Here is a 57298-nt window from a genome sequence, read left to right on the forward strand (position 1 = left end):
GTCTCGCTTCAACCGCGCGCATCGCCAGTCACTGCGCCGTCACGGCCATGCCGGGCTGTTCGCTGCGGGCGCGGCAGCGCTCGCGGGATTGCTCCTTCCGGCAATCCACGCTCCCCAATTGCGCCTCGTTTGGAATGCGTCGGCGAGCGTGCCGCTCGGCCTCTACCGCATCGATCGGGCTCATGTTTTGCGCGTGGGCGACATGGTCGCGGTGCGGCCGTCACCCGCGCTCGCCCGCTTCATGGCGGAGCGTCGCTATGTCGAGGCCAATGTCCTGCTGGTGAAGCCGGTCGCGGCAACGAGCGGTGCGACGATCTGCCGCCTGGGTTCGCGCGTGACCATCGACGGGCGGGCAGTCGCTGCCGCGCTGCCGCGCGATCGCTTCGGCCGTCCGCTGCCGTCTTGGTCAGGGTGCCGCCGACTACGACCGGATCAGCTGTTCCTCATTGCGCCGACGCACCGAGATTCCTTCGACGGTCGCTATTTTGGGCCGATTGATCGGGGCCAGGTTGTCGGATTCGCCGCACCACTGTGGACCTGGTCATGAGGCGGGCGCTGAAGATCGCCTGTGGCGTCGTGGCGCTGATTGCGCAGGCCAACCCGGTTGGAGCGCAGCCGACCTTGCAGGGCCCCGCCAATACCTGCGCGGTGCATGCGCCGGAGGCCGCCAGTCGATCGGGATTATCGGTCGACGTCATCCTGCGCGTCATGAAAGCGGAATCGGCCGGCAATCCTCGGATCGTCTCGTCGAAAGGCGCGATGGGGTGCATGCAGATCATGCCGGCGACATGGAGCTATCTCACGGGACGCTACCGTCTCGGATCCGATCCGTTCGATGCGCGCATGAACATGATCGGCGGCGCCATGTATCTTGCTGAGCTCGCTTCACGCTATGGCTGGCCCGGCGCCTTTTCCGCCTACAATGCGGGTCCCGGCCGCTATCAACGTTTTCTTCAAAATGGTGCGGAACTGCCGGCGGAAACGATCGCCTATGCCGCGCGCCTCGGCGGAAGTGGCGAAGTTCGCCCAGCGGTCGCGCCCGCGCCCCGCTGGGAGGAGGCCCTGCTGTTCATAACACGACCGGGGCGCGACAATTCGGCGGATCTGCCGACCACACGAAGAGCATCGCGCGGGTTTCCCGAAGCACGAAGCCGCAGTTCGCTCTTTCCGATTTCCCGTGGTGCCGGCGAGAGCGACGGAACGAGTCCCGCGCCATAAGGGGTGACGGCGTATCCGTGCGGAACACTCGTGTCTCAGCGCCGCCCTTGCACTATACGGTTTCTCATCCGAGCACCTGGTCTGGTCGAGGAAACAGCTCATGTCAGACATGGACAAAGCGATCGAAGCTGCTGCCCGGGCGCTCTGCCGCATGGAGGGCAATCCCGAAAACACGAAGTTCGAAGGCAAGCCTATGTGGCAGAGCTATGTGCCGGCGGCGCAGGCGGCGATCGAAGCCGCCTTGCCGCATCTGCGCTGACCGAGCTCCGCACGCAAGGCGGTTTGACATCGAGCAATGGTCTTCCTCCCCACACCAGTCAGTTGCCGGCTTCAGCACCCAGCTTACAGTTCATCATCCGACGCGGCGTTGGTTGGCCTCGGCTTGCGGCCTTGGGTACGTGCAGCTTCCTCGGCTTCGGTCGCGAACGCTCGCGCGCCGCGTCGCCGGTACAGGAGCTTCGATTGCGCACCGCCATCGCCCTGCAGTCGGACCGCCAGGTCGAGAAACGCGCCATACAACAAAGCCCGGTCATCGTTCGCCAAGCCGACGAGGCCGGCCTTTTGCACGAGGCCACCCAGCTCGATCAGATGTTTGGTGCGTTCGCGCCTGGCCACAACCCATTCTCTCGTGTCGATCCTCGCCCTTGCCGCCTCAAGCCGGTTCCGTGCCTGCCTCAGCCGCCTTGCCGCTTGCATTGTTGCTACTAGCGCGGCGCGAGGATCGCCGGCTTGTCTCCCGAAAGAATTGCGCTCCTCGCGCGCTCCACTTCGTCATGACCGCCTTGTCTGTTTCCGCGACGACAGCGAGCAAGGCGCCGGCGAGGAGATCAGGCTCGAGCGCATCGGCGCCTGTCGCCTCGATCAGTTCGCCGAATTGCTGGATCTTGCGCTGCTTGAGCAGCTTGGCCCTGTCGTTGAGCGCCTTAAGCTCGGCATCGAAATCCCGTACCTTTCGCATCGTCGCAACTCCATCTGTGCTGTCGATGCGATCTAGCTGGGCGGTCTGAGGGCCGGTTCAACGCTGCAAATCTCTCCGGAGCGCTCTAGCGTAGGAGAGCGCGCTTATACGTCGTACCGACGTCGCGAGTTCAGGCGTAGATGGGTTGCCGTCATGGCGATCTATCACTTCTCGGCAAAGGTCATGGGACGCGGCACCGGCCGCAGCGCGGTGGCGTCGGCCGCCTACCGCTCGGCGTCGCGTCTTCATGACGAGCGGCTCGGACGCCATCACGACTTCACCAACAAGCCCGGCGTCGTCCATTCCGAAGTTATGCTGCCGGAAGGCGCGCCGGAGCGGATACGAGACCGCGAAACGCTTTGGAATGAGGTCGAGGCGGCCGAGAAACGGAAGGACGCGCAGTTCGCCCGTGAGGTGGAGTTCGCCATCCCGCGCGAGATGACGCGGGAACAGGGCATCGCGCTCGCCCGCGAGTTCGTCTCTCGGGAATTCGTGGCCCGCGGCATGGTCGCCGATCTCAATGTCCATTGGGATATTGGCACCGATGGTGAGCCCAAGCCACACGCCCATGTCATGCTCACCATGCGCGAAGTCGGGCCGGACGGGTTCGGCCCGAAGGTGCGCGAGTGGAATGCAACCGCACTCCTCCAGCAATGGCGCGAGAACTGGGCGAGCCACGTCAACGACCGCCTGGCGCAACTCGGCATCGAGACGCGCATCGACCATCGCAGCTATGACGCGCAAGGCATTGAGCTTGAGCCGCAGCACAAGATAGGCGCCGCCGGCGCGCGCCGTGAGGCGAAGGGCGAGGACGCCGAGCGCGCCGAGGACCATCGCACGATCGCGCGTGACAACGGTGCTGCGATCATCGCCGATCCGCGCATCGGGTTGGAAACCCTGACGCGGCAGCAGGCGACGTTCACCGTGCGCGATCTTGCCATGTTCGCGCACCGACATTCCGACCGCAAGGAACAGTTCGACGCTGTGCTGGCAGCCATGCGCAACCACGAATCCGTGCTTGCGCTCGGGCGCGACGGTAACGGCGCCGAGCGCTTCACGACGACAAGCATGATGAGCGCCGAGCAAGCTTTGGTGCGGGACGCTGAACAACTTGCGACCTCGCGCGCTCATCCCGTCGCCCGACCCGATATTGGCCGCGCGGTCGATGTCGCACAGACGCGCGGCCTAAAGCTCGGCAGCGAACAGCGCACTGCGCTCGACCATGTCCTGCGCAAACCCGGCCTCGCTTTGGTGGTCGGCTATGCGGGTGCCGGCAAGTCGGCGATGTTGGGCGTTGCGAAGGAAGCGTGGGAAGCGGCCGGCTACACAGTGCGCGGCGCCGCGCTCTCCGGCATCGCTGCGGAAACTCTCGAAGGCGGGTCGGGCATCGCGTCGCGCACGATCGCCAGCCTCGAACATGGCTGGGCGCGCGATCGTGATCGCCTCACGTCCCGCGACGTGCTGGTGGTCGACGAGGCCGGCATGATTGGCACCCGGCAGCTGCAGCGCGTGCTCGCCGAAGCGGCGGGCGCCGGCGCCAAGGTGGTGATGGTCGGCGATGTTCAACAGCTCCAGGCGATCGAGGCAGGCGCGGCGTTTCGCCTGCTAGCCGAGCGCCACGGCGCTGCCGAGATCGGCGAAGTGCGCCGGCAGAATGCGGAGTGGATGCGCGAGGCGACACGCGCGTTTGCGACGGGACGGACCGGCGAGGCCATTTCCGCCTACTCCAACGCTGGCATGGTCCATGCCGCCAATACGCGCGATGCGGCGCGAGCTGCATTGATCGATCGCTGGGAAGCCGATCGGCGGGCCGATCCCGGCGCTTCGCGCATCATTCTTACCCACACCAACCAGGAGGTTCAGATGCTTAACCGCGCCGCGCGCGAGCGCCTTCACGCAGCCGGCGAACTTGGGACCGACGTTGCGATCCGCGCCGACCGGGGCTTGCGCGATTTTGCCGACAACGACCGGATCCTGTTCCTCCAGAATGAGCGTGATCTCGGCGTGAAGAATGGCACGCTCGGAACGGTCGAAAGGTCGGCCCCTGAGAGCCTCGCGGTGCGCCTCGACGACGGCCGACGGATCAATGTCGACCTCAAGAGTTACGCCCATGTCGACCATGGCTATGCCGCCACCGTCCACAAGACCCAGGGCATGACCGTCGACAAGACGCATGTGCTGGCGACGCCGGGGCTCGATGCACATGCAAGCTACGTGGCGCTCACCCGCCATCGCGGGGGCACCACGCTCCATTATGGCCGCGATGACTTCGCCAATGAGGCAGCGCTGCTCCGCACGCTGTCGCGAGAGCGCCCGAAGGATATGGCGCTCGACTATGAGCGTCCGGTGACGTCTTCGGTACAGCCGCAACGCAACGGCGGTGCTCGCGCCATCAACGACACCGATGTCGGTGCGCCACGTGAGCAGCCGCGTGGACTTGCCGCGCTGGTGTCGCGCGTGTTCGGTCGGTCGGGCGACGAACGCACGGGGGCGCCGGAAGCTGGTCAGGACGCTGGCGGTGATCGTGTGACGGCCGCGGGCGGACAAATGCCTGGCACTGCCTCGCGCGACCGCAGCACGACCGCAACACCCGATGCTAGCAGGAGTCAGAACGAGGCTCGGCCGGCTGCTGGCAAGGGTAAGGAGACCGGCCGCACCGCCGATGCCGCCAGCAGCGAACAGGCGAAAGTGCTACGCGGCATGATGGCGGCGCGAGCGCGCGCGCCGCGCCACACAGCCGAGTCCATGCGCGAAGCATTGTCGGCCGCGAAGAAAGCGCCGGGCGCCTCGCGCGAGCAGGACTATGGAGCTGAGCGGTGACAGTGACGGTTGGCACCGGCGGCGGGCGGGGGTCAGAACCCGGCGTTCAGCAGATCGCATTCCTCTCCGCAATCGCGGCTATCGGTCTGTGCTGGCCGCTTGTGCGCCTCGTCATACCGGCCGACGGACGGTTCGCGCTCGTAGACCTCGTGCGCGAGCATTGGATGCATCGGCACGCGCTCGAGCCATGGCTTGAGCAGCGATGGGCTTGGCTCGCACTCCATGGTTATCACTTTTGGTTCGCGCTCGCCGCACTACCGGGGGTCATCGCGGCTGCCCTCGTTCAGGGTGTAGACCGACGGACCTTCTGGCCGGTGGCTCATGCCCCGCTTGGCTGGCTAGGTGGGAGCGCGCTGGGCTATTGGCTCTATACCAGCTTCCGGGCTGACAGCTGGGCGCTTGCAGTGATGATGCCCGCAGCATTCGGGTTCCTCGGCGGCGCCATCGCGGCCCGTCTTGCCGCGAGCCCGCGCAAGGTCACGCACCTGCGGGGTACGCGCGTCGGCGTCTTCACCGGTCAGCGCGGCGGCCGCCTCAAAGCCCGCCTCACCGGAGGCGTCACGCTCGCGGGAGTGCCCCTCTCGCGTGAGGATGAGACAATGCACGTCGCGGCGATCGGCGCGACGGGTTCGGGCAAGTCGACCGCGCTTCGCGCGCTCATGTCCGATGCGATCCGGCGCGGTGATCGCCAGATCGTTGCCGACCCCGACGGCGCCGCCATGAGCGCATTCTTCATGCCCGGCGACGTGATCCTCAATCCGTTCGACCGGCGCTGCGCGCGTTGGGACCTGCTGAGTGAAATTGAGGGTCCCGGCGATCATGCCTTCCTCGCTCAATCGGTGCTGCCGCATCTCGGTATTGGCGAGCATGACCAGTGGATTAGCTACGCTCAGCAGCTGCTTGCGGCGGCGCTCGAGAATTTCGGGCGTCTGGGGCTCGGCACGACCAGTGACCTTATAGCGATGCTCGCCTCGGGCTCGGTCGCGGAGCTGAAGCTTCTTTGTCAGGGGACGGCGGCCGCGCGCTACTTTGAGGCGGGCGGCGAGAAAATGCTCGCCAGCATTCTCGGCACGCTGGCGCCTGCGATCGGGAATCTGCGCTTTATCACCACGCTGGACGGCGAGCCCTTTTCAATCCGGCAATGGATTCGCGCCGGCACAGGCTCACTTTGGCTGCCCTACACCGCGAACCAGGTCGCGGCTCTTCGTGGCCTCATCTCTTGTTGGATGAACATCGCGATCCTCGAAACGCTGTCGCTCCCGCCTGATCTGGACCGGCGGATATGGTTTCACATCGACGAGCTGGATGCGCTGGGGCGGATCGAGGGGCTCAAGGATGCGCAGGCGCGTCTGAGAAAATTCGGCGGCTGCGTCGCGATCGGGTTCCAATCCTCCGCCCAGGTGAAAGCGGTCTACGGCGAGGGCGCGCATACGATAATCGAAAATTGCGGAAACCTGTTGCTCCTGCGCTCGGGCCTCAGCGAAGGCGGAGGCACCGCGGAACTTGCGTCGGATCTGATCGGCAGTCGCGAGGTCGAGCGAGACGATGTCAGCCGATCGCGCACCCGTGGGCGCTACACGTCCCGCTCGACATCCATGCAAAGCAAAAGGACTGTCGAGGACGTAACCCTGGCCAGCGAAATCATGCAGCTTCCCAACCGGGAGGGGTTCGTAAAGCGCGCCACCGCTGCGGAATGGCGCCGGGTACGGTTTGGTTATGTCACCTATCCCGCGCGTGTCGCGGCCTTCGAACCCGCTTCACGCGGCCAATCGGCGCATTGAGTTAGGCAGGTGCCTCGGCGCTCAAGGTCTTGATGATCGCGTTGACCACCGAGCGGTGGCAGCCGGTCTCGTTGGGGATACGAAAATGGGCGAGTGCGTAGATCGGGTTTCGGTCAACTGCGAGGTCAGCCAGCACTTCGTGGACATTTCGATCCCGCAGAAGTGGCCTCTGCCCAGGCCGTCGCGCGGTCCGCTCGGCCAATATCTCAAGGTCAGCGTCCAACCAGATGGCCGTGCTCTTCCGCAGGATCAGGGCGCGCGTCTCGGCATCCATGAATGCTCCGCCGCCGGTCGCGATCACCTTCTGGTCGCCGTCAAGCAGCCTGGCGATGAGGCGGCGCTCGCCATCCCTGAACTGCGCCTCGCCATAGCGATCGAACAGTTCGGCGATCGACAAGCGGGTGACGCGCTCGATCTCCTGATCGCTGTCGACGAAGGGGAGCTGAAGCCGATCGGCGAGGCGCTGGCCGACCGTGGTTTTGCCCGCCCCCATCAGTCCGACAAGCACGATCGAGCTGCGACATGCCCGTGGTCGCTCCATTTCGACGGCGACGTCCCTGCGCGATGAAGGCGTGGCGGTCGCCGCGACAGTTTCGTCCAGATCGAGACGCCTTTGGCGGTTCATTCCCAGCGTGGACTGCGCTTATCCCGGAAGGCCGCGATCCCTTCCGCCTTTTCCTGGCCACTGAGCAGACCCACGAACGCTTCCCGCTCGCCCAGAAGATGATCTCGAAGCGTGAGGTCTTCGGCCTGTAAAATGCTCGCTTTTGCGGTCCGGAGCGCACGTGGCGCGCGCTTCGCCAGTTTGGTCGCGAGGTCGATGCTTTCCTGCAGCGCCTCAGCGTCAGGTACGACACGCGCAACCAAGCCGGCGGCAAAAGCCCGGTCGGCGCTGATGGGCTCTCCCGTCAGAACCATCTCCATCGCCAATGATCGCCCGACACGCCGCGGCAGGATGCTCGTGCCCCCGGCGCCTGGAATCACGCCGAGACTCGTTTCCGGTTGCCCAAACCTGGCACCTCTTCCGGCAAAGACCAGATCCGCTCGCAGCGCGAGTTCCAGTCCGGCGCCGAGGCACCAGCCCTCGACGGCGGCGATCAGCGGCTTGGCGCAGCTTTGGATACGCGCCCATGCCTGAAAGCGCGGTGTGTCGATCGGATCAGAACTTGTGGAGCTGGCCAGTTCATCCAGATCCGCACCGGCCGCAAAGACTTTGTCGTTGCCGGTCAGGACGATTGCGCGGATGCTGTCATCGCGATCCGCCGCCTCCATCGCCCCGGCAATCGCGACCAGCAGAGGCGTCGCCAGCGCATTGCGCTTCTCGGGCCGGTTGAGCCGCAAGACCTGGACGCCTTCGGCCGGCGTCTCGCAGATGAGTTCAGCCGTCATAATCGAGAACCACGCCTTCACCGAGAGGGATGGCCTGACAGGTCAGGACATAGCCTTGGCTGACCTCTTCGGCGGACAGCCCATAATTGGCTTTCATGCGCACCTCACCCGCAACGAGCTTCGCGCGGCACGTCGCACATACCCCCGCCTTGCAAGCGAAAGGGGCTGGCAGTCCGGAGGCACGAGCGCTTTCGAGGATGCTGCCTTTGTCGGCATGGAACTCGACAAAGCGGCGACGGCCATCGATTGTAATCTGCATTTTCAGGCCTTCGGCCCGCTCAGCGACGGCGCGCTCCACCTGATCGTCGGCGCTGCTCGGGCGATCGGCGGTGAAGCGCTCGACCAGGACCCGTTCCGCCGGCAGGCCCGCCTTCAGCATCGCCTGCTCGGCTGCATCCATCATCGCTCCGGGCCCGCAGATGAAGGCGACGTCGACGGCTCCCGGATCGATCAGGGAACCGAGGACGTCCGCAATGCGCGCTTCATCGAGCCGCCCATTGAACAGCGCGACGTCATCCGCCTCCGCGGTGAGGAAGTGGTACATTTGGAACCGCTCGAGATAACGGTCCTTCAGCGCCGCCAGCTCTTCCAAAAACATGATCGAACTCGACGAGCGGTTTCCATACAGCAACGTGAATTGACTCTGCGGTTCGGTGGCCAAGCCAGCTTCGATCAACGCGAGGATCGGGGTGATGCCCGAGCCTGCCGCGAAACAGAGATAGGATCGTGCCTCGGACGGGTCGAAGGACCACGCGAAGTGTCCGCGCGGCGTCATCGCCTCGATCGTTGCACCAGGCTTGAGCTGGTCCATTGCCCAGTTCGAGAAGCGGCCGCCCGCAATGCGCTTGATTCCGACCTTCAGCGGGGCGCCGGGACCGGCGCAAACCGAATAGTTTCGGCGGATATCCTCCCCGTCGATCTCCGCGCGAAAGATTAGATGCTGCCCCGGGATGAAGTTGAACTCGGGAGCGTAGTCCGCCGGTGGTTCGAGGATAACCGAGATGGCGTCGGCGGTTTCACGGCGGACGTCCAGGATTTTCAGCGGGTGGAATCCAGCGGACACGTGGTTTTTCCTTAGTGACATTTGAAACGGTCAAAGGGCTCAAGGCAGGCTGCGCAGCGCCAGAGCGCCTTGCATGGCGTGGACCCGAACCGGCTGACCTCCAGGGTGTCGACGGATCCGCAGCGCGGGCAGGTCACCGGCTCTTCGCCGTGCATGCTTCGGGCAGCGGCACCTCTCGGCGGGGGGGCAATGCCGTAGTGCCGGAGCCGTTCCCGGCCACGGTCTGAGATCCAGTCGGTAGACCAGGGCGGCGACAGCACGGTCTCGATGCCGATATGGCGAAAGCCGGCACCATCGAGCGCCGCCCGTATCGATGCCTCGATCGCCAGCGTAGCCGGACACCCCGTGTAGGTTGGGGTGACCAGAACCGCGGGTGGCTCTTGCCGCAACCCGCGCACGATCCCGAGATCGGTCACGGTGACGGCGGGGATTTCCGGGTCGGGAACCTCGTCGAGCACCGCCATGATCCTGTCTGTGGTCTCGGCGTCGAGCACAGCCATCGCTCACCAGACAGCGTCGGGGTAGGTACGCGGCAGGAATTGCATGGTGGCCAGCAGGTGGCCGAGATGTTCGCTGTGGTGGCCGATCCGGCCGCCCTTCACCGCACGCGGATATTCGGGCAGGGGCAGGTTCGCTTCCCGCAGCACCCTGCCGACACGGGCATCGAAGCCGCCGCGCTGACCAGTCCTATCCGGGGCAATGCCGATCGCTTCCAGCGATGCTTCGACCGCATCGAAATCGAACATCTCGTCGACGAAGCGCCAGAACCAGTCGAGCCCCTCGATCATGCGCTGTCGGCTCTCATCCGTGCCGTCGCCGAGCCGGATCACCCAGTCTGCGCTGAGTTCGGCATGATAGCGGACTTCCTTGACCGCCTTCGCCGCGATCTCCGCCAGCGCCGGGAAAGCCGAACGGGTCAGCGCCTCGAAATATTCAAGCTGAAAGGTGGAAAAGAGGAACTGGCGCGCCATGGTTTGCGCAAAGTCGCCATTTGGCTGCTCGACCAGCAGACAGTTGCGAAAGCCCAGCACATCGCGGTGGAATGCCAGTTTGTCGCCGTCGCGCCCCTTTCCCTCAACCTTGCCGGCGAGGTTGAGGATCAGCGTCGCCTGACCGATCAGATCAAGCCCGATATTGGCAAGGCTAAGGTCGATCTCGAGCGCGGGTGCGTGGCCGCACCACTCCGTCAGGCGCTGGCCAACGATCAGGCTGTCGTCGCCGAGCCGGAGCAGATAATCGAACAATGCAGGCAGATGCTCCGGGGAGACACCTGCGTCGAAGTCTCCGCCTCTAGGTGCAGAACGAGCCTTCGCCTCCACATCCTTTTCGATGACCGGAAGGGAGGGCGCCATCACATGTGCCCCACGACGTCGGGAATATCGTAGAAGGTCGGATGCCGATAGACCTTGCTCTCGGCCGGCTCGAACATCGGGCCCGCCTGAACGGGATCCGATGCGGTGATATCGGCCGAGCGCACCACCCAAAGGCTTACCCCCTCCAGGCGGCGCGTGTAGGTGTCACGCGCATGGCGCAGCGCCAGTTCGGCATCGGGCGCATGGACCGACCCCACATGCTTGTGGCTCAGTCCACCCTTGGACCGGATGAACACTTCCCAGAGAGGCCAGTCGCGGCTCATGAATTTCCTCGTCTTCAACTGATGTGAGTGGTCACGCGGCGAGCCGCGCACGCCGTTTGGCCTCGTGAGCGTCGGCCGCCTCGCGAACCCACGCGCCATTGTCCCAGGCCTCGCGGCGCGCCTTCATCCGCTCCTTGGCGACCGGGCCCTCCCCACGGACGACCGCGTAGAATTCTTCCCAATCGATGGCGCCAAAGTCATAGCCGCCCTTGGTCTCGTTCCAGCTAAGGTCGGGGTCGGGCACGGTTAGGCCGATGAACTCGGCCTGTGGAACGGTGATATCGACGAACTTCTGGCGCAGGTCGTCGTTGCTGTCGCGCTTGATGCGCCAGCGGAAGCTCTGCGCCGAATTAGGCGAATTCTCGTCAGGCGGCCCAAACATCATCAGACTTGGCCACCACCAGCGATTGAGCGCGTCTTGCGCCATCGCCTTCTGTTCGGGCGTGCCGTTCGCCATCGCCATCATGATCTCGTAGCCCTGGCGCTGGTGGAAGCTCTCCTCCTTGCACACCCGCACCATCGCGCGGGCATAAGGGCCATAAGACGTCCGCTGCAGCGGCACCTGGTTCATGATGGCGGCGCCATCAACCAGCCAACCAATTGCACCAATGTCGGCCCAGCTGAGCGTCGGGTAGTTAAAAATGGTCGAATATTTCGCTTTGCCGGCGTGCAATGCCTCGATCATCTCCTGGCGGCTCGTGCCCAAGGTTTCGGCGGCGCAATACAGATAGAGGCCGTGCCCGCCTTCATCCTGAACCTTGGCCAGGAGGATCGCCTTGCGGCGAAGCGAAGGCGCACGGGTCAGCCAATTGCCTTCGGGCAACATCCCGACGATCTCACTATGGGCATGCTGCGAAATCTGGCGGACCAGCGTCTTGCGATAGGCCTCGGGCATCCAATCTTTCGGCTCGATGAACTCGTCAGCCGCAACCCGCGCTTCAAACGCCGCAACCAGCTCCGGATCATCCTTCGAAATCGGTAGGGCAGCCTTCGGATCGTTCTTGGCGAGATCGGTCGTGTACATGGATGCTCCTGGCAATTCTTCCGGCGACCTTATAATAAACCGTCCGGACGGTCAATTAATAGTCAGATACGTTCGATCGCGAGCGCGATACCTTGTCCCACGCCGATGCACATCGTGCAGAGTGCCCGCGTCAGCGAGCGGCGCTGCAGTTCCTCGGTGGCGGTCAGCACTAGCCGCGCGCCCGACATACCCAATGGGTGACCCAACGCGATCGCACCGCCGTTAGGGTTCACATGGGCCGCGTCGTCGGCAAGACCGAGGCGGCGCAGCACAGCAAGGCCCTGCGAAGCAAACGCCTCGTTCAGCTCCACGATGTCAAAGTCCGCGATGCCGAGGCCGAGCCGGGCCATCAATTTCTCCGACGCAGGCGCCGGCCCGATTCCCATGATGCGCGGCTCTACACCGACGACCGCGCCGCCCAGCACGCGACCGCGGGGTGTCAGACCATGCCTCTTCACGGCGGCCTCACTGGCGATGATGATGGCGGCGGCCCCGTCGTTGACGCCCGATGCATTTCCCGCCGTCACGGTGCCATCGGATCTGACGATCGGCTTGAGATTGGAAAGTGCTTCCAAGCTCGTCTCGCGCGGATGCTCGTCGCGCTCCACCAGGACCGGATCGCCCTTCTTCTGGGCAATCGCCACGGCAACGATCTCGGTATCGAAGCGACCGGAAGCCTGGGCGGCCGCGGCGCGGCGCTGACTCTCGGCCGCGAACCGGTCCTGGTCGTCACGGCTAACGGCGAAATCCTGCGCTACATTCTCCGCAGTTTCCGGCATTGAGTCGATTCCGAACTCGGCCTTCAAGAGCTTGTTGACGAAGCGCCAGCCGATGGTCGTGTCGTAGATGGCGTTTGCACGAGAAAAGGCGCTCTCGGCCTTTGGCATCACAAACGGAGCGCGCGACATGCTTTCGACGCCGCCCGCGACAATCAGATCGGCGTCGCCCGCCTTGATCGCCCGGGCGGCGTAGGCGACCGCGTCCATGCCCGATCCGCACAGGCGATTGATGGTAGAACCGGGTGCATCCGTTCCAATACCGGCGAGCAGCGCTGCCATGCGCGCGACATTGCGATTGTCTTCGCCAGCTTGGTTGGCGCAGCCGAGCAAGAGGTCGTCCAGCACCGTCCAATCGACCCCGCGGTTCCGCTCCTTAAGCGCGCGAAGCGGGATCGCGGCAAGATCGTCAGCGCGCACGCTCGCGAGGGCGCCGCCATAGCGCCCGATCGGGGTGCGGACTGCATCACAAATGAAGGCCTCAGCCATATGCTTGCTCCTGAGCGGGAAGAACGGGTCCGCCGATGGTTCGGGAGAGGCCCTGGAATTGAGCGATTGCCCGGCCGTCGCGGGTTCTGACGATTGCCGAGTAGGCACCCGATCGGCCGGCGAGCGCGGTTTCCTGCGCCTCGGCGACGAGGACATCGCCTTCCTGCGCGGGTGCCAGAAACAGGATCGAAGCCTGCTGGGCGACGGTCGCCTCGTTCCGACTGTTGCAGGCATAAGCGAAAGCGCTGTCGGCGAGCGCAAAGATCATTCCGCCATGCGCGGTTCTGTGCCCGTTGAGCATGTCCGGCCGCACCATCATGCTCACCCGCGCATAACCTTCGCGCGCTTCTTCGAGCACAAGGCTCCATGCGCTGGCCGTGCCTTCGAGCGACATCAGTCGGTCCGCGACCCTGTTTGCGAGCCCGTCGATCATTGGTGCGGGCCGAAAAATGCCGAAGGCTCGTAGACCGGATCGTCGGCCTCGCGCGCAATGTTCGCGAGGGCCGTCCGCACCACGTCTTGTCCCACCCGCTGCGCCCATGCGAGCGGTCCTTCGGGATGGTTGGCGCCATAGAGCATCGCCGACTCCACATCGTCCTTCGAGGCGATGTCATCAGCGACCGTGTCCGCTGCCGCATTGGCGATCTGCGCCAGAGTGCGCAACACGAGCTGGCCCGGCCTGTCGGGAACGACGAGCGCTTGTCGGCCTGCGCTGTTGAGGAAGCCCGCGACGACCCTGGCCACGCCCGGGCAACGCGCACTGATCACCATCGTCCGGGCAGTCGCGAAGTCTCGCGCATAATCGATCAGCGCGTCCACCCCTGGCCGGTTGGCAAGCGTGCGACCGTCGCCAAGCGCAACGCAGGTGCCATCAACGTCGATGATCCCCTGTTCGACCCATGCGCCATCGTCGACCGCCACGCCGGAGGTTTGCGCCGACAGCACAAGCGGCCGCAAAGGGCCGGGATCGGAGAGCTGGACCTTGGTCGGCCTGTGGCGCGCTTCGACATAGGAGGGGCCCGGAAGCGGCTGCGAATAATCGTAGACACCCCGTCCGGATTTTCGCCCGAACCATTGCTTTGTGACCAATGCCTGCTGGGCCGGCTGCGGACGGAAGCGCGGCAGGCCTACGCCCGCCCCGAAAACGGAGCACGCCACCGCGTAATTGACGTCATGGCCGATCAGGTCGCCCAGAGCCAGCGGTCCCATACGGAAGCCACCGGCTTCGCAGAGCGCCGTATCAATCGCCGACGAATCGATCCCTTCTTCGAGCGCGAGGAAGCCTTCGGCATAATAAGGTCGCGCGACCCGGTTAACGATGAACCCCGGCACATCGCGCACGCGGACCGGCTTTTTGCCCCAGGCGCGCATCAGTGCCATCGCCGCATCGACGTAGGCCGGATCGCTGTCCGGTCCGGCGATCACCTCGACCAGTTTCATCGCCGGCACCGGATTGAAGAAATGAAGCCCCAGAAAGCGGCCGCGGATTTGGAGCTGCTCGGCAAGTTCGCCGATGCGCAACGATGAGGTGTTGCTCGCCAAGAGCGTGTTGCATTTGACCACACGCGCCAGCCCACCAAACAGGCGGCGCTTGACGTCCAAGTCCTCGACGATAGCCTCGATTACCAGCGCCGCCTGCGCCGCGAGCGCGAGGTCCGAGGACCAGTGGATGCGATTTTCCACGTCCTCGCGCTCGGTTTCACTCAACCTTCCTTTGGCAACCGCACCATCGAAATAGGCGGCAGTCGCGGTGCGGGCGCGCTGAAGGGCTGCCTCATTCGTATCAAGGATGGTTACGGGATGGCCGGCGGCCGCCGCGACATGAGCAATTCCCATGCCCATCGTGCCGGCGCCGACAACCGCAATCGGATCGTGGGTGCGAATCTCCATGGGCCTATCGAGTAGCCCCGAAAAACCCGCTTGCCAATAATTGTATGACCGGTCATTCTATTTATGAGAGTCAGGCCCGGGAGAGAATAGTGGCGTTTGAGACGATCCAGCTGGACATTGCGGACGGGATCGCGCGCTTGACGCTCAGCCGTCCCGACCGGCTCAACAGCTTTACCGTCGCAATGCATGGTGAAGTCGCCGCAGCGCTGGAACGGGTGGAGCAGGACGATGCCGTGCGCGTGCTCGTGCTTACCGGTGCAGGCCGCGGCTTCTGCGCAGGTCAGGATCTCTCAGATCGGGCTGTCGCTCCGGGTGGCGACGCGGTCGATCTCGGCGAGTCGGTCGAGCGCTACTATGCCCCCTTAATCCGCCGACTGACCGGCTTGGCCAAGCCGGTGGTAGCAGCCGTCAACGGCGTAGCGGCGGGCGCCGGCGCGAATATTGCCCTTGCCTGCGACATCGTCATCGCTGCGCGGAGCGCAAAGTTCATCCAGTCCTTCGCCAATATCGGTCTCATTCCAGACTCCGGCGGCACATGGGTGTTGCCGCGCCTGGTCGGGCAGGCGCGGGCACTCGGTCTTGCGCTCACGGGCGAGCCCCTGCCCGCCGAGAAGGCCGAGAGCTGGGGTCTGATCTGGAAATGTGTCGACGACGACGCGCTGGCCCAGGAGGTCGACGCGATTGCTCGCAAATTCGCTGCCGGACCGACGCGCGGCCTCGCCCGCACCAAGCAGCTGATCCGCGCAGCCAGCCTTCACTCACTCGACGCAGAGCTCGACATCGAGCGCGATGCGATGCGCGAGCTTGGCTTCAGCCACGATTATCAGGAAGGCGTCGCCGCCTTCATGGCCAAGCGTCCGCCGGTCTTCACCGGCCGCTGACGCAAGACCCTCCGAAGGACAAACCATGACGACCACGTTGAAAAATTATGCGCGCGACAGCTGGATAGAAGCGCAGGGCGGCCTGTCGGACCTGCGTTCGGCAATCTCGGGGAAGGTGGTCGCGCGGACCGGCAGCCAAGGTATCGATTTCAAGGCGATGCTGGACCACGCGCGCAACATCGGCGGACCCGCGCTGCGTCAGATGACCTTCCATCAGCGGGCTCAGATGATCAAGGCGCTGGCAAGCGCGATCATGGCCCGCAAGGAAGAGCTGTACGCGCTCTCCTGGGCGACTGGCGCCACGCGCAACGACAGCTGGATCGATATCGAGGGCGGCGCCGGAACCCTCTTCACTATCTCGTCCAAAGGACGCCGCGAGCTTCCGGACGACACGATCTTGATCGACGGCGCGCTCGAACCGATTGGAAAGACTGGAGCCTTCGTCGGCCTGCATGTCTACACGTCCCTGCAGGGCGCGGCCGTCCACATCAATGCCTTCAACTTTCCGGTGTGGGGCATGCTGGAGAAGCTGGGGCCGACGTTGCTTGCCGGCGTCCCGGCGATCGTCAAGCCGGCGTCCTCAACTGGCTTTGTCGCCGAAGCGGCGTTCCGCATCCTGATCGAAGCCGACGTGCTGCCGGCGGGCGCGTTGCAGCTCATCATGGGATCGACCGGCGACCTGTTCGATCATCTCACGTGCCAGGACGTGGTGTCCTTCACCGGCTCCGCGGATACCGCGATGAAGCTTCAGGCACATCCCGTCATCGCGCGCGAGGCGGTGCGGTTTGTCGCTGAGCGGGATTCGCTAAACGCATCCGTCCTCGGACCCGACGGCGGGCCCGGCACGCCCGAGTTCGACCTCTTCATCAAGGAAGTCGTGCGCGAAATGACGGTCAAAGCCGGCCAGAAATGCACCGCCATTCGCCGTGCGTTCGTGCCCCCCGCCTATCTCGATGCCGCCGAAGAGGCGCTGAAGGCCCGCCTTGCCAAGGTCGTGGTCGGCGACCCGCAGGCCGAGGGCGTCACAATGGGTGCGCTCGCCAGCGCAAGCCAGTTGGATGACGTACGCGCGAAGGCCCGGACGCTCGGTACGCAAGCGCGCCTGGCCTTTGGCGACATTGACACGGTCACGCTGACGGGCGCCTCGTCCGACGACGGCGCTTTCATATCGCCGCTGCTGTTCCGCGCTGATGATCCGTGGAACGCGGACCTTGTCCACGATGTCGAAGCCTTCGGCCCGGTCTCCACGCTGATGCCGTACAACGATCTCGACGACGCCATTGCGCTTGCAAACCGCGGCAAGGGAAGCCTCGCGCTCTCGCTGTTCACCTATGATCCCGAGGTGGCTCGCAATTTCGTGCTGGGCGCCGGAGCCTTTCATGGCCGCATCGTCCTTATCGACCGCGACAGCGCGAAGGAATCGACCGGCCATGGCTCGCCGCTGCCGATGCTGATCCACGGGGGGCCTGGCCGCGCCGGCGGTGGCGAGGAAATGGGCGGCGTGCGCGGCGTGAAGCACTATATGCAGCGCTCCGCACTACAGGGAAATCCACGCACCTTGTCGGCGATCGTCGGCCAGTGGCTGCAGGGCGCACCCCGGCCGGAGGGGACCGTCCACCCGTTCCGGCAGCGCTTCGGAGAACTCGAAATCGGCTACACGCTGCGAACGGCTTCGCGCACGGTGACGCTCGAGGACGTCGAGCATTTCGCCCACTTCACCGGCGACACCTTTTATGCGCACATGGACGAAGAAGCGGCGGCGGCGAACCCATTCTTTCCGGGCCGCGTGGCGCATGGCTATCTGCTGCTGTCGTTCGCGGCCGGCCTGTTCGTCGATCCGGCACCGGGGCCCGTTCTTGCCAATTACGGACTCGAAGGGCTGCGCTTCGTCAAACCGGTCTCCCCGGGCGAGGCGATCAAGGTCGCGCTCACCGTCAGATCCAAGACCCGGCGCAATGACGAATATGGCGAAGTTCGCTGGGCGGTGGAAATCACCGACACCGCCGGCGAACTCTGCGCCACCTACGATCTGCTGACAATGAACGCCTTGTGAGACCACGCCGGTGTCGGACGTCGATCTTGGCCCTCCGACACCGGCCGCTCTGCGGGCGACCCAGCTCGATCGGCTGCGATGGACGCTCGCCCATGCCTACGATCATTCGGCTCATTACCGTCGTGCATTCGATGCGCACGGACTCCGACCGGATGACCTGAGGTCGCTGGCCGACCTCCCGCGCTTCCCCTTCACCACCAAAGCGGACCTGCGGGACAATTATCCATTCGGCATGTTTGCCGTCCCGATGGACAAAGTCGCGCGCCTTCACGCCTCCTCAGGGACCACCGGCCAGCCAACGGTCGTCGGCTACACCGCCGAGGACATCCGGACCTGGGCCTCTCTCGTTGCCCGGTCGATCCACGCGGCAGGCGGTCGTCCGGGGATGAAAGTCCACGTGGCTTACGGCTATGGCCTCTTCACCGGCGGGCTTGGCGCCCACTACGGCGCCGAAGCGCTGGGCTGCACGGTCATCCCTATGTCGGGCGGGCAAACCGAAAAGCAGGTTCGCCTGATCAAGGATTTCACGCCCGACATCATCATGGTTACGCCCAGTTACATGCTTGCGATCCTCGATGAGTTTAGGCGACAGGGCATCGATCCCGCTGCTTCGTCCCTGCGCTATGGCATTTTCGGCGCGGAGCCGTGGACGGACGCGATGCGTGCCGAGATCGAGCAGGCGTTCACCCTTCAGGCGAGCGACATCTATGGATTGTCGGAGCTGATGGGGCCGGGCGTCGCAGCCGAGTTCGCAAACTCGACCGGCGGCACCACGATCTGGGAGGATCACTTTTATCCTGAGGTCATCGACCCCGAGAGCGGCAGCGTTCTCGCCGATGGCGAAGAAGGCGAACTTGTCCTCACCTCGCTGACCCGCCAAGCGCTACCGATCATTCGATACCGCACGCGGGACATAACCCGCCTGCTGCCGGGTGACCGAACGCCGATGCGGCGCATGGCAAGGATCGCTGGACGATCCGACGACATGCTCATCATTCGCGGCGTGAACGTTTTCCCGAGCCAGATCGAAGAGATCATTCTCGGCTGCCCGGCCTTTGGCCCGCATTTTCTCGTCGAACTGACGCGGCCTAACCGGATGGACGAGGCAAGGCTCAAGGTTGAGCCCCGCGCAGGCGCCGCCGCCGAGGAAATCAACCGGGACGCGCGGCTTCTGGCCGGAAGGATCAAGGAGATGGCTGGCGTTACCGTCGGCATCGACGTCATCGAGCCTGGCTCTCTTCCGCGATCCGCTGGCAAGGCCGCGCGCGTCCGCGACCTGCGCCAGGGGTGAATGACGGTTGATATGCGGCGATGGAATGATAGTCCAAAGGGCAGGGATCGATCGCTAGAAAGAGTGTAATGGCAAGGACGCAGGCCGCCGACTACGAACAACGCCGCGAAGCGATCGTGGACAAGGCTGCCGCGCTGTTCGCAAAAAAGGGATTTCTCGGCGCGTCAATATCCGAGCTGGCTAAGGCCTGCGCCATGTCTAAGTCGCTCCTCTACCATTATTATGGATCAAAAGAGGAAGTCCTGAACGCGGTTATGCTCTCGCACATCGACCAGCTCATCGCCGACGTCGAGGCGGTCATCGAGCGGGATCTTCCACCGCGTGACAAGCTGTCGGCGCTGATCCATGCGTTCATGAGCCACTATGTGGGGGCGGCTGATCGGCAGAAGGTTCTGCTCAACGAGTTGGACAATCTGCCCGCAAAGGATCGGAAAGTCGTCGTCTCGAAGCAACGGCTGATCATTGCAACCGTGCAAAAGCTGGTCGGCGAAATCTTCACCGGCGACAGTGACGCGGAAGCCCGCGTCCGTACCATGCTCGTGTTCGGCATGATCAACTGGACCCACACCTGGTTCAACGACAAGGGGCCTGTGTCGGCCGACCGGCTCGCCAGTATGGCCGTTGATCTGACGCTGGCTGCAGCCGGCAAGCCCTGACCGAGCCCGAGCTCTCTGTCCCTCCGGCTGATACTACCCAGATTAAATGTCCGACCGGACGGTCAGTCTTTCCAAGCTCATTAACGGATGCTATCGCTCCAAGATTGCGGGGCAGACGACCCTGCGAGGGGACAGGATGGCGTTCGAAGTCCAGGCCAATCCGGAGAAGAACCGCATCACCGTCACTCTGACGGGATTCGCCACGCTCAATGACGTCAAGCGGTTCGAGGACGAACTTCTTCGGGCGCACGAACTTTTGCCCAAATTCCGCGGCCCGCACCAGCTTCTCTACGACGTGTCCGCGGCGAAGATTCAAGCGAAGGATGTTGTGGACGCCTTACGCGAACTCGCCATCCACTCGCCGTCCAGGTCCGCCTTCGCGCTCGTCAACGCAAGCGCTCTCGCCGGGCGCCAACTCGACCGGATTTTCTCCGGCATCGACCTTCATCGCAGCAAGGACCGACAGGAAGCGGAAGTCTGGCTCGACGCGCAGGTCGCGAAATGATCCCTGCCGCTCAGTCCGACGGCCGCACGGCCTCTGCCTCAGACGGGAACAGCCGTCGTCGACTTCACGCGCTTCAAGGCGAAGTGAGAGGCGGAGGTCGCGACGCTGTCCTGCGCCAGCAACTCCCGCATCAAGAATTCCTCATATTCGCGGACGTCATGGACAATCACGCGGACAAGATAATCCCATTCACCTGACATCGAATAGCAGTCCATGATCTTGTCATGCCCGAGCGCGAATTTCTCGAACTGCGCGCGGGCGTCGATCGCGTGCGACTTCATCCGGACCTGGCAGATAATGTCGAGGCCTTTCCCGACCTTCGCCGTATCAACGAGGCGTACGGTCTCCCGCAGCACGCCATCGTCCTCAAGCGCTTTGAGGCGCCGCCAGCAGGAGGCCGGTGAAGTTGAGACGCGTTCGGCTAGCTCTGCCTGGCTGATGTTGCCCTCGCGCTGAACCGTGCGAAGAATTCGCCGGTCAAGCGCATCGAGTTTTCTGACTTGATTATCTTCATCCACAATTCGGTACCTCGCCGGAGTATGATCATCACGATATAGCGAAATAACGAGTCATTTGAAAAGCAATTCGCAGGAGGATGATATAAATGATTCCCTCGAAAGAGGGTGCTGAAGATGCAAGAAGAGAATGTTCTGGACCGCGCCGACCGAGGCATTCTCGGCGCGCTCACCGCCCAGCCCGCCGACGCGCTACTCGCGCTGATCGGTGCATTCCGAAGCGACCCACGCGCTGACAAGATTGATGTCGGTGTTGGCGTATATCGCGATCCACAAGGGCGGACGCCTGTACTCCGGGCCGTCAAGGAAGCGGAGCGCCGTCTGCTCGATGAGCAGCAGAGCAAGGGGTATCTCGGGCCCGAAGGGGATATTGGCTATTTCGAAGCCCTCAAGCCGATCATCTTCGGTTCTCACAACTTGGCCGATCGCTTGTCGGGCCTCCAGACCCCGGGGGGCACCGGCGCACTTCGCGTCGCAGCCGAACTGATCGCCCGCGGCAGGCCGGGCGCACGCGTCTGGGTCGGCAATCCCACCTGGCCCAACCATCCCCCGATCCTGAAGGCGGCAGGGCTCACCGTCGCTACCTACGACCACTATGATGTCGCGAGTCAGCGGCTCACGATCGAGCCGATCCTGGCCGCGCTGGCGCAAGCGGCGCCGGGCGACGTCGCCTTGCTGCACGGCTGCTGCCACAATCCCACCGGTGCCGACTTCGAGATCGACCAATGGAAGGCCATTGCCGACTTGCTGCGCGCCCGCGGCGTGCTGCCACTCATCGACTTGGCGTATCAGGGGCTTGGCAATGGACTAGACGAAGACGCGGCTGGTACGCGCCTCACTCTGGACATCGTCGGCGAAGGCCTGGTTGCTTATAGCTGCGACAAGAATTTCGGCCTTTATCGCGAGCGCGTCGGCGCCCTCTATGGGGTATCGAAGTCCGCCGAGCAGGCAGCGATCGTTCAGTCCAACCTGCTTTCGCTGACGCGCGCCAACTGGTCCATGCCACCCGACCACGGGGCCGCGATCGTTCGCGTCATCCTGCAGGACCCCGATCTGTCGGCGAAGTGGCGGGCCGAACTCGCTGAGATGCGCGAACGCATCCAGCACATCCGCGACCTTCTGGGCGATGCCGATCCCGCGCTCGCCCCGCTCGCTCCGCAGCGCGGCATGTTCTCGACCCTGCCGCTCAGTGTCGAAGATGTCGCGCGCCTGCGCGACGAGCGTGGGATCTACATGCCGTCGTCGGGGCGAATCAACCTTGCCGGCCTCACTCCCGAGACCGTGCCTCCATTTGTCGCCGCGCTCGCGTCGCTTCGCTGATCTACGGGAATTTCATGGCACAGACTGCCCTCAAGCCGCACTTGCGCAACGCTCCCGATTCGACTGTCGATTGGGCCCGGGTGGCCTACCTCGTTTCGCTCTCGCGAGCCCTAGACAAGATGGAAGAAACGCGCCTCGTCCCCGAGAAAAAGGTGCTCTATCAATTCTCCGCACGCGGCCATGATCTTGGCCAGGTCCTCCTCGGATGCCGCCTGGACGACGCAGCGGACGCAACGTGCGGCTATTACCGTTCGCGCCCGATGTTGCTTTCGCTCGGCGTCGATGTCGCGGACGCGCTCGGCTCGGCGATGGGCCGTGCAGGCGGCTACTCCGACGGGCGCGATATCGGCGTGGTCTTCAACTATCCGAACCCCAACGGCGCCTCGGCGCTGCCCATGTGCGGCGGGGTCGGTGCCCAATATACGCCGACGGCCGGCTGGGCCCAGGCGATCGAGTATCACCGTACCGTTCTCAAGGATCCCGCCTATGACAAGGCGATCGCGGTTGTGCTGGGCGGCGACGGCTCGGTGGCGTCGAATGGGTTCTGGGCGGCGCTGACCGTCGCCACCACGCAAAAGCTGCCGATGCTGTTCTATATTGAGGACAACGGCTTCGGCATATCGGTGCCCTCGACCTTCCAGACACCCGGCGGCAACATCGCCGCCAATCTTGCCAGCTGGTCGGGCCTGACGATCTACTCAGGCGACGGCACCGACCCCGCCGAGGCTGCACGCCTGATCGACGAGGCGGTAGCGCATGTGCGCAACGAGCGGGCGCCGGCACTGCTGCGCCTGACCGTGCCACGCCTGCAGGGGCACAGCTTTCAGGACACTCAAACCTATAAGTCGCAGGAGTTCGTCGCTTCCGAATGGGAACGCGATCCTCTCCCGAAGCTGAAGTCGTACCTTGTGCCCGCGGTGCTTACCGATGACGACTGGACCGAGCTCGAACAGCGTGCAGAGGCCGACGCCGAAGCGGCGCGAGAGCGCGCTGAAGCGCGCGGAATCGCCGAACCGAGCACGGTGTTGAACAACGTCTTTTTTGAAGAAGGTGCGCTCCAAGTCGAAGGCGGCCAGTGGAATCATGGCTACATCGCGCCCGCGACGAGCGATGAGTCAAAGCCCGAAGGCCAGCGGATCAATATGGTCACCGCGATCCGCCGCACGCTCGAGCACGAATTGGAGATCAACCCCCGCGTCGTCCTGTTCGGCGAGGATATCGGCCCCAAGGGTGGCGTCCATGCCGTGACGCTCGGGCTGCAGGAGAAGTTCGGGTTCGATCGCGTATTCGATACCAGCCTCTCGGAGGAAGGTATCGTTGGACGGGCGGTCGGGATGGCGCTGGCCGGCCTCATGCCGGTTCCCGAGATTCAGTTCCGCAAATATGCCGAGCCCGCCACCGAGCAAATCAACGACTGCGGAACCATGCGCTGGCGTACCAACAACCGGTTTGCCGCCCCGATGGTGCTGCGCGTGCCCGGCGGATTTTTTAAATGCGGCGATCCTTGGCACAGCCAAACCAACGAGGTCGCTTTCATCCACAATCCTGGCTGGAAGGTCGCAGTACCGTCCAACGCCGAGGATGCGGTCGGGCTGTTGCGCACGTCGCTGCGCGGCAATGATCCGGTGCTCTTCTTTGAGCACCGTGCGATGCTCGACGATGTCTGGGCGCGTCGCCCCTATCCGGGCGACGACTTTGCCCTGCCGTTCGGTCGGGCCAAGACGACGGTGTCAGGCAACGACATCACCATTGTGACCTGGGGAGCGATGGTCCCGCGCTGCGAAGAGGCCGCGAAGGACCGCTCGGCTGACGTCATCGATCTCAGAACGCTGATGCCGTGGGACAAGGAGGCGGTTCTGTCTTCCGTTCGTCGCACGCGGCGTTGTCTGATCGTCCATGAGGATTTGAGGACGGCCGGCTTCGGTGCCGAGATCGCAGCCGTGGTTGCCGACGAGGCCTTCATCGACCTCGACGCACCCGTGGCACGGCTCACGATGCCTGACATCCCGAGCCCTCATAATCCGATCCTGCTCGAATGGGCGGTGCCCTCGGTCGCGCGCATCCGCGCCAAGATCGACGAACTCGTCGGCTTCTGACGGGAAGGGATGACCATGATCGACATCATCGTGCCCTTCGAACAGGAAGGCACCAAGGCCATCGTCCGCAGCTGGCTGAAGAAGCCCGGTGAGCGGGTCGCGCTTAACGACCCGCTGGTCGAGCTGGAAACGGACAAGGTCACCCAGGAAGTCTCGTCACCCGGTGACGGCATATTGGAGGAGATTCTTCTCGATACCGATGCTGAGGCCCTCCCTGGCGCGATTCTCGGCCGGCTCCGGAACGTCGAAGAGCAAGCAGCGAACGCGCCCACCACGGCTGAGTTGGCCTCGGCGCCGGCCGCCGTGCCGGACCGGCGCAAGCCTATCGGCAATCCCGATAAGTGTCTCTCTCCCGCAGTACGCCGTGCGGTTCGCCAGCACGACGTCGACCTATCCGCGTTAGCGGGGACGGGTCGTGGTGGAAGGATTACCCGCGCCGATGTCGACCGGTTCGTGGCGGATCGCGGCACCATCTCGGCAATCACCGCGCCATCGGCCCCTGTTGCCGCCAATCCCGCACCGGGGGCCAATCCGGCGCCAGCGTTGGCTGAGAAGGCGATCGCGGGTGTCCGCAGCGTTCCGCACGACCGGATGCGCCTGGCGATCGCCCAGAACATGCTGAACTCGGTGACCGTTGCGCCGCACGTGACCGCGGTGTTCGAGGCCGATTTCAGCCGCATTATGGCCCATCGCGCCAAGCACAAATCGGAGTTTCAGAAGAGCGGCGCGAACCTCACCTTCACGGCCTACATTTTGGCCGCCGCTGCCGAAGCGATGAAAGTAGCGCCTGCGATCAATAGCCGCTGGTACGATGATCGCATCGACATCTATGATGACATCAACATCGGCGTCGGCACGGCGCTCGGCGACAAAGGCCTGGTCGTCCCCATCGTCAGTCAGGTCCAGGAACTCTCCCTCCTCGGCCTGGCCAAGCGACTGACCGAACTTACCTCCCGCGCCCGCGAGGGGAAGCTGAGCCCCGCCGATATGCGAGGCGGTACGTTCACGGTCTCCAATCACGGGGTCTCGGGATCGCTCTTCGCGTCACCAATCATCATCGCGCAGCCGCAGTCGGCGATACTTGGCGTCGGCAAGCTCGAGAAGCGTGTCGTCGTGCGTGAGATCGATAGTGTCGACACCATTCAGGTGCGCCCGCTCTGTTACGTCTCGCTCACGATCGACCATCGCGTGGTCGATGGCCATCAGACCAATCTCTGGCTCTCGCGCTTCGTCCAGTTCATTGAGGAGTGGCCCCCGAATGATTGAAGTCAACCAGACAAGCGGCGGCGTTCGCCTTCTTGCCCTTTACAGCAAGCCTGTTGATGAGGCCGCGTTCCTCGACCACTATGACCGCGTTCACACCCCACTTGTGATGGCGATCCCACACATGCGGAGCTTGAGAGTGTCTCGCGTTTCGCAAAGCCTGATGGGCGAGCGAGGCTATTTCCTCATGGCCGAAATGGCGTTCGATAATCAGACGAGTTTCGCGCAGGCCATGGCTTCCCGCGAGAACCGCGCCGCGGCGGCGGACCTGAACAGCTTCGCCGCTAGCCTTGTCACCTTGATGGTGGTCGAGGACCGGTGACCGAGGAAGTTCAACCGCCGCATGATGCTGCAGCCGTGCGCGTGATCGCGATGCCAGCCGACACCAATCCGCTCGGTGACATTTTCGGCGGATGGCTGATGTGTCAGATGGATCTAGCAGCCGGAAGCGTTGCCGCCCGACGCGCAGAAGGGCGGGCTGTAACCATCTCGGCTGAGTCCATGACTTTTCTGCGGCCGGTCAAGGTGGGGGACGAGGTGTCGGTTTACGCCGCACTCGAGAGCACCGGTCGCACATCGATGCGCATCAACGTGGAGGCGTGGCGCCGGCCGCGCCACACGGCTCTCGCCGAGAAGGTAACCGAAGCCGCATTCACCTTCGTCGCGGTCGACGACGATGGGCGCCCGCGGCCGCTTCCCGAAGGCTGAACGGTGCCGAGCTACGCTTTCGAAGGCCTGCGGCCAGTGGTTGCCCCCGATGCCTATATTCATCCGAGCGCGGTCCTGATCGGCGACGTGGAAATCGGCGCAGGTTGCTACGTCGGGCCTAATGCCTCGCTCCGCGCGGATTTCGGTCGGATCGAAATTGGTCTCGGGGCGAATATTCAGGACAATTGCACCGTCCACAGTTTCCCGGGCCGGGTCGTCTCCGTCGGGGCGAATGGTCATGTCGGACACGGCGCGACCCTTCACGGGTGCACCGTGGGAGACAATGCTTTGATTGGCATAAACGCTGTCGTGATGGACGACGCGATCGTCGGGCCCGACTGCATCGTGGGCGCACACAGCTTCATCAAGGCGGGCGCGGAATGCGCGCCAGGCACACTTTGGACGGGATCACCTGCTCGGGAGGTTCGCGCTGTCACCAACGAGGAGAAGGCCTGGAAGCTCCGTGGGACGCTCGAATATCAAGCGCTGGCAGCCCGCAGCCTTAAATCGTTGGTGCAATGCGAGCCGCTCACGGCGGCCGAACCCGATCGCCCGCGATTACGCGGCGACTACAAGCCGCTGAGCGAGTGGCGCGCTCCTTCGCCGACTACACGCGACCAAGATAAGGTTATGAGCAAAGATGGCTGACTACGATTTCGACGTCTTGGTGATCGGTGCCGGCCCCGGCGGCTATGTCGCGGCAATTCGTGCCGCGCAGCTCGGGCTGAAGACCGGGTGCGTCGAGGGGCGCGAGACACTCGGCGGAACCTGCCTCAATGTCGGCTGCATTCCGTCCAAGGCGATGCTCCACGCCTCGGAATATTTCGATGCGGCGGCGAACGGCACGATGGCCAATATGGGCATCAAGGTCACGGCCGAGCTCGACCTCGATACGATGCACGGCCAGCGCAAGGATGCGGTCAAGCAGCTCACCGGCGGCATCGAGTTCCTGTTCAAGAAGAACAAGATCGAATGGCTCAAGGGCTATGCAGCGTTCACCGGCAAGGACTCGGTGAAGGTCGGCGACCGTGAGATCCGCGCGAAGAACTTCGTCATCGCTACCGGCTCGTCGGTCACCCCGCTTCCTGGCGTAGAGATCGACCAGAAGGTCGTGGTCGACAGCACGGGCGCGCTCGAGCTGCCCAAAGTGCCGCAGCACCTCGTGGTGATCGGCGGCGGCGTGATCGGGCTCGAGCTCGGCAGTGTGTGGCGCCGGCTCGGGGCGAAGGTGACCTGCGTCGAGTTCCTCGACCAGATCCTGCCCGGCTTCGACGGCGATGTGCGCAAGGAATCCAACAAGATCTTCAAGAAGCAGGGCATCGAGTTCAAGCTGGCGACCAAGGTCACCGGCGTTACCGTCCACGGCGACAAGGCGACGCTGACGGTCGAGCCCGTAGCCGGCGGCGCGGCGGAGAAGATTGGGGCGGACGTCGTGCTCGTGTCGATCGGCCGCAAGCCCAATACCGACGGCCTCGCGCTGGACAAGGCAGGGCTCGCCACCAATCAGCGCGGCCAGATCGAGATCGATCATGACTTCCGCACCTCGGTGCCCGGCATCTGGGCGATCGGCGACGTCGTCCCCGGCCCGATGCTCGCGCACAAGGCCGAGGACGAAGGCATCGCGGTCGCCGAGAACATCGCCGGCCAGCACGGCATCGTGAACCACGACGTGATCCCGAGCGTGGTTTATACGTGGCCAGAGATTGCCGGTGTCGGCCTGACCGAGGAAGCCGCCAAGGCCAAGCTCGCCGAGACTGGTGGCGAAGTGAAGGTCGGCAAGTTCCCGATGCTCGCCAACAGCCGCGCCAAGACCAATCATGAGCCCGACGGCTTCGTGAAGGTGATCGCCGACGCCAAGACCGACCGCGTGCTCGGCGTGTGGATCATCGCCAGCGTCGCCGGCACGATGATCGCCCAGGCCGCTCAGGCGATGGAGTTCGGCGCCACGTCCGAAGACATCGCCTACACCTGCCATGCGCACCCGACACACAGCGAGGCAATAAAGGAGGCGGCGATGGCGGTGAAGGGCAAGCCAATTCACATTTGACGGACGAACAGCTCGCCGCGCTAGTTTCCCTTCCTGAGACTATCCCGCACCCAAGCCAGGAATTTGCGGTTTGTCTCTCGAAGGGCGAGTAGGGACGCCATATACTCTGGGTCATCACGCCTAATTGCAACGATCGGCCACGAAGCTTGGTGCAACGCGAGCGCTGATCTTGTCTTGGCTATCTCCCGACGGAACTCTCCGATTTGATGCACTTCAGTGAATACATGTTCTCCTGTTACGTTAACGGCTGAAAGCTGTTCGGCGATCAGCCGACGCAGTTTGATGCCGGCGGCGCGATTATCCGCCTGCTCGTTGTCAGCCAATTCCGCCGATTGTCGAAGCGTGGCCTCAAGCGCATCTACAGCGCGAAGCAAATTATCCCTAGAGGTCACTCCGCCGACCTGTTCGATATTCCTGCCGGCATATAAACTCGCGTCTTACGTGTGGCAGATCATCCGCGTAGCTGATTTGAAAAGCGCCCGCTGTCAAAGACGGAATTTCGCGTTTCCCATTCTTTCAAGTTATAGAAGACGCGTTGAGCGCGGGGTGGCCAGAGTATCCGGCCTAACCGTTGCTATTAGGTAGTGCGGCAATCGCGATGATCTCCACCAACACATCCGGTGCGCCCATTTCGCACTGGCAGGTTGCACGGGCTGGCGCGGCCTGAGGATCAATCCATGCATCCCACGCCGTATTCATCGCCGCAAAGTCACGCGCGATGTCGCGCAGCCAGATCTGGACCGATATGAGACGGCTCTTGTCGGTGCCCGCCTCCGCAAGGATTTTGTCGATTTTTGCGAGTGCTTGGACCGTCTGCTCACGAATCTCGACAGTGCGATCGTCCGCCACCTGTCCACCGAGAAATAGCAGCCCGTTGACAGCGACGGCGCGTCCGCGTCTGGGGTTCGTCACTATCCGTGTAATCTCGTTCATTCCACGCGCCCTATCTTTGGGACCGAGTGGCCCCTGCCGACAAAGTGCTACGGTCAGAGGAGCTATTGGTCCAAGTCGACTTTAGGGCGACACCTTTCGCAGGGGTTATACCAGGGCTGCCTGACGCCTCAGCTTGTGCGCTTTCGAGTTCCCCGCTTAGCGGGAGAGGGCTTCGGCAGCACGCTCAAGCCTGGCGCGGCTTCATGCTCCACAAGCACCGAATGGGCGGCCTCCTTGGCTCGTTCTCGCAGTTCTTCAACAAAAGCTTCTACGATGTGTGCATTTCGACTGTCCGCACTGCGACAGAGCTGGAAATTGTAGGGAATCTCAGGCTGGAAGCGGCGAACCGCAACACGGTGTTCGAGCCCGCTGACCATCAGCGGATGAATTAACGAAACGCCAAGCCCGGCAGCCACGAACTCGCAGACGGTGGGCGCCGCATTCGTGACCAGGACGATCTGCGGCTCGACCTTGTATCGCTCAAGTGTCGTCGCGACGAGGTGAGCAACGTAGATGTCGGAATCGAAGGCAATAAATGGAATTCCGATTAGATCCTGGGGCTCAATGTGCGTCTTCGCGGCCAAGGCATGGTCAGGCGGCATGATGCATACCAACGGCTGCTCGAGAACGGGTTCCATTGTAAGATAAGGATTGTCGACACGCGCGCTGACAAGGCCCACGTCGAGTTTACGGGAAACGAGCCACTCCACGATCCATTGCGATCCCACCGCCTGAACCGAGCAAAAGACATTACCGCGCGCTTGCAAGAACCCGGTCGTGACCTTCTGGATGAACGTGTTCGCCAACGCCGGCAACACGCCTATCGCAAGTCGTCCCTGCTCCTCCCGCCTTATTGCCTCTACCGCATTTTCAACTTGGCGCACGCCGGAGAAGATTCGGCCCACCTCGTCATAAAGGCGCATGCCGTGCTCTGTCGGCGCCAGCCGGCCTTTCACGCGATCAAAGAGCCGCAACGCCGTGTCGAATTCTAGATGGGCGATGAGCTTACTTAAGGCAGGCTGCGAGACATTCAGGATTTCTGAAGCTCGGCTTACCGTTCCGTTCTCTATAACGGCTTTGAACGCTTCGATTTGACGCAAGTTGATGTGTCTCGGCACTCATAACCCCCACAAATAGAGCGGCGGACCCCTAATCGCTATTTGCATATCCTACGACGGCCTGGCGCACGGCGTCTAGATGCGACATTCTCAACAGCCGCGTTCATCCCCGCTTTAAAGCGAAGCGACGCAGGCGCGTCGTGCTCTCACCAGTGGCCTCCATCTATATCACATCGCCACGAAGCGAGCCTATAACCCCTGGGAATATTCTCCCCGTAATCCGGCCTTTGACCGCTTGGACCGTTCCGACAATCCTTCAGGCAGTTATCCGTCTCAGGGGCATGTATGTTTCGCAAGATCGAACCCAGAGGATCGGGGGAAAATCAGGTTAGTCTATCGGTCGATGGCTCATTGCTGAGCGCGGAGGAGGGCGAACCGGTGGCTGCCGTGTTGCTGCGGGTTGCCCCCTTTACCTCCCGCAACACGCCAGTGACGGGCGCAGCTCGTGCGCCCTACTGCATGATGGGTGCATGTTTTGACTGCCTAGTGGAGATCGACGGCGAGACTTCGACGCGCGCGTGCATGAAGGGCGTGCGAGATGGAATGGTTGTGCGTCGTCAAACTGAACGTCCCATTCCAGTGAAAGCAGGGAACTGATGAACGCCGTATTGGTGATCGGGGCGGGCCCGGCCGGGATGTCGGCTGCCTTGGAACTCCAAGACCGGGGTTTGCCGGTTATCATAGTGGATGACCAAACAGCACCGGGCGGCCGTATCTTTGCCGGCATTGAGAAGCGGCACCTCCATGGGCGGGAAGACAAATCGGGAGCTGCACTTGTCGCCCGTTTTCGCGCCGCCGGAGGCGAATATCTCAGCGCAACCGAAGTCTGGCAGATCGATTCCGGAACGCGGGTTTTCTTGACCCACGAAGGCCGCGCAAGGATGATCGAGCCCGAATTCGTCCTCCTGGCGACCGGGGCCCAGGAGCGCCCCATGCCCTTTTCCGGGTGGCAACTACCCGGCGTAATGACAGTGGGCGGAGCCCAAATTCTTTTAAAAACCGCCGGTCAAGTACCAGACAGACCTGTCTGGCTCGCGGGAACAGGACCGCTGCTTCTTCTCTACGCCCGCCAACTTGTTGCCGCTGGAGGAGCGGTGGCGGGCATATTGGACACCGCCCCTCGACGTCGCAGCATCACCGCGCTCCCCCTTATCCCGCGCGCTCTGCCTTATGGTTGGCGAGACTTAGCGAGGGGAGTGGGCTGGCTTGCCGCGCTGAGCCGGTTGCGTGTCGTCCGTAATGTTGGATCGCTCGAGGCACTAGGTACAGACCGTATAAAAGGCGTCCGCTTCAGAACGAGAGACGGAACAGAAGCCGAAGTCGATACTGAACTTCTCCTCGTGCATGACGGGGTCATACCGGCAGTACATACGACGATGGCGGCGGGTTGCGCCCATCGATGGAATTCGATGCAGCAAAGCTTCGAACCTTTACTGGATGAATTCGGGGGAAGCTCCATTCCGAATATCTTCGTTGCCGGTGATGGGGCGACAATCGCGGGGGCGCGTGCAGCAACTATATCTGGCCGACTAGCCGCAGTCGGAATAGCGCGCGCCGCAGGCAGGATGTCACACGAGGCCGCCGAAACTGCCGCCATTCCGCTCCGTCGTGAATTGGCGGCGGCGAGCGCCTTCCGTGGACTGATCGACACGCTTTATCCTCCCTCCGACCTGGCGCTGGCAGATAACACAATGGTCTGTCGGTGCGAGGAAGTGAGTGCAGGGAAGATTCGTGAAGCTCTTCACGCCCGACCACATCTAGGACCAGACGGCGTGAAGATCGCCACCAGAGCGGGCATGGGGCCGTGCCAAGGGCGCCAGTGCGGTCTTAGTGTCGCGAGACTCGTGCAAGAAATTCACGGAGGAACCGGTTCGGATATCGGCTTCCTGCGCGTCCGCGCGCCCTTGAAGCCTCTCACGCTTGGCGAACTCGCCAGTCTGGAGACGAATTCGTGACCGAAACCGCAGATGTCCTTGTCATCGGCGGAGGCCTGCACGGCTTGTCGGCTGCGCTCCAGATCGCCCGCCGCGGATCTCGCGTCATCCTGCTGGAGCGGTCTCGGATTGGTCGTCACTCCTCTGGTGCCTCTGCAGCGGGTGTGCGAACCCTCAGTCGCGCACGAGCAGAACTGCCAATCTCCCTCGAAGCTATGGAGATGTGGCACCACATGGAGGAGATAGTCGGGGACGATTGTGGATTTCGCGCGTACGGGCAACTGCAGGTAGCCGAGACCGACGCGGAGCTTCAATCCCTGCGCAACAGGGTCGGTCGATTGCGCCAAGATGGCTTCACCAACGAAGAGATAATAGACGCCGACGCAATTCGTTCGATAGTGCCATGCCTAGCACCGGTTTACTTGGGAGGCGCTTTTGCACCGCGTGACGGCGCAGCCGATCCCCACCGGACATTGTCCGCGTATTTACATGCCGCGGTAGACGCCGGTGTCGCGGTGCACGAGGGCGTTGGCGTGACCGCACTTGTTCGCAGTCAAGGTACTTGGAAGCTGACGGATGGCCAACGTCAATGGGAGGCGCCGCTTGTGGTGAATGCAGCAGGCGCGTGGGCAGGCGAGATCGCGGCGATGGCCGGAGACGAAATCCCGATCGGGACCAAGGCGTCGATGATGATAGTCACGGAGCGTATCGCGCCCTTCATCCGGCCGACAGTGATCTCGATGAAGCGCAAGCTTTCATTCAAGCAAAGCAATCAGGGAACTCTTCTGATCGGCGGAGGGCAGCAGGGACGCGCTGATCTTTCCAAGGAGTCCTCAGACGTCGACGTACGGTTGCTCGCGAAGTCCGCCGCAGCGGCCACACAATTATTCCCGGGGGTAGACCGATTGCGCATCGTCCGCACGTGGGCGGGGCTTGAAGCCAAAACCAGCGACAATGTGGCCGTTGCGGGGCTCTCCCCCTCCGGCCCTGGACTCTTGCATCTCTTTGGATTCAGCGGACACGGGTTCCAGCTCGTACCGGCTTTAGGCGTTGCGGCAGCCGAACTTCTTCTCGAAGGCCGCAGTCGCGTCGATATCGCCGGTCTTGCACCACAGCGGCTAATGGGCAGGGTGCCTGCTCCGGCGCGCGACAATGCCGGCTCGGCCGACTGCGAATAACTTCTTCTCGGCAGTTTGAACTTGAAGTGAGCCTATGCCGTGAGCGACCCACTCGCTTCCCTGTCTTCTCACAGTGCAGGAAGCGGCGAGGGTGAACCCACTCGCCTATTCTTCGCCGACCACAGGCTCCGCGATAGTAGCAAGGAACGCCAGGCAGATTAGCGACGAGAGCGAGAGGAACACGAAAACGTGGTCCCAACTATAAGAGTCGAGGATGACCCCTGCGATGAAGGGGAAGCACGCAGCACCCAGTGCGGCACCAGTGCCGCAGGCGCCATAGGCGATGGGGTAGATCTCGCGCGTCGTCAGGCTCATTGGATATGTCGTAAAATGCGGGTACCCCAATCCAACCGCGAAGCCCGCAAAAAGGAGCAGAGCGCCCGTGAAGGTGACACTCGGCGGCGAATAGATCAGACAGATGATGGCGACAGCGGTGAAGAGCGCCCCGAACATCATTAGAGGCTTGCGCCGCAACCCAAGCAAACTGTCAGATATCCATCCGCCAGCGAAGTTTCCCGCAACCGCGCCTGCGAAGAGCGTCGACGACAGCAACCCAGCTGTACCGAGCGTAAAATGCTTTGCGTTGAGGAGATACGATGGGATCCACGCGAGGAATACATTGAAAATCCCAACCATAAAGATCGTGGCGAAGGTATTGCCAATGAGGTTCCAGGACCGGAATACGCCACCGAAGGTGTCGATGAGCGCGACCGGCTTGCGGCGAATCGCCTTGTCGACCCAAGAAGGCACCTGCCATCCGGAAGACTGCTTGGCGGAATCCTCGTCCGCCCGAGCCTGAGGATTGCGAATGAGTGCCAGTTCGGCGGACGAGACAAAACGCGAGTCTTCGGGACGGCTACGCACGAAAAAGTACCAGATGAATGCTGCTCCTAGGACCGGCAGGGCGAAGACTTGGAAGATCGCCCGCCACCCGAAAGCCTGGAGGATGAGGACAGCGAGCGGTGGGCACAGCACCGGTCCAAGCTTCGATGCGCCCCAATAGAAGCCCGTCGCCGTCCCGCGCTCCCGCACGGAGAACCATTGGTTGATCGTGGTAATGCAGCAGACCGAGATCATCGCCTCTGCGACCCCCAGCACGGAGCGGAAGATCTTGATATCGAGCGGTGCCCCGCTGGTTCCGATCAGATACGAGGCAATGGCGGCGATGACGAGCCCAACCATCATCAGGTGGCGCGGCCCAAAGCGACGAACCAGCATGCTGGCTGGTATCTGCGACCCCGCGAAGCAGAAGAACATCAGCGTCGCGAAAAGTCCCGCTTCGGCGTTGCTGATATGGAATTCTGCCTTCACCGCCGGAAGGGCAACGCCAAGGTTCGCCCGGTCCGCCGCGACCAGCATATAGATGAAGCAGACCAGCGAGAGGATGACCCATCGGAACATCGAGCCGCGCGAGGCCCGGTTCACGGGCGGCATTTCGGCGTCGAGCTGGGCCCGGCTCGATGTTTCAACGGTCATTACGCGAACCCCTTCGTATTGTGATCCTCGAGACTTCGGCCCTTACGACCACGCTCAAAGCTTGATCGCGCTTTGCCCGAACTCATCCAGAACTGCGCGGACCCGCTCGATTCCATAGTCACGCTCGGCCGCCGCCCGCGTAACGACTCCGTCGCGCAGGTCCGTCGCGATATGCGCAAGCGAGCGATCTTCGCACTCGCCGAACCCACCTCCGCCCGGCGTCTCGACACGAATGCTTTGCCCTGCATTCAGCACAAAGTTGGCGACCTTGGTCGGAAGCGCCTTCTGGTCTTCTCGGCCGGCGTTGAATGTCACCGAACTCAGCCCTCCGGTCAGGCCGCCCGCAATGCCTTCTGCGCCGTGGATGTAGCTGTCCGAACGCGCCGAAAACGTCGTTCCATCCTGGAGAGCCCGGATCTGGCGAGCGATGCCAAGGCCGCCCCGCTGGCGGCCCGCTCCGCCGGAATCAATGGCGAGCCCATATTCTTCGCAGATGAGAGGAAACTCGTTCTCCAGCGCCTCGGTCGGGAGGTTAAGGCTATTGGTGACATGGACATGGATCGCGTCCATGCCATCGCCGTCGTAGCGCGCACCGCTGCCGCCGCCGATCGTCTCGGCCACGACATAGAACCGTCCTGTTTCCGGTTGCGACCCGGAGAGCATGATCGATGGTAAGAGATCGTTGCTGGAAGCGAACAGGCGATCCTCCGGAAGGACGTCGCGAAAGGCGCCGAACACGGCGCCAGCGATTTTCTGGCAGGTGTTGCTGCGTACGCCACAGGCGGCGGGGAACCGGGGGTTCACGATCGTGCCCTCAGGCGCGGCGATCGTCACGCCCGTGAACATCCCGCTGTTGGGCATCAGTTCCGGGTCGAGCAGCGCCTTGACGCAATAGTAGATCGTGGCGCGCAGAGCGCTATTTGGCACGTTGAAGGCACCCTGCGCCTGGGGGCCCGTGCCCTCGAAGTCGATATGCAGCGTGTCGCCGCCAAGAGTGACGGTGGCAACAATCGGCACCGGCTCGCTCCCGCTTCCGTCGTCATCCAGCCATGTCGTGAAGCTGTGCTTACCCGCCGGCAGTGCCGCTAGCCTCCTACGCAATCGCTCCGATGTGTAGGAAAAGACGTCGCGGATTGCGGCCTTGGCATTGTCGAGTCCCATGCGCAGGAAAAGCGCTCGCGCTTCGTCACCTCCTCGAGCATTGACGGCGATCTGAACCTTGAGGTCGAGACGCCGCTCTTCCGAAAGGCGCGAGTTGCTGGCGATCAGGTTGAGCAGGTCCTCGTCGATTTCGCCGGCGCGGGCGATCCGGATGATCGGGATGCGCAGCCCTTCCTCGAAGATCGAGCGGGCAGCCGGAGAGATCGAGCCGGGGACGGCTCCGCCGAGGTCCGAATGATGGCCAATGTTCGCAGCGAAGGCGACGACCGCCCCATCGATGAAGACGGGGCTGACGATCGAGACGTCGGGGATATGCGTCCCGCCTGCGAGATACGGGTCGTTGCAGATAAATGCGTCGCCCTCGGCCATGTCCGCGATCTTGTAGCGGTCCAGCAGCGCTTCCACCGCACCGAGCAGCGAGCCGAGGTGGATGGGTATATGCGTCCCCTGCGCGATGAGGCCGCCCTCCGCGTCGAAGATCCCGACCGAGAAATCCCTTCGCTCCTTGATCTGCGACGAATACGAGGAGCGCATCATGTTCAACGCCATGTTCTCCGTGATGGAGAGCATCCGGTTGCTGAATATCTCCATTGCGATAGCATCAAAGCGCCGCCCATCCTGGCGGCCTGTGTTGAGATGGGTATCGGCCATGCTGTTCTCGCTCAATTCGTGATGACGATGTTGCCGAAGGCGTCGACCTCGGCGCTCTGCCCGGCCAGGACGACTGTGGTCGAGCTCATCTCCTCGATGATCGCGGGACCAAGCATGTGCTCGCCGATGGGTAGCGCCGATCGGCGATAGATCGGCGTCGCCAGCCATCCGTCGGCAGCGCCAAAATAGACAGTTCGCTCGTCTATCTTTGCCTCGGCAATGCTAGATCCGCCGACGTGCGACGCCTCCAGCGTTTTCGGGACATAGCCTACCGCTCTGAGACGGCAGCCGAGGATAAACACAGGCTGGTCAGGATGGTCATAGCCATAGGTAGCCCGATGGACGGCAGCGAAGCTGTCGAGGAACGCCTCAAGCCCAGCCTCGTCGATCGCCTCGATGGGAATCCGGATCTCATGACTCTGGCCAGCATAATGGGCATCAATCGCAAACTGGAAGCTGCGAAGGCTTCGATCAACCTTTTCGGACGCCAGCCATTTGTCGCCTTCTGCGGCCATCTCGCAGAGGGCAGAGCAGACCCTTGCCCAGCTCTCGTTCGTTGCATTCGCCAATTGCATGCGCACGAAATCGAGGCTGACGTCCGATAACAGCACGCCCCGGGCACACATCGTACCAGGTTCTTGGGGTACCACGATACGCTCGATGCCGGCCTCCCGCGCCACTTCGGCGGCGTGGAGGGGGCCGGCACCACCGAAGGCGAAGAGCGCAAGCTCGCTGACGTTATGGCCCTGCTCAGTCGTCACGGCGCGGATCGCCCGGCTCATGTTGGCCGCAGCCACCTGGATCATGCCGAAGGCCGCGTCCTCGACGGAGATGCCAAGCGGACGAGCGATACGCTCCTCCAGGCTCGCGACCGCAGCGGCCCGATCGACCGGCATCCGCCCATCGAGCAAGGCGACGGGATTAAGGCGATTGAGGCAGATGTTCGCGTCGGTGAGCGTTGGCTCTACGCCGCCTCGCGAATAGGCGACCGGGCCGGGCGAAGCACCGGCGCTGCGTGGTCCGAGCTTCAGCGCATTGGCTTCGTCCACGTGGGCGATGCTGCCGCCGCCCGCACCGATGACGTGGATGTCGATCATCGGCAACTTGACCGGATAGCCCGCGACATCACGGCTCGTTGCAAGCTTGGGCTTGCCCTCGACGATCAACGACACGTCGGTGCTGGTTCCCCCAACATCGAAGGTCACCAGGTCGGGGAAGCCCGCGGCGGCGCCGACAACCGCAGCGCCCATAACGCCGGCCGCAGGTCCTGAGAGGCATGTGGTGACCGGGAGGCGTTTGGCGCTCTCGATCGACAGCAGGCCGCCGTTGGAATGGACTATCATGGGCGCGACGGCGATCCCCAATTCGCTGATCTTGCGCTTCAGTCGATCAAAATAGGCGGCCATTCTGGGACCGACATAGGCGTTGAGCACCGTGGTCGAGGTGCGCTCATATTCTCGGAACTCGGGCAGGACGTTCGAAGAGGTGCAGATATAGACGCCGGGAAGCTTGCGCGCCGCGATCCTTGCCGCAGCTTCTTCATGCTCCGGGTTCTTGTAAGAGTGCAAGAACGAGATCGCGATGGCCTCGACGCCCGTCTGTGCCAGTTCATCGAGCACCGTCTCGAGCTCGGCCTCGTCGAGGGGGTTCAGGCATTCGCCCTTGGCGTTGAGCCTCTCATTAACTTCGCGGCGGCGGTAGCGCTCGACCAGTGGATCGGGCTTCCGGATCGCCATGTCGTACAGCGCAGGTCTGGTCTGTCGACCGATCGCGAGGACGTCGCGAAATCCTTTCGTGGTCACCAACCCGGTCGGCACACCACGGCGCTCGATAATCATGTTTGTCGCCACGGTGGTGCCATGGCCGATATACGAGACCGCAGACGGTTCGATACCGAACAGCTCCAGAGCTTGTGATATCCCGTTTACAATAGCATCCGATGGGTCATCCGGCGTGGACGAAAGCTTGAAATAAAGGTTCTCACCGGTTCCTACATTTGCGATAGTTAAATCGGTGAACGTGCCGCCCACATCGACGCCAATCCGAAACATTATACTTTCATCCTTTTGGCGGCACCGATGTCGCGCCACTTGCCTGTGGGACCCAAAGACGATCTCTGACCATAACAGATTGCCGTCGCGGTTTTCTGGAAATCGGCGGACAGCTCCTTCGCTGCCCGCCTAGCCAAGCAAGGCTTCGCCGCGCGACTCGGGCCTTTTGGTCAGAATTCAACCTGTACGCGGCCATAATAAAATCCGCCGGTAAATCCGAAAGGACTGATCCTTGGCAGGGTCCCGTACCCAAATTGCGCCAATGGGATGTTGGTGGCCGGTGGGTAAGTATTGAATACATTGTCGGCACCGATGGCCAGGCTCACCTTTTTTGATAGGTGATACTGGACCTGAGCATTCGTGATCCACTGCGCCGGAAACATTCGGTCATTCGCTGCGCTGGTACCTGGAACCGTATACTTGCCGTAACGGATCTCCTGGAGGTTGAAGCTAAATTTGCTTACTTCCCAATTTGCGCTCAGCGCCACCTTGCTGTCGGGGATAGCGTTGGTGAGATAGCCTTGGCTTACCCTGTCGAACTGAACATAGGATGCACCGAGCGAGTTCAGTGCCCCCGGATTGGGCGCGATGCGCGTAATTTTTGTACGATTGACATTCAGCGCGGCGCTCAGCCGAAGATTCCCCATCGAAGCGAAATTAAGGCGGTAGGTTGCGACAACGTCGGCGCCGGTCGTGCGGGTATTCACCGCGTTAGTGAAATATTGCCCTGCAAGGTTCGCCGGCAAGCCATTGGCCACGAGAATGGCGTTAACGGCAGGCCCCTGAAGGACGCTCCCGAGAACGATACGGTCGCGCACGGACACGATATAGCCGTCGACGGTGACGTTGAAGTTGGGAGCGGGGCTAAGCGTGAGGCCAACGCTCGTGTCGACGGACTTTTCGGGCCGGAGCGGTGTCGCCCCCAACGCTTTCGCCGCTGCAGTATCCACCGGAAGAATCTGGAACGTGATGAGCTGTCCAAAATTTGCAGCGGCCGTACTCGGATTGATGCGGGCGAACGAATAATGCTGCTGAGCAAGGCTGGGAGCATGGAAGCCATTCCCGAAAGAACCGCGCAAAGACAGCCAATCAGTGACCTTATACCTGCCGTCGATTTTTCCGACCACGCTGGTCCCGGAGGAGTCGTTGAACCGCTCCACTCGCCCGGCTGCGCCGATGAACAGGCGGTCGGTCGGCTCATAGCCGAGCTCGGCATAGGCGCTCAGGATGTTCCGCTTCCACGAGCCGGAATCGGCGGGCCGCAAGCCTTGGGCGTATTGCGACCCTGCCGCTAATGGGACCCCAGCGAAGGCCTGCCCGGCGGGTCGTACATAACCCCCGTAATTGTAGCTCGAAGGTTCACCTGCACCGGTATCAAACCACTCAAGGCGATGCTGTAGTCCCCACGAGACCTGCAGGCTGCCACCGTTCGAGATTTCAAATTTGCGGGTGACGTCAAGCGAGTTCGCCCATTCCTTCGACGTCAGCGAACCAAGGTAAAAATCCGTCGGACTTGACGGCCCGAGGCTCGCATTCAAGCTGTTGTACAGATATTGCGGTGCGTGATCCTCGCCAAAGGTAGAGGATAAATTCCAGTCCCAGCCGCTCAAAGCTCCGCGGGCGCCAACTGCCAACTGGCCGTCATTTTCCTTGATCCGCAAAACCGGGTAAGCCAGTCCAGGGTAGATCTCAGGCAAGACGTTCGCGCTGTTCGGGAAAAGAGGAGGATATACGATATCTTGGAGGCGGCGGCTGAACGTGCCGAAGGAATAAATCTCTATGCCACCGATTTGGTCGTGTCCGTTGAAACCGACCTGGAATTGGGTAGCCGGATACGGGCCAAAACCATGGCTGATTTGTCGATTGATCGATGTTTCGCGAGGATCAGGCTGACCGTTCGCCAGCTTTGGGAAAATCTGGATGCTCGAGTCAACGGGGTAGGATCGATCGCCTTGTTCCTGATTTTGGAACGTGAAAAACAGGCTGAGGAATCCAGTATCGGAATACTTGAAGCCGTAATCGCCGCGAACAATGGCAAGTTGGCCATCGCTCCGGTCGAAGTTCTGCCCGTACTGTGCGCTGATGGAACCGCCGGGGGTATCTTTCAGAATAAGGTTCACAACGCCAGCAATGGCGTCTGAACCATATTGCGCAGCTGCGCCCTCACGCAGGACCTCGACGCGACCGATGCCGGACGTAGGGATCATACTCAGATCAACGGGCGCCGAACCATTATAGAGGCCGTTGCCAGTGTTGATCAGCGCTGAGTGGTGCCAGCGCATTCCATTCACCAGAACCAGCGTCTGGTCTGGGTTCAATCCTCGCAGGCCGCCTGCGCGCACGGCGCTCGCGGTGCCACCTCCAGGCTTCTGGGCCTCATTGAACGAAGGAACTTGAATCTGCAGGTCCTGATAAAGACTCGCATGCCCGCCGTCCTTGATCTCTTTCCCGCTGATCACATCGATCGGGGTTGGGCTGTCTAGCGCAGAGCGAGGCTTTCCCCGCACACCCGTGACGACAATCTCTGACGCCTGCGAAGTGTCATCCGCGCTGCTGGACTGACCCGCTTCCGTCGCCTGCGCGCAAGCGGGAGAAGCGGCCAGTGCCGCAAAAAGAGCTGCGGTCGCGGAGGTCGCCGCCAGCAAGATTGCGCGGCGCCGGTGCTTCTCGTCCCTAGGCATGCTGTAACCCCCCTTTTTGTCTCGAACGTGACGCTCTCTGCGTTCACAAATTCGAAATATGGAGAAAGCGAGGGATGCACACCAAGACCGATTTCCGGGTTAATTATTCTTCAGGGTTATGGAGTTTCCGTATCGGTTGCCCGAGCGCGGCGCCAGGGTGCGTCGACGCGCATGCGTACGATGGCATCGCCCGAGGATAAGAACGGGATTCCGCAGACGTCGAGCGCACGCTTTGAACGCTGCCGAGCAGGTCGCGAAAGGCAGGCACCAGAGCAGGTTTGTCTGTCCGCCGCCTTACCCGTCAGCCCCAGGATATCAGGCGCACTAGCCAGCTCTCGACCCGTGAGGGCGCGAAAATGCCAGCTTGTGAGCTTTCCCCCCTCACCGTACAAAGCGGCTTAAAGCGGTAGTGCCTAGGACGGGACAGCACGCGAGCTGTCTAGTAACGGCGCCAAGTCTCGAGCTTCACGCGCTCGCTACGGCGGGTGCGAGCATAGTCGCAAACTCCGGCTGGAAAGACGGTGTTCAACCGCTGGCGCTGTTCTGCATCCAACGGAAACTTGTATTCAGAAAACGAAATCGCCTTTAGTTCGCACTTCAAGATATCGTTGGCTATTGGACCACCGGCGACCATACGCGGATCGGCATGCATCGGATAAAGTTGCGCACATCGCCCACTCGCGCCGTAGACTATCGGGCCACCAAATTTCTCCCCATCTATCGCCCAACAGGCGTCGACCAAACTCGACGGCTTGCTGCGTGCAACCTTTTCCCCACTCGTCTCGGAGCCTCCGGCAGCATCGATGTTGCTCAGCCATTGATCCATTAATCCCACGAGCTCGAGTTCGATCCGTGAGACCAACGATGTCTTCGGGTCTGGATCACTCACGAGATTGAGATCCAGTTCATTCATTGTCATCGCTCGAGGGTATGTCAGGATGACCTGATTGTTCGCGTTGCCGTTCGCTGCAATCAAACGCTCGCGGATCGCAAAAGACCTTACACGGTCGTGCCCGTCGCCAAGATCATCACCATACCAGCGCCAGTCTATGATGGGGATTGTTGGCAACCCTCCGCCTCCGCTCAGCACCAGTCCGTATCGATAGGCATTCTGGACAGCGACAGGGTCAGCCTCCGTTCGTCGCGGCACGACGTTGCCGTCGCTGTCGAATCCGCCAATCCTCTCATTCAACTCAACGAATTGTTCCGCATCGATTACGCCGGCGTTGAAAGCTGCCAGTCCGTACTGGACGCCGACATTATCCAAGGGCCTTCGTGCGAAGCCTGTTTTGGGATCGCGGCCGTACACATTGATCTCATTGTCGAACACATCGCAGCGGACGCCACCAGGCTTACTTGCTGGGTCGTACCGTTCAGATTTTGGCACGGAAGCGTCACAGGCCCTAGGGCTGACAAACGCCAACCCTGCGCCCGCGTAATCCTCGATCGTACGCCAAGTCGCCATGCCGGAGATGGCTGCCTTCTGTTGCTCGGTCCAACCCAGCTTTGAACCGTCGATCGCATGAGCGAGAAGCGCGAAATCACCGACCGTCTGCACGAAGGTAACGACGTCAGGGAAAGACAGATATGGAATTATTCCATCGAGCAGGCCGGGATAGTTTTGGGCTATCAGGTATTGCTGCATCGCACCGCCCGACTCCCCGAAGCCGATAGTATGCACCGGCTCTCCGAAGGTCTTGATGAAGTGCTCCTTCACCATAGAGAGCGTTTCCGCTGCGAGAACATCGTTGCATGAGGTGGCGAACATGTTGAGCGATGAGGTGGCCGTCGCATAGCCTTTGGCAATCAGAGCCTCGTCGCTCGAACGGCTCTGCAGGCGACCTTGGTGATAACCGCCGCCGCACCCCCCTCGAAAAAGGTAAACCAGACGCCCGTTCCATTCGCGACCATGACCCTCCCAAGGCGTCGGCAGAGGTTGGCCCGGCTGATGGAGGAAGCGTATGTCGTATATCGCGCGATTAATAACTCCGAGCTCCCGCCTGACAATATACGGGACCTTGCCCCCATCGGACGTCGTGGTCATTGCAATGTCCGAAGGCACTTTGCCACCCGGATCATAGGGTTTGAAACCCGGCGGAAGGGCGTCCGCCATCTCGCCGTTCAGTGTTCTGAGCGCCGTTATCATGTTGTCATTCTTGCTCCGGAACGCCGGGCTCGTTGACTTGTAGTAGTACTGAACGACGGTTGGCGCGCTACAAGTCTCATCGCGCGCCGTTCCAAGTCCGTTTGCGACAGTTTGACAATACAACGGTGCCTGCTGAGTGCCCGAAAAGACCGGTCCTGACACGGAATGATTGATGAGCCAAAGCTGGGATCGAACCCTGCCATCCACTTTGATCACCAGTTTATTTCGCCCGGTCCTGAGGCCACTTAGCAACGACAGCCACCCGTCCGAGGCCTTTACGAAGCGAAACGATGATGTGACGTCACGGCCATTGAGTTCGGCAGCCCACCGTGGTTGGGCCGGTACCGACAATCTGATAAGAACGGTGCCACCACTGACCGTCTCGGGCGCGCTCGAAACGGTCCGAAAACCGAGGACGCTACCCTGTCCGCGTTTGGGGCGCGCAGACATCGGCGCTGCGCTCCCGACGGTAGCATCGCTTCCTGGCTTGGCCACGATTTGGGCGCCAGACGACGACGTGGAAAGCGCTATCCCCAATATGATGGTTGCCACCGCGCGTTGCCTGGTTCGCATCGGGCGCCGACCCGCCTTAGTTTGGGACGCGGGGGAAGGCATGTTCAGCATCCCGTTCACCTTTCGAATCGCTGCCACCCACGTTGACCAGGCCGTCGTCTTATTTGTCGCGCGGGGCATGCCCCGTGTGGAGGAGCGTCTTCACAGGCTTTTTGTTATAAAGTGCCCGAAGACCTTGGTATAAGTTGGAATCCTGATTTATCGCGTCATGAACCAGACCTGGGAACAATTCTGTGTGAAGTTCGAGGGAAGGATATTCCCGATCTGTCAGGATTTCGGTCAGGCGTGCTACACCGCTTACCGATCCCATGATCGACACGGATCCCCATGACGTCATTTCACCCAACCCTGCGGAAACAAAGACTTTGGCCTTCAAATCCTTGTGCGTTTGAGCGTAGTCTCGCTCAAGACGAAATACCAAGGCGTTGTCCATATACCCGCCAGGGCTCCCGCAAATATACCCGTCAAAGCTGGTTGGCCTCGTGAAAAGCGTTTGAAGGCAAAAATAGCCACCTAGTGAGAATCCCCAGAGCGTGTTTTCACCATTTGTCCGATACTTCCTTTGTATCGTTTCTCGAACATCTGTCGTTATGAATGACAAAAACTTCTGGGCGTTCCACGCGCCGTCTTTGCCCGGATTGGGCACAGCCCCGACAATGCGCTTCATCTCCGCCGAGTAGGTCGCCATCATCGGGTTATCGCTACCCAGCCCATCAAATCGATATGTGTCAGCGCCCGACATGCCGAAGTCATAGGCGCGACGAGCAAGGCCCTGATCCCGCTTGTCTCTCGGGGTACCGACGCCCACAATGATCATCTCTGGCAGCATCGTCTGCGACGCATTGACTAGACCGACCGCCTCATCAAAATTGGTGGCCCCGTCCATGACCCACAGAACAGGATAGGTTGAAGCATCCGAATTCGCGTAGGACGCGGGCAGTGCCACTCTGATTTCATAGTCCCAGTTGCTGCTTGCGGGCCGCAGGAGAAATGGAGGCTCCACTATCGCACCGCTGTCGGCAACGATCCTCTTTTCCCCGTCCATCGCGGATGCGCCGTTGCTGGCCGCCGTCCGCATTACCTTCGCCTCGACAGAATTCGGACCCACCGCCACGAGCATAGCGATGCCAAGAAGTGCGCTTTTGGTGATCAACTCTCAAACTCCTATTCCCTGGTCGCCGGCCTCGCGAGCCGACGTCCAGATCAATATTTCAAGCTAACAGTGAAGCCGTAGGTGGCGGGCATCCCCGTCAGCCGCGCGGTGGTGTCCAAGACGTGCGTGACGCTAGTCGCGTAGAATTTATCGGTGACATTTCGCCCCCAAATTTCCGCGCGCCAGCGTCCACCACTCGATTCAATGCCGGCGCGAAGGTCAATGACGGCGTACGAAGGGATGCGAAATACGGGCTGTTCACCGAACGCTGCCCAGCTTCCACTGCGGTATCGTATTGATGCACCCGCGAATCCCTTAATCGCGCCGGACACAGGGAAGTCGTACTGCCCGTCGCCGGTCAACTGCCAACGCGGCGTGTTTGGGAAGGCCTCGCCCTTGAGATCGACGCTAGCGCCGAAGGGGTCGTTTGACGCGTAGTGGCGGTCAACCCGTGAGTCGACGTAGGTGGCGCCCCCAGAGAGGACCAGGCCGGTCGTTGGCCGTAGAGTGATATTGACCTCTCCGCCCCTCACGCTTGCCTTTGGAATCGACACGAGCGCTGGCGCATTTCCGAACGCGCTACTGATAAAGCCTTGGATTTGCTTGTCTGTGTAATCATAATAAAATCCAGCACCCGTAATCTGTACGGCCTGATTGAAGAGGCTCTTTTTGAAGCCAACCTCATAGGCGAGAACCGACTCCTGCGTGACTGGATTGAACTGATCGGGAAGAAGCGCCGCGATCGTTGGATAGCTACCAGCTTTGTAGCCCCGCGTGACATTCGCGTACACGAGGGTGGTAGTCTCGGGCTTCCAACTCAGGCCTGCTCGCCACGAGACATTGTCCTCGCTGAGCGACTTGCGGACAATCGGCAGAGCCGCAAACGTCGCCGGATCGAATGTTACGCAATGGCCCGGCGGGATCGGCGCTGACGCGATTTGCGAGAAGGCCGCCGCGAGTTCACCGTTTCCGGAATCGAACGGGCAGCCGTAGAATTTGTCGCGGGCGTCGGTGTAGCGCCCGGACACTGAGGCCGTAATTGTGTCAGTGATCTTGTAATCCAGACTGCCGAATGCCGCCTTGGTTTCGATGTCTTGGTTGTTCGAGTTGATAAACTCGGTGAACCGGATCGGACCGACGCCCGAATTCGTCCCGTGGATATGTCCGAATTGATTATCGTGCGTAATGTTATGTTCGTAATTTCCGCCGACCATCCAGCGCAACTTGCTGTCCATCGCGGTGCCCGCGATACGCAATTCCTGAGAAAAGGAATGAATCCTCGCATCAATCGTTAGACGGAAATTATCGTAAGGCGTACCATCCGTATCGCTGGGGGAATGCTGCTTGAGATCCGAGTATGCCGTCAGGGATGTGATGGTGATCGATGGCGAAATGTCCCAATCGCCTCGAAGCGAGGCTTGGTAAAAGCGGTCGTCTCGGCGGAAGCTGATCCCGGGATCCCAGTCGGCGACGCGATTGTCATGCCGTGCCACCGGGAACGCAGCCAGCACCGCCGTCAAGTCTTGGTATCCCCCAGGCACTGCGGGTGCGTCGGCGACGAACTGCGCCGCCTGGGTATCACTCTTGTCCAACCAGCCGTTCAGATTTAGCTCGAAGCGGACGGAGTCGCTGGGTTTCCAGTCCAAAAGTAGCCGCCCAGCGGTAAAATCTCGTTTGCCGAGACCATCGTCTCGCGTTTGGCTGCGTTGCCAGTTGCCGCGCTGGTCGGTGCTCACCGCAATACGCGCCGAAACGGTGTCGCCGAGAGGGCCGCTCAAATAGCCGTTGGCATTTATCGCATCGAAGTTGCCGTAGCTGAAGCTGCCACCCGCGGTCAGGTGATCGGTAGGCTTGTTCGCGATAAAATTGAGCGCGCCGCCGGTCGAGTTCTCGCCAAAGAGCGTCCCCTGCGGGCCTTTAAGTGCCTCTACGCGCTCAAGGTCGAGGGTCGCGCCTTCGGTCATTACCGAATAGGGAAGCGACACCTGGTCGACATAGACGCTGACGGCCGGTGCAACCGCAACCGCCTGATCGAAAAAGCCGATGCCGCGGATGCTGTAGACCGGCGTGCCATAATTGCTTGGCTGATAGGTAAATCCCGGAACGACCTTTGCTAGATCTGCGACCTGCGTCACACCGCGTTGGGCAAGTTGCTCGCCCGTCGCCGCACTGATCGACATTGGAACATCGCTGATGCGCTCACTGCGTTTCTGCGCGGTGACGATTATTTCTCCCACCTCTTCTGAAGTAGCGGCGTCCTGCGTCTGAGGCTGGGTCTGGGCTTCGGCCGCCGTCGCGCAGCCAACCAGAACTGCCATCATCGATACCGCTGCTAGCATTGCGCCCCTGCGACCCTTTGCGCTCCCCTTTGACATACGTGCCCCTTCCTTCGTTCCATTCTGGCGCTCTAGGGCGCCCCAACCTCGAAGGATGGGCAAGAGAAACATTGCAGACAAAGGCCAAATTCCGGGTCGCCTATTCTCTGAGGTTATACTATGGAACGCGCCACGCGAATGCAAGACGGCTCACCTTCCGAGTTGGATTGACCTCATAACTCTGGGAATAAGACATTCAGGAAACGATATTGGACTGCGGCGTGCGCAATTTTTAAACCCAGCGCCTTTGAGGTTACGGCATCTGAGGCCTTGGCAAAGTTCAAGGTGAAGTCAGTAAAGAAAGACTGGGAATCGACGCCAAGGAATGACCTCGCTTGAGATGTTTAGCGCTTAAATGGCTGCCACTAAGCTGCGGTGGTGCTGGGCCGTCGCGAACCACAAAGAAACAAGGCTGATCCGTGCCAGAAAAGGGCCCCCGACGGGACGGAAAGTCCAGCAGAAGATTGGTTCCACGCCCCGACTTTAATCAACTTGAGACTTTCCTAAAGGTTGTCGAAACGCGCAGCTTCGCCGACGCTGCGCGCCAACTCGGTGTCTCGCAGCCCGCGGTCAGCCAAACGATCGCGAAACTGGAAGACATATATGGCGGCGACCTCTTCGAAAGACGGCGCGGCTCTCCGGTTGCCCTGACGCCAATCGGACGCGCCATTCTCCCGAAAGCCAAATTGCTCCTGTTTACCGTTGATCAGCAGATCGAGCGAGCGCTGGCTACCGCCCAGAGCATGACGGGCTCGTTGGCAATCGGCTTCTACCCGGGGCTCAGTTCGAGCCCGTTAAGCGCGGGGATCGCCGAATTCCACCAGACCTGCCCCGACGTACAGCTCCGGTTCGTCGAAGCATCGCCGAGCGAGCTCAACAGGCAGCTGAACGAGAGACTCCTCGACATTACATTTACCGCACTGCTTCCCGAACTGACCGGCGGCGCCATCGTGCAGGAACGCCTGTGGGAAGAGCCGCTTGTCGTCGCGATACCGGACGATCATCCGCTCGCGGCCTGCGACAATCTCCATTGGGCGGAGCTGTCCCCACTTCCCATAATGCTGCGTTCGCATCAGGGTGACCTGTCGGCCTATCGCGCAGTCACCGCGCGGGCAGGAGACCAGCCGCTAGACTGTGAACTTCATGACGTTTCGCGTAGCGCGCTCATCGAAATGGTCAGGCTCGGCCTTGGTGCGGCGATCACACTCGCTTCGGCCATGGTGCCACGCGATGGTGTGGCGTTCCGCCCAATTGCTGATGAAAACGCCTTTGTCGGAATCGACGCTGTCTGGTCGAAGGATGACCGAAATCCGCTCCGTCACCGATTGCTGGCTTACGTGCGAAAGCACGCGTCGGCCGCTGAGCCGCCTTTTCCTCTGAGTCCCCGCTACTAACTTTTGTGGGGTGTAATGAGATCGCAGGCGCTAACTCCGAGGGCGGCTGCAAACGTTCCAAGCAGCGTGACGCTCGGGGACACCTTGCTGCGCTCGATCGAGCCCAAATAGCGCAGGCTGATGCCGAGGACATGGGCCATCTCCTCTTGCGTCCGCCCCGTCTCATTACGGATACGCCGAATATTGGTCGATAAAATCACCTTGAGATCCATCGCCACTTGATCACAGCGTAGGCACGATCGTTCTAGGAACGATCGTGCCTATTCGTTATGGACGATCTTCAGTATGTCCATTACGGTTCGATCCATGCCAGACCTCCCATCCGTCAACGACCGACGCCACACCGAGGCTGAACGCCTTATCGATCTGGCGCGCGGGCTGCTCGATCGGCCCGAGGAGGAAATGGTCGTGAACTACCTCGATCACGCCATCGAGGCGTTGCACATGATCGGCGAGGATTCTCCGTCCGCGTCAGTCTGACGCTCCTCGGGGTCAGTTTTCGCCCCAAGGGACCAACAGTAAATCGCGACTGACGAGGACGCGCACGCGTGCGCCCGGGCGCACGGTAATCGTCGGTTGGACGTCGAGCTGGCGGCTCACGATCTTGTCGCCCGCGCTTTCAACCGACCGGCCCAGGCTTTCCCGAATGGCAAAGGCGATGTCCGCATTGTCCCCTCCGCCGGTCGCCGCGGCATTGGCGCCCACCCCGAACAAGGTCGACAGCAAGCCGGCAATCAACAGCTTGCCGGTATGATTGTCCACGCGGTCGCTGAGCCCCGACTGGCCGGCAGCATCGGTGCCCACCATCCGGTCAAGATCGATCGAGCGACCATTGGGAAAAATCAGCCGCGTCCACACGACCAGCGCGCGAGATTGGCCGTAGCTCACCCGCGCATCATAGCTGCCGATCAGCCGGGTCCCTTGCGGAATGAGCCGCGTGCGGCCGCTGGCCGTGTCGAACACGTCTTCCGTCACCTGCGCCACGACTTGGCCGGGAAGGTCGGAGGACAGTCCCGTGATAAGGGCCGCCGCTATCGTCGACCCCGCCGACACGACATAGCGTCCCGCCGGCGCGGCGAGCCTGCCGCTGTTTACGGTCGGCTCTCGTGTCCCGCCGGCGACAAACGCCGCCTTACGGTCCTGGGCATCGCCGTTCGCCGCCTGGCCCATCTCGCCGCCGGCCGGCCGGCCGGAAAAGGGAAGTGCTGGCTCAAGGCTGGCCGCCGCCGGCCGCGGGTCTTGGCCGGTGCCGGCGAACAGCTTGCTGGCCCGCGCGCTCTCGCGCTGCTGGCGGCGGCGCTGCTGCTCGGCCGCCTCATCGTTATGCACCGGGCGGGGCGATCCTGCGTCAGTCCCGGCAAGCGGAGGGGTGGTCACTGGCGCGCCCCTCGCCAGCGGCGCGCTGAGCCCGGCGGAGGCGTTGCGCGCAAGATCACCATAATCCTTGGGTGCATCGGCCAGCGCATCGGTGTTGCGGCGCTCGACCGAGACGGTCTCCTGCGGCGCCCGGCTGCGATGGCTAAAGGTCAGGCTGTACCCCAGCGCGGCCGCCACGCCGAGCGCGCTGACGCCGGTGAGCGTCACCAGCGCCTTGCGTGACAGGCGGCGCGGTGTCGGCGCAGCCGCACGGGTTGCGATCGGCGTCCGCTTTTCCGCCGGATCGCGGGTAAATTCGTCGGGCTCAGTCACGACTGCAGCTCCCGAGCGCGCGTCCGTTCGATGCGGACGATTTGCTGCTTCTTGGTGCCGAGCCGGAGCTCTGCGGCGGAGAACAACCGGTCGACCACCATATAGCGGCCCGCCACGCGGTAGTTGACGAGCTCGGCCTTGTTCTTCTCCCCGATCAGGAACAGCGGCGGCAGCTCGTTCTGCGCAATATCCCGTGGAAACAGCAGATAGGTTTTCGCGCCATCGTCGAACACCTGCACCGGCTTCCAGGGCGGATTGGCGCCGCTCAGGCGGTAGGCGAAGTCGAGCTTCGCGGGATCGATCCCGGTCTGGACCTGCGTGCTGGCGACGGCAGTCGCGGCCTCGATCCGCGAGCGCACCGCGATCAGCTCGTCCTGCGGGTAGGACCAGCCGACGCTCGCCATATAGGTCGCGGGCGTTGCGCGCAGCTCGACATGGTAGGTTCGCCGGTCGGTATTGATGACCAGGTTGGTCCCGATACCCGGATCTGTGGGCTTGACCAATATGTGCGTGCGGCGACTGGACCCGGTGCCACTTGCCGCTTCGCCAATCACCCAGCGCACCGTGTCACCGGCAGCTACCGCGCCGGTATCGGAAAGCGTCTCGCCTTCTTGCAACATGATGTCGGTGACCTGACCGACCGCGGCATAGACTTGATAGAGGCCGCCCGGTGCGTAGACGAACAGCTGTGTCGCACCTTGCCAGCCGGCAGCGCGCGCGCTGACCCGCGCCGCATCGGTCGCGGCGGCGACCGGACGCGCGGATGGCGTCGCGAACTGCGCAAACGCCGGGACGGATCCGAGCAAAAGAGGTGCGGCAAACAATAGGGTGCGCATGGTCATTCTCCGAGGTCCTGGGACCAGTTGATGGCGTGGACGTAGAGCCCGAGCGGGTTGCGGCTGAGCGTCGCCGCGTCTGTTGGCGTGCGGACGACAATTGTCAGCACTGCCGTCCAATGGGTGGTGGCGGCGAGCTGGCCATGGTCATACCGCCGCTCGTCCCACGCGATCCGGAAGCTGTCGCCCGACGCCCGCACCACGTTCTTCACGTCGACCGAAACTTGGGAATCGGCCAGGTCCGCGAACGGATCATGGGTACGGGCGTAATCGTTGAGCGCCGCGGCGCCCTGCTCCGTCGTGAAATCATAGGCGGCATTGAGATTCTGCCGCAGGACGATCGCATCCGCCGGTCGCGAGCGCACATTTTCGATGAACCGCGCGAGATGCCACGCAATCTGAGGATCGGTCGGCCGATAGTCGCTCGAGGCTTCGGCAACTGCGCGGGCGGCCCCCAGCCGGTCGACCTCGACGACATAGGGAACGATGTGCGAGCCGAACCGCAGGCGCAGATTGTCGACGACCGATAGCGACAGGAGCGCGGTCGCACCGAAGGCCATCAGCCGCCAGCTATGCGCCTGGACCCGCGCCGAGCCGATGCGATCGTCCCAGGCCTGGCCGGCACGCTGATAGGGGGTTTCGGGGACGGGCTCGCGGCCGAAGCGCGACGAGGGACGGCGGAAAGGGTTCATGAACGATCCTCCAGGGAAATGTGAGCCGAGCCGCCGTGATGGTCGGCCGAGCGAAGTGTGTGGGCGGCAAGCGTCGCGCCTTGGACCATGGCCTGACGGCGGCGCAGCTGCTTAGCCCAAGCCGGTGCCGGTCCTTCGGCCGGAACGGCGGACGGCATCGCAGCTGTGGCGGTGCCTGTGCTCGCCTCCGATGCGGGTTCGGACGAACTCGGGCTCGTATCGGTCGCGGTGCTGGACGGTGCCGAGTCAGAAGAGCCGCTCGTGCTTTCACCTGTCCTTGCGCTCACGCCACCCCCCGGCGCTCCGGACGGCGGGGGAACCGTCGGAGCGCCGCCCGTCGGCGCTGGGGGAGCGGGGGGCGCCGACGAGGATCCGCCAGAGGGGGGCGAACCGGCGGATCGGGACAGGGTAGACGCGGCTGCCGAGCCGGCGCGGCTCGCCAACCCAGCGGCGCCGGCGACGCCCATGGTCGCTGCAGCCCCGACCCCGCCGACGACCGCGCCGGTGGCGACAGCCGCGCCAGCGCCGAGCTGCGGCCCGCCCGAGATCAGGCCGGATGCGATGCCAGGTCCGAAGATGGCAAGACCGAGGAGCGTCAGTGCTGCAAGGGCGAGGCTTGCGACCTGCTCGATCGTTGGCTGCGCCCCGCCGAAATTGATCACGAAATCGCGGAAGATGGTGGAGCCGATGCCGATGATGACCGCGAGCACCAACACCTTGATGCCGGTCGCCATGACATTGCCCAGCACGCGTTCGGCGAGAAATGCGGTGCGACCGAACAATCCGAAAGGCACCAGCACGAAGCCGGCAAGCGTCGTCAGTTTGAACTCGATCAGCGTGACGAACAGCTGGATCGCGATGATGAAGAAGGCGAGCAGCACGATCGCCCAGGCGAGCAACAGCACGGCGATCTGGACGAAGTTGGTGAAGATGCCGACCGGCCCGACGAGCAGCGAAGCCTGGTCCAGCAGCGGCTGCCCCGCATCGATGCCGATCTGCGCGATCTTACCGGGATGAAGGAGATCGTTCGCGTTGCCCGACCCGGCTGCCTTGAGGCCGATCCCCGAGAAGCTCAGATAGATGATCTTGGCGAGGCCGTTCCAGTTGGCGATCAGGAAGGCGAAGAAGCCGACCTGTAGCGTCTTGCGCACAAGCCGGGCGACGATGTCCTCGCCTTCACCCCAGGTCCAGAACAGCATCGCCAGCGTCACATCGATGACGATCAGCGAGCTTGCGAGGAAGCCGACATCGCCGTGGATCAGGCCGAAGCCGCTATCGATGTAGCGCGCGAAAAGATCGAGAAACCGATCGATGACGCCCGTGCCCTCGCCCATGGGTCAGTGCTCCGAAATGGCAGGAGTGGCGGGAGCGGCGACCGCTGGTTGTTCGGCCGAAGAGGATGGTGCCGGTTCGATTGGTGGCGGCTCGACCGGCACGACAAAGCTGCGGCTCTCGCCCATGAAGCGCCGGCGGTTGACCTCCCAGGCTTCGCGGCAGCGCGCATCGTCGCTGTTTGCCGGCAGCGTCCGGCAGCGGGCCAGTTCGGCGCGCAGCGGATCGGCCTCGATCCCCCCGGGCTGCTCGGCGCTGTCACCGATCGTGTAGCGCGCAGGTGGCGGCGCCGGATCGCTCAGCACGATCAGAGCGAGGGTCCCGGTTCCCGCCGCGGTGCTGGCGATCGCAACCGACCGCCAGCCGAGCCTGACGAACCGGCCCCGCCTCTCGGCTGTCGGCCCCTCAGTCACGGAAGAGCGTCACGCTGTGCGGGACATAGCCCGTGCCGGGTGCCAGGAAGCGCTTCGTCTGCTCGCGCCCTTGCGCTTCGTCGGCGGCGGCGCGCGCGGCCGCAATGCTCGCCGCCCGGTTCTGCGCGGCCATGAGCGCGGTCAGGTCAGCGAGTTGGCGCGTCTGGAGCGCGACCAGCTGATTGCCGGCCTGCGCCGCCTGCAGAGCGCCCGTCGCGTCCTGGCTGGCGGTGACCAGCGTGTCGACCTGCGCGCGGGTGTCGCCGAGATTGGTGACGATCGTCGCCTGGGTCCGCAGCGAATCCTGAAACCCCGCCACTGAGTCATGCCAGCGGTCTTCAGCATTCGCGACAAGCTGGCCCGATGAGGTGCCCGATAGCGATCCCGCCGGATAGCGTGCGTTGAACACGCGATCGACGTCCTGGACATTATAGGCGATCTGCTGGGCCTGGGCGATCAGCTGCCGCGTGCGGTCGATCGACTGGCGCAGGCTCGCCAGCGTGTTCGTCGGCAACGAGGTCAGATTGCGCGCCTGATTGATCAGGCTCTGCGCCTGGTTCTGGATCTGGGAGATCTGGTTGTTGATCTGTTGAAGGCTGCGCGCCGCCGTCAGGACATTTTGCGCATAATTTGTGGGATCATAGACGATCCCGCCAAACTGGGCCTGAGCTGGCGAGGCGAGCGTCAATGCGAGCGCGGCAGCGCCCACGGCAAGGCTTGAGACAAGGGCACGGGTCTTCATGGCAGGGCCTCCTCATGGGCGGGGGTGAAAGCGGGTGTCTGAGGTTCGAGCAGGTCAGCGGCCCAGCCGAGACCGCGATGGCGCAGCCAGGCAGACGCGAATTCGTCGGAGCCGTGACGCTCGATCAGTGCGGTGATGGCGTTGAGGTCGGTTCGCGAAGAGGCGGCGGCGAAGGCGAGCGCAACCGGCCCAAGGCCCAGATCGAACAGCCGGTTGCCGAGTGCCGACTGGCAGTAATAGTCGCGCTTGGGCGTCGCCGAGGCGATGATCTCGATCTGGCGGTCGTTGAGCCCGAACCGGCGGTAGACGCCCATGATCTGCGGCTCGAGCGCGCGTTCATTGGCGAGAAACAGCCGCGTCGGGCAGCTTTCGATGATCGCCGGCGCGATCGCCGAGCCTTCGATATCGGCGAGGCTCTGGGTGGCGAACACAACGCTCGCATTCTTCTTGCGGAGCGTCTTCAGCCATTCCTTGAGCTGGCGGCCAAACAGCGGATCATCGAGCGCCAGCCAGCCTTCGTCGATCAGGATCAAGGTTGGACGGCCATCGAGCCGGCGCCCGATCCGGTGGAACAGATAGGCGAGAACCGCTGGCGCCGCGGGTGTGCCGACCAGCCCCTCGGTCTCGAAGGCCTGCGTGTCGCTGTCTCCGAAATGCTCGACATCACCATCGAGCAGCCGGCCATAGGGACCGGCGAGCGTGTATGGGGCCAGTGCGCGCTTCAGGCCTGAGGCCTGGATCAGCACCGCGAGACCGGTCAGCGTGCGCTGTTGCACCGGCGCGTCCGCGAGGCTGCCGAGCGCGGTCCAGATGTGCTCCTTCACCTCCGGGGTGATCGCGAACCCTTCGCGGGCGAGGATCGCCGCCAGCCAGTCGGCCGCCCAGGCGCGTTCGTCGGGCTCGTCGATCCGGGCGAGCGGCTGAAGCGACACCGGCGCGGCATTGCCGCTCAGACTCCCGCCGAGATCGTGCCACTCGCCGCCGATCCCCAGCGTCGCCGCCCGGATCGAGCCACCGTGATCGAAGGCGAAGATCTGAGCGTCACGGTAGCGGCGAAACTGGAGCGCCATGAAGGCAAGCAGCACGCTCTTGCCGGCGCCGGTCGGGCCGATCACGATCTCGTGGCCGACATCGCCGACGTGGAGCGAAAAGCGGAACGGGGTCGCGCCCTGAGTGCGGGCGTGAAACAGCGGCGGCGCGTCGAAATGCGGGTCGCGATCGGGTCCGGCCCAGACCGCCGACACCGGCATGATATGGGCTAGGTTCAGTGTCGAGACCGGCGGCTGGCGGACGTTCGCGTAGGGGTTGCCGGGCAGCGAGCCCAGCCACGCCTCGAGCGCATTCAGTCCTTCCGCGATGCAGGCGAAGTCGCGGCCGCGCACGATCTTCTCGATCGCCTGGAGGCGAAGATCCGCGTCCCGAGCGGTGTCGCCCAGCACCGTGATGGTGGTGGTGACATAAGCGTAGCCCGCGATATCGGCGCCGAGGTCCTGAAGCGCGGCGTCGGCCTCGGCCGACTTGTTGGCGGCGTCGCTGTCGACCAGCACGCTCGCCTCATTGGTCAGCACTTCCTTGATGATTGCGGCGAGGCTCTTGCGCTTCGAGAACCACAGGCGCCGAATGCGGCCGAGCATGCGTTGCGCCGACACCTTGTCGAGGCAGATCGCTCGTGTCGTCCATCGGTAGGCGAAGCCCAGGCGGTTGAGCTCGTCGAGCATCCCCGGCACCGTCACCGCTGGGAAGCCGGAGATCGACAGGGTGCGCAGGTGCTTGGCACCCAACTGCGGCGCGAGTCCCCCCACCAGCAGTTCGTCGGCCATCAGCGCGTCGAGGTGCATCGGCGTTTCCGGCACCGCGATCCGCTGCGCGTGGGTGGAAATTGTCGAGTGGAGGTAAGTCAGCGTCTCCGCATCCGAGAGCCACGCCGCTTCGGGCATCACGCCCTCGATCATGTCGAGCAGTCGCCCGGTGTCGCGCTCGAAATCATCGAGGTGATCCGCGGCGGTCGCGACGGCTTCGGCCCCACCCTCGTAGAATAGCGACGACGCCTTCGAAGTGTCGTCAGCCGGAGGCAGCCACTGCAGCGTCAGATAATAGGCGCTGGTGAAGTTCGGGCGGGTGACGTCGCCGCCTTCGAACTGGTCGCGCCGTTCCTCGTCGATCAGCGCGGACACGCGATCGGCGAAGCCGTCCGATGCCGGATAGCCTGGCGACTCCTTGCGCTGCGCCTCGACGTAGATCGCCCATCCGGTCCCGAGCCGCTTCAGGGCGCTATTCAATCGGCTGGAGGTGGCGATCAGCTCGGCCTGGGTCGCGCTGTCGAGGTCGGGACCGCGAAACCGCGCAATACGCAGGAAGCTGCCGTCCTTGTTGAGGATGATGCCCGGCGCG

The 57298-nt window shown here is 62.7% G+C and carries 52 protein-coding genes (2 of these 52 running past the window's edge); 22 read left to right on the forward strand and 30 right to left on the reverse strand.

The window, feature by feature from the left end; all coding sequences use genetic code 11:
• The 3 genes from ACT53M_RS04080 to ACT53M_RS04090 form a co-directional block, all read left to right on the forward strand.
• A protein-coding gene (locus ACT53M_RS04080) for a S26 family signal peptidase (RefSeq protein ID WP_476231656.1) crosses the window boundary here: on the forward strand, positions 1 to 547 show its 3' portion. 23 nt of this gene lie to the left of the window's left edge; only the last 547 of its 570 coding nucleotides appear in the window; its start codon lies beyond the left edge, outside the window; the stop codon is at positions 545 to 547.
• Positions 532 to 1218, forward strand: coding sequence for a lytic transglycosylase domain-containing protein (locus tag ACT53M_RS04085; RefSeq protein ID WP_476231658.1), 687 nt, complete (start codon positions 532 to 534; stop codon positions 1216 to 1218). The genes ACT53M_RS04080 and ACT53M_RS04085 overlap by 16 nt, the downstream gene beginning before the upstream one ends.
• Positions 1219 to 1318: 100 nt before the next feature.
• Positions 1319 to 1477 (forward strand): hypothetical protein, encoded by a 159-nt coding sequence (locus tag ACT53M_RS04090; RefSeq protein WP_476231660.1) that lies wholly within the window; start codon positions 1319 to 1321, stop codon positions 1475 to 1477.
• A gap of 83 nt (positions 1478 to 1560) precedes the next feature.
• On the opposite strand, the gene ACT53M_RS04095 is transcribed toward ACT53M_RS04090, so the two are convergent.
• Complete coding sequence (locus tag ACT53M_RS04095; protein WP_476231661.1) at positions 1561 to 1833, reverse strand: conjugal transfer protein TraD; 273 nt, start codon at positions 1831 to 1833, stop codon at positions 1561 to 1563.
• Positions 1834 to 1870: 37 nt separating this feature from the next.
• Positions 1871 to 2176, reverse strand: a complete 306-nt coding sequence (locus ACT53M_RS04100) for a conjugal transfer protein TraD (protein WP_476231663.1) — start codon at positions 2174 to 2176, stop codon at positions 1871 to 1873.
• Between the two features lie 153 nt (positions 2177 to 2329).
• Between ACT53M_RS04100 and traA the strand changes: the two genes are divergently transcribed.
• Together traA and ACT53M_RS04110 are read left to right on the forward strand one after the other, a co-directional pair.
• Positions 2330 to 4996: a Ti-type conjugative transfer relaxase TraA gene (traA, locus tag ACT53M_RS04105; protein ID WP_476231665.1), complete on the forward strand. Its 2667-nt coding sequence runs from the start codon at positions 2330 to 2332 to the stop codon at positions 4994 to 4996.
• Complete coding sequence (locus ACT53M_RS04110; RefSeq protein ID WP_476231667.1) at positions 4993 to 6777, forward strand: type IV secretion system DNA-binding domain-containing protein; 1785 nt, start codon at positions 4993 to 4995, stop codon at positions 6775 to 6777. Before traA ends, ACT53M_RS04110 begins: the two co-directional genes overlap by 4 nt.
• A 1-nt stretch (position 6778) precedes the next feature.
• Here the strand turns inward: ACT53M_RS04110 and ACT53M_RS04115 are convergent, their stop codons facing one another.
• The 10 genes from ACT53M_RS04115 to ACT53M_RS04160 form a co-directional block, all read right to left on the reverse strand.
• On the reverse strand, positions 6779 to 7318 hold the full coding sequence (locus tag ACT53M_RS04115; protein ID WP_476232389.1) for a shikimate kinase: 540 nt from the start codon (positions 7316 to 7318) through the stop codon (positions 6779 to 6781).
• Between the two features lie 80 nt (positions 7319 to 7398).
• Positions 7399 to 8166: an enoyl-CoA hydratase-related protein gene (locus tag ACT53M_RS04120; protein ID WP_476231668.1), complete on the reverse strand. Its 768-nt coding sequence runs from the start codon at positions 8164 to 8166 to the stop codon at positions 7399 to 7401.
• Entirely contained in the window at positions 8156 to 9229 is a 1074-nt protein-coding gene (locus ACT53M_RS04125) for a 2Fe-2S iron-sulfur cluster-binding protein (RefSeq protein ID WP_476231669.1), read from the reverse strand. Before ACT53M_RS04125 ends, ACT53M_RS04120 begins: the two co-directional genes overlap by 11 nt.
• 11 nt (positions 9230 to 9240) lie before the next feature.
• Positions 9241 to 9729 carry a 1,2-phenylacetyl-CoA epoxidase subunit PaaD gene (paaD, locus tag ACT53M_RS04130; RefSeq protein ID WP_476231670.1) on the reverse strand — a complete coding sequence of 163 codons (489 nt, stop codon included), beginning with the start codon at positions 9727 to 9729 and terminating at the stop codon, positions 9241 to 9243.
• A 3-nt stretch (positions 9730 to 9732) separates the two neighbouring features.
• Entirely contained in the window at positions 9733 to 10581 is an 849-nt protein-coding gene (gene paaC, locus ACT53M_RS04135; RefSeq protein ID WP_476231671.1) for a 1,2-phenylacetyl-CoA epoxidase subunit PaaC, read from the reverse strand.
• Entirely contained in the window at positions 10581 to 10865 is a 285-nt protein-coding gene (gene paaB / locus ACT53M_RS04140) for a 1,2-phenylacetyl-CoA epoxidase subunit PaaB (RefSeq protein ID WP_476231673.1), read from the reverse strand. Before paaB ends, paaC begins: the two co-directional genes overlap by 1 nt.
• Positions 10866 to 10896: 31 nt before the next feature.
• Complete coding sequence (gene paaA / locus ACT53M_RS04145; RefSeq protein WP_476231675.1) at positions 10897 to 11889, reverse strand: 1,2-phenylacetyl-CoA epoxidase subunit PaaA; 993 nt, start codon at positions 11887 to 11889, stop codon at positions 10897 to 10899.
• Between the two features lie 62 nt (positions 11890 to 11951).
• Complete coding sequence (gene pcaF, locus ACT53M_RS04150) at positions 11952 to 13154, reverse strand: 3-oxoadipyl-CoA thiolase (protein ID WP_476231676.1); 1203 nt, start codon at positions 13152 to 13154, stop codon at positions 11952 to 11954.
• Positions 13147 to 13587, reverse strand: coding sequence for a hydroxyphenylacetyl-CoA thioesterase PaaI (gene paaI / locus ACT53M_RS04155; RefSeq protein WP_476231677.1), 441 nt, complete (start codon positions 13585 to 13587; stop codon positions 13147 to 13149). The genes pcaF and paaI overlap by 8 nt, the downstream gene beginning before the upstream one ends.
• On the reverse strand, positions 13584 to 15044 hold the full coding sequence (locus ACT53M_RS04160; RefSeq protein ID WP_476231678.1) for a 3-hydroxyacyl-CoA dehydrogenase NAD-binding domain-containing protein: 1461 nt from the start codon (positions 15042 to 15044) through the stop codon (positions 13584 to 13586). The genes paaI and ACT53M_RS04160 overlap by 4 nt, the downstream gene beginning before the upstream one ends.
• Positions 15045 to 15088: 44 nt before the next feature.
• Between ACT53M_RS04160 and paaG the strand changes: the two genes are divergently transcribed.
• From paaG to ACT53M_RS04185, 5 genes are all read left to right on the forward strand, one after another.
• Entirely contained in the window at positions 15089 to 15925 is an 837-nt protein-coding gene (paaG, locus tag ACT53M_RS04165) for a 2-(1,2-epoxy-1,2-dihydrophenyl)acetyl-CoA isomerase PaaG (protein WP_476231679.1), read from the forward strand.
• 25 nt (positions 15926 to 15950) lie between these two features.
• Positions 15951 to 17978: a phenylacetic acid degradation bifunctional protein PaaZ gene (gene paaZ / locus ACT53M_RS04170; RefSeq protein WP_476232390.1), complete on the forward strand. Its 2028-nt coding sequence runs from the start codon at positions 15951 to 15953 to the stop codon at positions 17976 to 17978.
• A gap of 10 nt (positions 17979 to 17988) precedes the next feature.
• Complete coding sequence (gene paaK, locus ACT53M_RS04175) at positions 17989 to 19269, forward strand: phenylacetate--CoA ligase PaaK (protein ID WP_476231680.1); 1281 nt, start codon at positions 17989 to 17991, stop codon at positions 19267 to 19269.
• A 68-nt stretch (positions 19270 to 19337) separates the two neighbouring features.
• The gene (locus tag ACT53M_RS04180; protein ID WP_476231681.1) at positions 19338 to 19925 is read left to right on the forward strand and encodes a TetR/AcrR family transcriptional regulator; all 588 of its coding nucleotides are present in this window, start codon (positions 19338 to 19340) and stop codon (positions 19923 to 19925) included.
• A gap of 136 nt (positions 19926 to 20061) precedes the next feature.
• Complete coding sequence (locus ACT53M_RS04185) at positions 20062 to 20430, forward strand: hypothetical protein (protein ID WP_476231682.1); 369 nt, start codon at positions 20062 to 20064, stop codon at positions 20428 to 20430.
• Positions 20431 to 20468: 38 nt separating this feature from the next.
• On the opposite strand, the gene ACT53M_RS04190 is transcribed toward ACT53M_RS04185, so the two are convergent.
• Positions 20469 to 20948 (reverse strand): Lrp/AsnC family transcriptional regulator, encoded by a 480-nt coding sequence (locus ACT53M_RS04190; protein ID WP_476231683.1) that lies wholly within the window; start codon positions 20946 to 20948, stop codon positions 20469 to 20471.
• Positions 20949 to 21062: 114 nt separating this feature from the next.
• Here ACT53M_RS04190 and ACT53M_RS04195 point away from each other — a divergent pair, with 114 nt between their 5' ends.
• From ACT53M_RS04195 to lpdA, 7 genes are read left to right on the forward strand one after another with little or no spacing between them, the layout of a single operon-like run.
• Positions 21063 to 22265 carry an amino acid aminotransferase gene (locus ACT53M_RS04195; RefSeq protein WP_476231684.1) on the forward strand — a complete coding sequence of 401 codons (1203 nt, stop codon included), beginning with the start codon at positions 21063 to 21065 and terminating at the stop codon, positions 22263 to 22265.
• Positions 22266 to 22279: 14 nt separating this feature from the next.
• Positions 22280 to 24361: a transketolase C-terminal domain-containing protein gene (locus tag ACT53M_RS04200; protein ID WP_476231685.1), complete on the forward strand. Its 2082-nt coding sequence runs from the start codon at positions 22280 to 22282 to the stop codon at positions 24359 to 24361.
• A 15-nt stretch (positions 24362 to 24376) separates the two neighbouring features.
• Positions 24377 to 25627, forward strand: a complete 1251-nt coding sequence (locus ACT53M_RS04205; RefSeq protein WP_476231686.1) for a dihydrolipoamide acetyltransferase family protein — start codon at positions 24377 to 24379, stop codon at positions 25625 to 25627.
• Positions 25620 to 25946 (forward strand): EthD family reductase, encoded by a 327-nt coding sequence (locus ACT53M_RS04210; protein WP_476231688.1) that lies wholly within the window; start codon positions 25620 to 25622, stop codon positions 25944 to 25946. The genes ACT53M_RS04205 and ACT53M_RS04210 overlap by 8 nt, the downstream gene beginning before the upstream one ends.
• A gap of 50 nt (positions 25947 to 25996) precedes the next feature.
• Positions 25997 to 26332, forward strand: coding sequence for an acyl-CoA thioesterase (locus ACT53M_RS04215; RefSeq protein ID WP_476232391.1), 336 nt, complete (start codon positions 25997 to 25999; stop codon positions 26330 to 26332).
• 3 nt (positions 26333 to 26335) lie between these two features.
• Complete coding sequence (locus tag ACT53M_RS04220) at positions 26336 to 26980, forward strand: phenylacetic acid degradation protein PaaY (RefSeq protein WP_476231689.1); 645 nt, start codon at positions 26336 to 26338, stop codon at positions 26978 to 26980.
• The gene (gene lpdA / locus ACT53M_RS04225) at positions 26973 to 28379 is read left to right on the forward strand and encodes a dihydrolipoyl dehydrogenase (protein WP_476231690.1); all 1407 of its coding nucleotides are present in this window, start codon (positions 26973 to 26975) and stop codon (positions 28377 to 28379) included. Before ACT53M_RS04220 ends, lpdA begins: the two co-directional genes overlap by 8 nt.
• A 564-nt stretch (positions 28380 to 28943) precedes the next feature.
• Here lpdA and ACT53M_RS04230 read toward each other — a convergent pair.
• Together ACT53M_RS04230 and ACT53M_RS04235 are read right to left on the reverse strand one after the other, a co-directional pair.
• Positions 28944 to 29312 (reverse strand): RidA family protein, encoded by a 369-nt coding sequence (locus ACT53M_RS04230; protein ID WP_476231692.1) that lies wholly within the window; start codon positions 29310 to 29312, stop codon positions 28944 to 28946.
• Between the two features lie 128 nt (positions 29313 to 29440).
• Positions 29441 to 30412: a LysR substrate-binding domain-containing protein gene (locus ACT53M_RS04235; protein ID WP_476231694.1), complete on the reverse strand. Its 972-nt coding sequence runs from the start codon at positions 30410 to 30412 to the stop codon at positions 29441 to 29443.
• 303 nt (positions 30413 to 30715) lie between these two features.
• Here ACT53M_RS04235 and ACT53M_RS04240 point away from each other — a divergent pair, with 303 nt between their 5' ends.
• From ACT53M_RS04240 to ACT53M_RS04250, 3 genes are read left to right on the forward strand one after another with little or no spacing between them, the layout of a single operon-like run.
• Positions 30716 to 31027: a (2Fe-2S)-binding protein gene (locus tag ACT53M_RS04240; protein ID WP_476231695.1), complete on the forward strand. Its 312-nt coding sequence runs from the start codon at positions 30716 to 30718 to the stop codon at positions 31025 to 31027.
• Complete coding sequence (locus tag ACT53M_RS04245; protein WP_476231696.1) at positions 31027 to 32385, forward strand: FAD-dependent oxidoreductase; 1359 nt, start codon at positions 31027 to 31029, stop codon at positions 32383 to 32385. The genes ACT53M_RS04240 and ACT53M_RS04245 overlap by 1 nt, the downstream gene beginning before the upstream one ends.
• Positions 32382 to 33542 (forward strand): NAD(P)/FAD-dependent oxidoreductase, encoded by a 1161-nt coding sequence (locus ACT53M_RS04250; protein WP_476231697.1) that lies wholly within the window; start codon positions 32382 to 32384, stop codon positions 33540 to 33542. Before ACT53M_RS04245 ends, ACT53M_RS04250 begins: the two co-directional genes overlap by 4 nt.
• A 105-nt stretch (positions 33543 to 33647) precedes the next feature.
• On the opposite strand, the gene ACT53M_RS04255 is transcribed toward ACT53M_RS04250, so the two are convergent.
• From ACT53M_RS04255 to ACT53M_RS04285, 7 genes are all read right to left on the reverse strand, one after another.
• Positions 33648 to 35018, reverse strand: a complete 1371-nt coding sequence (locus ACT53M_RS04255; RefSeq protein ID WP_476231698.1) for an MFS transporter — start codon at positions 35016 to 35018, stop codon at positions 33648 to 33650.
• 54 nt (positions 35019 to 35072) lie between these two features.
• A complete protein-coding gene (locus ACT53M_RS04260) occupies positions 35073 to 36830 on the reverse strand; it encodes a hydantoinase B/oxoprolinase family protein (protein ID WP_476231699.1) in 1758 nt (585 codons plus the stop codon).
• Positions 36831 to 36841: 11 nt separating this feature from the next.
• Positions 36842 to 38881, reverse strand: coding sequence for a hydantoinase/oxoprolinase family protein (locus tag ACT53M_RS04265; protein WP_476231700.1), 2040 nt, complete (start codon positions 38879 to 38881; stop codon positions 36842 to 36844).
• Positions 38882 to 39051: 170 nt separating this feature from the next.
• On the reverse strand, positions 39052 to 41526 hold the full coding sequence (locus ACT53M_RS04270) for a TonB-dependent receptor plug domain-containing protein (protein ID WP_476231701.1): 2475 nt from the start codon (positions 41524 to 41526) through the stop codon (positions 39052 to 39054).
• 475 nt (positions 41527 to 42001) lie between these two features.
• Positions 42002 to 44401: a DUF6351 family protein gene (locus ACT53M_RS04275; RefSeq protein WP_476231703.1), complete on the reverse strand. Its 2400-nt coding sequence runs from the start codon at positions 44399 to 44401 to the stop codon at positions 42002 to 42004.
• Complete coding sequence (locus ACT53M_RS04280) at positions 44382 to 45434, reverse strand: alpha/beta hydrolase (RefSeq protein WP_476231704.1); 1053 nt, start codon at positions 45432 to 45434, stop codon at positions 44382 to 44384. The genes ACT53M_RS04275 and ACT53M_RS04280 overlap by 20 nt, the downstream gene beginning before the upstream one ends.
• Before the next feature lie 50 nt (positions 45435 to 45484).
• Positions 45485 to 47755: a TonB-dependent receptor gene (locus ACT53M_RS04285; RefSeq protein ID WP_476231705.1), complete on the reverse strand. Its 2271-nt coding sequence runs from the start codon at positions 47753 to 47755 to the stop codon at positions 45485 to 45487.
• 518 nt (positions 47756 to 48273) lie between these two features.
• On the opposite strand from ACT53M_RS04285, the gene ACT53M_RS04290 reads away from it, so the two are divergent.
• Complete coding sequence (locus tag ACT53M_RS04290; protein WP_476231706.1) at positions 48274 to 49203, forward strand: LysR family transcriptional regulator; 930 nt, start codon at positions 48274 to 48276, stop codon at positions 49201 to 49203.
• On the opposite strand, the gene ACT53M_RS04295 is transcribed toward ACT53M_RS04290, so the two are convergent.
• On the reverse strand, positions 49200 to 49415 hold the full coding sequence (locus ACT53M_RS04295; RefSeq protein WP_476231709.1) for a helix-turn-helix transcriptional regulator: 216 nt from the start codon (positions 49413 to 49415) through the stop codon (positions 49200 to 49202). The genes ACT53M_RS04290 and ACT53M_RS04295 overlap by 4 nt on opposite strands.
• A gap of 94 nt (positions 49416 to 49509) precedes the next feature.
• Here ACT53M_RS04295 and ACT53M_RS04300 point away from each other — a divergent pair, with 94 nt between their 5' ends.
• Entirely contained in the window at positions 49510 to 49683 is a 174-nt protein-coding gene (locus tag ACT53M_RS04300; RefSeq protein WP_476231710.1) for a hypothetical protein, read from the forward strand.
• A 12-nt stretch (positions 49684 to 49695) separates the two neighbouring features.
• Here ACT53M_RS04300 and ACT53M_RS04305 read toward each other — a convergent pair whose 3' ends face one another.
• The 7 genes in view from ACT53M_RS04305 to trbE are tightly spaced (at most 32 nt apart) and all read right to left on the reverse strand, a layout consistent with a single transcriptional unit that may run on beyond the window.
• Positions 49696 to 50892 (reverse strand): TraB/TrbI/VirB10 family type IV secretion system protein, encoded by a 1197-nt coding sequence (locus ACT53M_RS04305; protein WP_476231711.1) that lies wholly within the window; start codon positions 50890 to 50892, stop codon positions 49696 to 49698.
• Positions 50889 to 51698, reverse strand: a complete 810-nt coding sequence (gene trbG, locus ACT53M_RS04310) for a P-type conjugative transfer protein TrbG (protein WP_476231712.1) — start codon at positions 51696 to 51698, stop codon at positions 50889 to 50891. The genes ACT53M_RS04305 and trbG overlap by 4 nt, the downstream gene beginning before the upstream one ends.
• Positions 51699 to 51730: 32 nt before the next feature.
• Positions 51731 to 52420: a conjugal transfer protein TrbF gene (gene trbF, locus ACT53M_RS04315; protein WP_476231713.1), complete on the reverse strand. Its 690-nt coding sequence runs from the start codon at positions 52418 to 52420 to the stop codon at positions 51731 to 51733.
• Positions 52417 to 53754 carry a P-type conjugative transfer protein TrbL gene (gene trbL / locus ACT53M_RS04320; RefSeq protein ID WP_476231714.1) on the reverse strand — a complete coding sequence of 446 codons (1338 nt, stop codon included), beginning with the start codon at positions 53752 to 53754 and terminating at the stop codon, positions 52417 to 52419. The genes trbF and trbL overlap by 4 nt, the downstream gene beginning before the upstream one ends.
• 3 nt (positions 53755 to 53757) lie before the next feature.
• Positions 53758 to 54165, reverse strand: coding sequence for a putative entry exclusion protein TrbK-alt (gene trbK-alt / locus ACT53M_RS04325; RefSeq protein WP_476231716.1), 408 nt, complete (start codon positions 54163 to 54165; stop codon positions 53758 to 53760).
• The gene (trbJ, locus tag ACT53M_RS04330) at positions 54158 to 54907 is read right to left on the reverse strand and encodes a P-type conjugative transfer protein TrbJ (RefSeq protein WP_476231718.1); all 750 of its coding nucleotides are present in this window, start codon (positions 54905 to 54907) and stop codon (positions 54158 to 54160) included. Before trbJ ends, trbK-alt begins: the two co-directional genes overlap by 8 nt.
• Positions 54904 to 57298, reverse strand: the 3' portion of a protein-coding gene (gene trbE, locus ACT53M_RS04335) for a conjugal transfer protein TrbE (protein WP_476231719.1). The gene runs 71 nt beyond the window's last position; 2395 of the gene's 2466 nt are visible here — the last part of the coding sequence; its start codon lies off the right edge, out of view; it ends in the stop codon at positions 54904 to 54906. The genes trbJ and trbE overlap by 4 nt, the downstream gene beginning before the upstream one ends.

It is taken from the genome of Sphingomonas sp. DMC6 (assembly GCF_056314225.1).

Excerpts from the sequence above, each read along its gene's own strand:
- ACT53M_RS04180 (WP_476231681.1), top strand. The coding sequence starts at position 19,338 with ATGGCAAGGACGCAGGCCGCCGACTACGAACAACGCCGCGAAGCGATC.
- lpdA (WP_476231690.1), top strand. The coding sequence starts at position 26,973 with ATGGCTGACTACGATTTCGACGTCTTGGTGATCGGTGCCGGCCCCGGC.
- ACT53M_RS04255 (WP_476231698.1), bottom strand. The coding sequence starts at position 35,018 with ATGACCGTTGAAACATCGAGCCGGGCCCAGCTCGACGCCGAAATGCCG.
- paaD (WP_476231670.1), bottom strand. The coding sequence starts at position 9,729 with ATGGCTGTGCTCGACGCCGAGACCACAGACAGGATCATGGCGGTGCTC.
- ACT53M_RS04160 (WP_476231678.1), bottom strand. The coding sequence starts at position 15,044 with ATGGAGATTCGCACCCACGATCCGATTGCGGTTGTCGGCGCCGGCACG.
- ACT53M_RS04215 (WP_476232391.1), top strand. The coding sequence starts at position 25,997 with ATGCCAGCCGACACCAATCCGCTCGGTGACATTTTCGGCGGATGGCTG.
- ACT53M_RS04245 (WP_476231696.1), top strand. The coding sequence starts at position 31,027 with ATGAACGCCGTATTGGTGATCGGGGCGGGCCCGGCCGGGATGTCGGCT.
- ACT53M_RS04265 (WP_476231700.1), bottom strand. The coding sequence starts at position 38,881 with ATGTTTCGGATTGGCGTCGATGTGGGCGGCACGTTCACCGATTTAACT.
- paaA (WP_476231675.1), bottom strand. The coding sequence starts at position 11,889 with ATGTACACGACCGATCTCGCCAAGAACGATCCGAAGGCTGCCCTACCG.
- ACT53M_RS04295 (WP_476231709.1), bottom strand. The coding sequence starts at position 49,415 with ATGGATCTCAAGGTGATTTTATCGACCAATATTCGGCGTATCCGTAAT.
- ACT53M_RS04285 (WP_476231705.1), bottom strand. The coding sequence starts at position 47,755 with ATGATGGCAGTTCTGGTTGGCTGCGCGACGGCGGCCGAAGCCCAGACC.
- ACT53M_RS04200 (WP_476231685.1), top strand. The coding sequence starts at position 22,280 with ATGGCACAGACTGCCCTCAAGCCGCACTTGCGCAACGCTCCCGATTCG.
- ACT53M_RS04115 (WP_476232389.1), bottom strand. The coding sequence starts at position 7,318 with ATGGAGCGACCACGGGCATGTCGCAGCTCGATCGTGCTTGTCGGACTG.
- paaB (WP_476231673.1), bottom strand. The coding sequence starts at position 10,865 with ATGAGCCGCGACTGGCCTCTCTGGGAAGTGTTCATCCGGTCCAAGGGT.
- ACT53M_RS04275 (WP_476231703.1), bottom strand. The coding sequence starts at position 44,401 with ATGCCCCGCGCGACAAATAAGACGACGGCCTGGTCAACGTGGGTGGCA.
- ACT53M_RS04185 (WP_476231682.1), top strand. The coding sequence starts at position 20,062 with ATGGCGTTCGAAGTCCAGGCCAATCCGGAGAAGAACCGCATCACCGTC.
- paaC (WP_476231671.1), bottom strand. The coding sequence starts at position 10,581 with ATGGCGCCCTCCCTTCCGGTCATCGAAAAGGATGTGGAGGCGAAGGCT.
- ACT53M_RS04195 (WP_476231684.1), top strand. The coding sequence starts at position 21,063 with ATGCAAGAAGAGAATGTTCTGGACCGCGCCGACCGAGGCATTCTCGGC.
- paaG (WP_476231679.1), top strand. The coding sequence starts at position 15,089 with ATGACCGGTCATTCTATTTATGAGAGTCAGGCCCGGGAGAGAATAGTG.
- trbJ (WP_476231718.1), bottom strand. The coding sequence starts at position 54,907 with ATGAAGACCCGTGCCCTTGTCTCAAGCCTTGCCGTGGGCGCTGCCGCG.
- trbF (WP_476231713.1), bottom strand. The coding sequence starts at position 52,420 with ATGAACCCTTTCCGCCGTCCCTCGTCGCGCTTCGGCCGCGAGCCCGTC.
- ACT53M_RS04205 (WP_476231686.1), top strand. The coding sequence starts at position 24,377 with ATGATCGACATCATCGTGCCCTTCGAACAGGAAGGCACCAAGGCCATC.
- ACT53M_RS04300 (WP_476231710.1), top strand. The coding sequence starts at position 49,510 with ATGCCAGACCTCCCATCCGTCAACGACCGACGCCACACCGAGGCTGAA.
- ACT53M_RS04210 (WP_476231688.1), top strand. The coding sequence starts at position 25,620 with ATGATTGAAGTCAACCAGACAAGCGGCGGCGTTCGCCTTCTTGCCCTT.
- traA (WP_476231665.1), top strand. The coding sequence starts at position 2,330 with ATGGCGATCTATCACTTCTCGGCAAAGGTCATGGGACGCGGCACCGGC.
- ACT53M_RS04230 (WP_476231692.1), bottom strand. The coding sequence starts at position 29,312 with ATGAACGAGATTACACGGATAGTGACGAACCCCAGACGCGGACGCGCC.
- paaI (WP_476231677.1), bottom strand. The coding sequence starts at position 13,587 with ATGATCGACGGGCTCGCAAACAGGGTCGCGGACCGACTGATGTCGCTC.
- trbL (WP_476231714.1), bottom strand. The coding sequence starts at position 53,754 with ATGGGCGAGGGCACGGGCGTCATCGATCGGTTTCTCGATCTTTTCGCG.
- ACT53M_RS04090 (WP_476231660.1), top strand. The coding sequence starts at position 1,319 with ATGTCAGACATGGACAAAGCGATCGAAGCTGCTGCCCGGGCGCTCTGC.
- ACT53M_RS04120 (WP_476231668.1), bottom strand. The coding sequence starts at position 8,166 with ATGACGGCTGAACTCATCTGCGAGACGCCGGCCGAAGGCGTCCAGGTC.
- paaZ (WP_476232390.1), top strand. The coding sequence starts at position 15,951 with ATGACGACCACGTTGAAAAATTATGCGCGCGACAGCTGGATAGAAGCG.
- pcaF (WP_476231676.1), bottom strand. The coding sequence starts at position 13,154 with ATGGCTGAGGCCTTCATTTGTGATGCAGTCCGCACCCCGATCGGGCGC.
- ACT53M_RS04240 (WP_476231695.1), top strand. The coding sequence starts at position 30,716 with ATGTTTCGCAAGATCGAACCCAGAGGATCGGGGGAAAATCAGGTTAGT.
- ACT53M_RS04100 (WP_476231663.1), bottom strand. The coding sequence starts at position 2,176 with ATGCGAAAGGTACGGGATTTCGATGCCGAGCTTAAGGCGCTCAACGAC.
- ACT53M_RS04260 (WP_476231699.1), bottom strand. The coding sequence starts at position 36,830 with ATGGCCGATACCCATCTCAACACAGGCCGCCAGGATGGGCGGCGCTTT.